At 62.2% G+C, this 55,069-nt stretch carries 63 protein-coding genes, 1 tRNA gene and 1 riboswitch (2 of these 65 running past the window's edge); of the genes, 46 read left to right on the top strand and 18 right to left on the bottom strand.

From position 1 onward, the window contains the following. Nucleotides 1–372, top strand: partial view of a polysaccharide biosynthesis tyrosine autokinase gene (locus B9Z01_RS13980; RefSeq protein WP_167387482.1) — the final stretch only. Its footprint begins 1,812 nt before the window's first position; only the last 372 of its 2,184 coding nucleotides appear in the window; the start codon falls outside the window, past its left edge; its stop codon occupies nt 370–372. Nucleotides 373–473: 101 nt separating this feature from the next. On the opposite strand, the gene B9Z01_RS35565 is transcribed toward B9Z01_RS13980, so the two are convergent. After that, nucleotides 474–776, bottom strand: coding sequence for a hypothetical protein (locus tag B9Z01_RS35565; RefSeq protein WP_167387481.1), 303 nt, complete (start codon nt 774–776; stop codon nt 474–476). Nucleotides 777–782: 6 nt separating this feature from the next. Between B9Z01_RS35565 and B9Z01_RS13975 the strand changes: the two genes are divergently transcribed. The 4 genes from B9Z01_RS13975 (at nt 783) to B9Z01_RS13960 (ending at nt 5,313) form a co-directional block, all read left to right on the top strand. Further along, complete coding sequence (locus tag B9Z01_RS13975; RefSeq protein ID WP_167387480.1) at nt 783–1,661, top strand: GNAT family N-acetyltransferase; 879 nt, start codon at nt 783–785, stop codon at nt 1,659–1,661. 161 nt (nt 1,662–1,822) lie between these two features. Then, nucleotides 1,823–2,707, top strand: a complete 885-nt coding sequence (locus B9Z01_RS13970; RefSeq protein WP_167387479.1) for a glycosyltransferase family 2 protein — start codon at nt 1,823–1,825, stop codon at nt 2,705–2,707. Between the two features lie 29 nt (nt 2,708–2,736). Beyond that, nucleotides 2,737–3,969 carry a hypothetical protein gene (locus B9Z01_RS13965; protein ID WP_143808938.1) on the top strand — a complete coding sequence of 411 codons (1,233 nt, stop codon included), beginning with the start codon at nt 2,737–2,739 and terminating at the stop codon, nt 3,967–3,969. 126 nt (nt 3,970–4,095) lie between these two features. Next, nucleotides 4,096–5,313 (top strand): glycosyltransferase family 4 protein, encoded by a 1,218-nt coding sequence (locus tag B9Z01_RS13960; protein WP_085483921.1) that lies wholly within the window; start codon nt 4,096–4,098, stop codon nt 5,311–5,313. A gap of 75 nt (nt 5,314–5,388) precedes the next feature. Here the strand turns inward: B9Z01_RS13960 and B9Z01_RS13955 are convergent, their stop codons facing one another. From B9Z01_RS13955 to aspT (B9Z01_RS13940), 4 genes are all read right to left on the bottom strand, one after another. After that, on the bottom strand, nt 5,389–6,612 hold the full coding sequence (locus B9Z01_RS13955) for a pyridoxal-phosphate-dependent aminotransferase family protein (RefSeq protein ID WP_085484745.1): 1,224 nt from the start codon (nt 6,610–6,612) through the stop codon (nt 5,389–5,391). 174 nt (nt 6,613–6,786) lie between these two features. After that, complete coding sequence (locus B9Z01_RS13950) at nt 6,787–8,448, bottom strand: bifunctional aspartate transaminase/aspartate 4-decarboxylase (protein WP_085483919.1); 1,662 nt, start codon at nt 8,446–8,448, stop codon at nt 6,787–6,789. A gap of 117 nt (nt 8,449–8,565) precedes the next feature. Then, complete coding sequence (aspT, locus tag B9Z01_RS13945; RefSeq protein WP_085483917.1) at nt 8,566–10,248, bottom strand: aspartate-alanine antiporter; 1,683 nt, start codon at nt 10,246–10,248, stop codon at nt 8,566–8,568. 83 nt (nt 10,249–10,331) lie between these two features. Continuing rightward, nucleotides 10,332–12,014 carry an aspartate-alanine antiporter gene (gene aspT / locus B9Z01_RS13940; protein ID WP_085483915.1) on the bottom strand — a complete coding sequence of 561 codons (1,683 nt, stop codon included), beginning with the start codon at nt 12,012–12,014 and terminating at the stop codon, nt 10,332–10,334. Between the two features lie 462 nt (nt 12,015–12,476). Here aspT (B9Z01_RS13940) and B9Z01_RS13935 point away from each other — a divergent pair, with 462 nt between their 5' ends. Then, entirely contained in the window at nt 12,477–13,475 is a 999-nt protein-coding gene (locus tag B9Z01_RS13935) for a 2-hydroxyacid dehydrogenase (RefSeq protein ID WP_085483913.1), read from the top strand. An 84-nt stretch (nt 13,476–13,559) separates the two neighbouring features. Here B9Z01_RS13935 and B9Z01_RS13930 read toward each other — a convergent pair whose 3' ends face one another. After that, nucleotides 13,560–14,183 (bottom strand): plasmid fertility inhibition factor family protein, encoded by a 624-nt coding sequence (locus B9Z01_RS13930; RefSeq protein WP_085483911.1) that lies wholly within the window; start codon nt 14,181–14,183, stop codon nt 13,560–13,562. Between the two features lie 363 nt (nt 14,184–14,546). On the opposite strand from B9Z01_RS13930, the gene B9Z01_RS13925 reads away from it, so the two are divergent. From B9Z01_RS13925 to B9Z01_RS13915, 3 genes are all read left to right on the top strand, one after another. Next, nucleotides 14,547–15,713: an MFS transporter gene (locus B9Z01_RS13925; RefSeq protein WP_085483909.1), complete on the top strand. Its 1,167-nt coding sequence runs from the start codon at nt 14,547–14,549 to the stop codon at nt 15,711–15,713. A 125-nt stretch (nt 15,714–15,838) separates the two neighbouring features. Further along, the gene (locus B9Z01_RS13920) at nt 15,839–16,999 is read left to right on the top strand and encodes an MFS transporter (RefSeq protein ID WP_085483907.1); all 1,161 of its coding nucleotides are present in this window, start codon (nt 15,839–15,841) and stop codon (nt 16,997–16,999) included. A gap of 127 nt (nt 17,000–17,126) precedes the next feature. Beyond that, nucleotides 17,127–18,767 (top strand): outer membrane protein assembly factor BamB family protein, encoded by a 1,641-nt coding sequence (locus B9Z01_RS13915; RefSeq protein WP_085483905.1) that lies wholly within the window; start codon nt 17,127–17,129, stop codon nt 18,765–18,767. Between the two features lie 44 nt (nt 18,768–18,811). Here B9Z01_RS13915 and fahA read toward each other — a convergent pair whose 3' ends face one another. The 3 genes from fahA to B9Z01_RS13900 form a co-directional block, all read right to left on the bottom strand. Then, complete coding sequence (fahA, locus tag B9Z01_RS13910; RefSeq protein ID WP_085483903.1) at nt 18,812–20,110, bottom strand: fumarylacetoacetase; 1,299 nt, start codon at nt 20,108–20,110, stop codon at nt 18,812–18,814. Beyond that, a complete protein-coding gene (hmgA, locus tag B9Z01_RS13905; RefSeq protein ID WP_085483901.1) occupies nt 20,107–21,465 on the bottom strand; it encodes a homogentisate 1,2-dioxygenase in 1,359 nt (452 codons plus the stop codon). Before hmgA ends, fahA begins: the two co-directional genes overlap by 4 nt. A gap of 78 nt (nt 21,466–21,543) precedes the next feature. After that, entirely contained in the window at nt 21,544–22,914 is a 1,371-nt protein-coding gene (locus B9Z01_RS13900) for an MFS transporter (RefSeq protein WP_085483899.1), read from the bottom strand. 400 nt (nt 22,915–23,314) lie between these two features. Here B9Z01_RS13900 and B9Z01_RS13895 point away from each other — a divergent pair, with 400 nt between their 5' ends. Beyond that, on the top strand, nt 23,315–24,148 hold the full coding sequence (locus tag B9Z01_RS13895; RefSeq protein ID WP_085483897.1) for an EAL domain-containing protein: 834 nt from the start codon (nt 23,315–23,317) through the stop codon (nt 24,146–24,148). A gap of 26 nt (nt 24,149–24,174) precedes the next feature. Here the strand turns inward: B9Z01_RS13895 and B9Z01_RS13890 are convergent, their stop codons facing one another. Continuing rightward, nucleotides 24,175–24,960 (bottom strand): IclR family transcriptional regulator, encoded by a 786-nt coding sequence (locus B9Z01_RS13890; protein ID WP_085483895.1) that lies wholly within the window; start codon nt 24,958–24,960, stop codon nt 24,175–24,177. 95 nt (nt 24,961–25,055) lie between these two features. Between B9Z01_RS13890 and B9Z01_RS13885 the strand changes: the two genes are divergently transcribed. After that, entirely contained in the window at nt 25,056–26,246 is a 1,191-nt protein-coding gene (locus tag B9Z01_RS13885) for an acyl-CoA dehydrogenase (RefSeq protein ID WP_085483893.1), read from the top strand. Nucleotides 26,247–26,413: 167 nt separating this feature from the next. On the opposite strand, the gene B9Z01_RS13880 is transcribed toward B9Z01_RS13885, so the two are convergent. Next, a complete protein-coding gene (locus B9Z01_RS13880) occupies nt 26,414–27,052 on the bottom strand; it encodes a peroxiredoxin (RefSeq protein ID WP_085483891.1) in 639 nt (212 codons plus the stop codon). A 353-nt stretch (nt 27,053–27,405) separates the two neighbouring features. On the opposite strand from B9Z01_RS13880, the gene B9Z01_RS13875 reads away from it, so the two are divergent. From B9Z01_RS13875 to B9Z01_RS13865, 3 genes are all read left to right on the top strand, one after another. After that, nucleotides 27,406–27,708 carry an ElaB/YgaM/YqjD family protein gene (locus B9Z01_RS13875; RefSeq protein ID WP_085483889.1) on the top strand — a complete coding sequence of 101 codons (303 nt, stop codon included), beginning with the start codon at nt 27,406–27,408 and terminating at the stop codon, nt 27,706–27,708. A 132-nt stretch (nt 27,709–27,840) separates the two neighbouring features. Then, nucleotides 27,841–28,227: a phage holin family protein gene (locus B9Z01_RS13870; RefSeq protein ID WP_085483886.1), complete on the top strand. Its 387-nt coding sequence runs from the start codon at nt 27,841–27,843 to the stop codon at nt 28,225–28,227. Nucleotides 28,228–28,277: 50 nt separating this feature from the next. Beyond that, nucleotides 28,278–28,784: a DUF3318 domain-containing protein gene (locus B9Z01_RS13865; protein WP_085483884.1), complete on the top strand. Its 507-nt coding sequence runs from the start codon at nt 28,278–28,280 to the stop codon at nt 28,782–28,784. Nucleotides 28,785–28,832: 48 nt separating this feature from the next. Here the strand turns inward: B9Z01_RS13865 and B9Z01_RS13860 are convergent, their stop codons facing one another. From B9Z01_RS13860 to glyA, 7 genes are all read right to left on the bottom strand, one after another. Beyond that, the gene (locus tag B9Z01_RS13860; protein ID WP_085483882.1) at nt 28,833–29,264 is read right to left on the bottom strand and encodes a type IV pilin protein; all 432 of its coding nucleotides are present in this window, start codon (nt 29,262–29,264) and stop codon (nt 28,833–28,835) included. Between the two features lie 10 nt (nt 29,265–29,274). After that, entirely contained in the window at nt 29,275–29,817 is a 543-nt protein-coding gene (locus B9Z01_RS13855; RefSeq protein ID WP_244196034.1) for a pilus assembly PilX family protein, read from the bottom strand. 68 nt (nt 29,818–29,885) lie between these two features. Further along, nucleotides 29,886–30,698, bottom strand: a complete 813-nt coding sequence (locus tag B9Z01_RS13850; RefSeq protein ID WP_085483880.1) for a PilW family protein — start codon at nt 30,696–30,698, stop codon at nt 29,886–29,888. Then, nucleotides 30,695–31,141 carry a type IV pilus modification PilV family protein gene (locus tag B9Z01_RS13845; RefSeq protein WP_085483878.1) on the bottom strand — a complete coding sequence of 149 codons (447 nt, stop codon included), beginning with the start codon at nt 31,139–31,141 and terminating at the stop codon, nt 30,695–30,697. The genes B9Z01_RS13850 and B9Z01_RS13845 overlap by 4 nt, the downstream gene beginning before the upstream one ends. Next, nucleotides 31,138–31,698, bottom strand: coding sequence for a GspH/FimT family pseudopilin (locus B9Z01_RS13840; protein ID WP_208625997.1), 561 nt, complete (start codon nt 31,696–31,698; stop codon nt 31,138–31,140). The genes B9Z01_RS13845 and B9Z01_RS13840 overlap by 4 nt, the downstream gene beginning before the upstream one ends. A 246-nt stretch (nt 31,699–31,944) precedes the next feature. Further along, nucleotides 31,945–32,427, bottom strand: coding sequence for a transcriptional regulator NrdR (gene nrdR, locus B9Z01_RS13835; protein WP_008919734.1), 483 nt, complete (start codon nt 32,425–32,427; stop codon nt 31,945–31,947). Between the two features lie 6 nt (nt 32,428–32,433). After that, nucleotides 32,434–33,681 (bottom strand): serine hydroxymethyltransferase, encoded by a 1,248-nt coding sequence (gene glyA, locus B9Z01_RS13830; RefSeq protein ID WP_085483874.1) that lies wholly within the window; start codon nt 33,679–33,681, stop codon nt 32,434–32,436. 166 nt (nt 33,682–33,847) lie between these two features. Further along, a riboswitch (ZMP/ZTP riboswitch) is annotated at nt 33,848–33,974 on the bottom strand. 276 nt (nt 33,975–34,250) lie between these two features. On the opposite strand from glyA, the gene ybgC reads away from it, so the two are divergent. From ybgC to B9Z01_RS13685, 32 genes are all read left to right on the top strand, one after another. Further along, the gene (gene ybgC / locus B9Z01_RS13825) at nt 34,251–34,703 is read left to right on the top strand and encodes a tol-pal system-associated acyl-CoA thioesterase (RefSeq protein ID WP_085483872.1); all 453 of its coding nucleotides are present in this window, start codon (nt 34,251–34,253) and stop codon (nt 34,701–34,703) included. Between the two features lie 198 nt (nt 34,704–34,901). Then, on the top strand, nt 34,902–35,579 hold the full coding sequence (gene tolQ, locus B9Z01_RS13820; protein WP_007179119.1) for a protein TolQ: 678 nt from the start codon (nt 34,902–34,904) through the stop codon (nt 35,577–35,579). A gap of 10 nt (nt 35,580–35,589) precedes the next feature. Further along, a complete protein-coding gene (gene tolR / locus B9Z01_RS13815) occupies nt 35,590–36,036 on the top strand; it encodes a protein TolR (protein WP_085483870.1) in 447 nt (148 codons plus the stop codon). Then, a complete protein-coding gene (tolA, locus tag B9Z01_RS13810; protein WP_085483868.1) occupies nt 36,033–37,046 on the top strand; it encodes a cell envelope integrity protein TolA in 1,014 nt (337 codons plus the stop codon). The genes tolR and tolA overlap by 4 nt, the downstream gene beginning before the upstream one ends. A 183-nt stretch (nt 37,047–37,229) precedes the next feature. Beyond that, nucleotides 37,230–38,522 (top strand): Tol-Pal system beta propeller repeat protein TolB, encoded by a 1,293-nt coding sequence (gene tolB / locus B9Z01_RS13805; protein ID WP_085483866.1) that lies wholly within the window; start codon nt 37,230–37,232, stop codon nt 38,520–38,522. Between the two features lie 32 nt (nt 38,523–38,554). Continuing rightward, nucleotides 38,555–39,061, top strand: coding sequence for a peptidoglycan-associated lipoprotein Pal (pal, locus tag B9Z01_RS13800; RefSeq protein ID WP_085483864.1), 507 nt, complete (start codon nt 38,555–38,557; stop codon nt 39,059–39,061). Between the two features lie 20 nt (nt 39,062–39,081). Continuing rightward, a complete protein-coding gene (ybgF, locus tag B9Z01_RS13795) occupies nt 39,082–39,831 on the top strand; it encodes a tol-pal system protein YbgF (protein ID WP_085483862.1) in 750 nt (249 codons plus the stop codon). A 214-nt stretch (nt 39,832–40,045) separates the two neighbouring features. Further along, nucleotides 40,046–40,121, top strand: a tRNA-Lys gene (locus B9Z01_RS13790). Between the two features lie 464 nt (nt 40,122–40,585). Beyond that, on the top strand, nt 40,586–43,027 hold the full coding sequence (locus tag B9Z01_RS13785) for a DNA-directed RNA polymerase (RefSeq protein ID WP_085483860.1): 2,442 nt from the start codon (nt 40,586–40,588) through the stop codon (nt 43,025–43,027). Nucleotides 43,028–43,427: 400 nt separating this feature from the next. Further along, a complete protein-coding gene (locus tag B9Z01_RS35560; RefSeq protein WP_167387478.1) occupies nt 43,428–43,586 on the top strand; it encodes a hypothetical protein in 159 nt (52 codons plus the stop codon). Beyond that, nucleotides 43,583–43,843 (top strand): hypothetical protein, encoded by a 261-nt coding sequence (locus tag B9Z01_RS13780; protein WP_085483858.1) that lies wholly within the window; start codon nt 43,583–43,585, stop codon nt 43,841–43,843. The genes B9Z01_RS35560 and B9Z01_RS13780 overlap by 4 nt, the downstream gene beginning before the upstream one ends. Then, a complete protein-coding gene (locus B9Z01_RS35555) occupies nt 43,840–43,992 on the top strand; it encodes a hypothetical protein (RefSeq protein ID WP_167387477.1) in 153 nt (50 codons plus the stop codon). The genes B9Z01_RS13780 and B9Z01_RS35555 overlap by 4 nt, the downstream gene beginning before the upstream one ends. A 1-nt stretch (nt 43,993) precedes the next feature. Beyond that, the gene (locus tag B9Z01_RS13775) at nt 43,994–44,689 is read left to right on the top strand and encodes a DUF2815 domain-containing protein (RefSeq protein WP_085483857.1); all 696 of its coding nucleotides are present in this window, start codon (nt 43,994–43,996) and stop codon (nt 44,687–44,689) included. Next, on the top strand, nt 44,689–45,096 hold the full coding sequence (locus tag B9Z01_RS13770; protein WP_085483856.1) for a hypothetical protein: 408 nt from the start codon (nt 44,689–44,691) through the stop codon (nt 45,094–45,096). The genes B9Z01_RS13775 and B9Z01_RS13770 overlap by 1 nt, the downstream gene beginning before the upstream one ends. Continuing rightward, the gene (locus B9Z01_RS13765) at nt 45,093–45,290 is read left to right on the top strand and encodes a hypothetical protein (RefSeq protein WP_143808937.1); all 198 of its coding nucleotides are present in this window, start codon (nt 45,093–45,095) and stop codon (nt 45,288–45,290) included. Before B9Z01_RS13770 ends, B9Z01_RS13765 begins: the two co-directional genes overlap by 4 nt. A gap of 10 nt (nt 45,291–45,300) precedes the next feature. Further along, nucleotides 45,301–45,492, top strand: coding sequence for a hypothetical protein (locus B9Z01_RS13760; protein WP_085483854.1), 192 nt, complete (start codon nt 45,301–45,303; stop codon nt 45,490–45,492). Continuing rightward, nucleotides 45,492–45,950: an N-acetylmuramoyl-L-alanine amidase gene (locus B9Z01_RS13755; protein WP_085483853.1), complete on the top strand. Its 459-nt coding sequence runs from the start codon at nt 45,492–45,494 to the stop codon at nt 45,948–45,950. The genes B9Z01_RS13760 and B9Z01_RS13755 overlap by 1 nt, the downstream gene beginning before the upstream one ends. Before the next feature lie 122 nt (nt 45,951–46,072). Beyond that, nucleotides 46,073–46,480: a helix-turn-helix domain-containing protein gene (locus B9Z01_RS13750; protein WP_085483852.1), complete on the top strand. Its 408-nt coding sequence runs from the start codon at nt 46,073–46,075 to the stop codon at nt 46,478–46,480. Next, nucleotides 46,480–46,668 (top strand): hypothetical protein, encoded by a 189-nt coding sequence (locus tag B9Z01_RS13745; RefSeq protein WP_085483851.1) that lies wholly within the window; start codon nt 46,480–46,482, stop codon nt 46,666–46,668. The genes B9Z01_RS13750 and B9Z01_RS13745 overlap by 1 nt, the downstream gene beginning before the upstream one ends. 176 nt (nt 46,669–46,844) lie before the next feature. Then, nucleotides 46,845–48,335, top strand: a complete 1,491-nt coding sequence (locus B9Z01_RS13740) for a DnaB-like helicase C-terminal domain-containing protein (protein WP_208625994.1) — start codon at nt 46,845–46,847, stop codon at nt 48,333–48,335. A gap of 11 nt (nt 48,336–48,346) precedes the next feature. Beyond that, on the top strand, nt 48,347–48,553 hold the full coding sequence (locus B9Z01_RS34850; protein ID WP_143808936.1) for a hypothetical protein: 207 nt from the start codon (nt 48,347–48,349) through the stop codon (nt 48,551–48,553). A gap of 56 nt (nt 48,554–48,609) precedes the next feature. Then, nucleotides 48,610–49,038: a lysozyme gene (locus B9Z01_RS13735; RefSeq protein WP_244196013.1), complete on the top strand. Its 429-nt coding sequence runs from the start codon at nt 48,610–48,612 to the stop codon at nt 49,036–49,038. Between the two features lie 78 nt (nt 49,039–49,116). Beyond that, entirely contained in the window at nt 49,117–49,788 is a 672-nt protein-coding gene (locus B9Z01_RS13730; RefSeq protein WP_085483846.1) for a hypothetical protein, read from the top strand. A gap of 63 nt (nt 49,789–49,851) precedes the next feature. Beyond that, entirely contained in the window at nt 49,852–51,684 is a 1,833-nt protein-coding gene (locus B9Z01_RS13725; protein WP_085483844.1) for a DNA polymerase, read from the top strand. Nucleotides 51,685–51,864: 180 nt separating this feature from the next. Beyond that, the gene (locus B9Z01_RS13720) at nt 51,865–52,059 is read left to right on the top strand and encodes a hypothetical protein (protein ID WP_085483842.1); all 195 of its coding nucleotides are present in this window, start codon (nt 51,865–51,867) and stop codon (nt 52,057–52,059) included. Nucleotides 52,060–52,296: 237 nt separating this feature from the next. Then, on the top strand, nt 52,297–52,632 hold the full coding sequence (lysC, locus tag B9Z01_RS34845; RefSeq protein ID WP_143808935.1) for an Rz1-like lysis system protein LysC: 336 nt from the start codon (nt 52,297–52,299) through the stop codon (nt 52,630–52,632). Next, nucleotides 52,629–52,823: a hypothetical protein gene (locus tag B9Z01_RS13710; protein ID WP_085483838.1), complete on the top strand. Its 195-nt coding sequence runs from the start codon at nt 52,629–52,631 to the stop codon at nt 52,821–52,823. Before lysC ends, B9Z01_RS13710 begins: the two co-directional genes overlap by 4 nt. Then, nucleotides 52,820–53,011, top strand: coding sequence for a hypothetical protein (locus B9Z01_RS35550; protein ID WP_085483836.1), 192 nt, complete (start codon nt 52,820–52,822; stop codon nt 53,009–53,011). Before B9Z01_RS13710 ends, B9Z01_RS35550 begins: the two co-directional genes overlap by 4 nt. Then, nucleotides 53,008–53,595, top strand: a complete 588-nt coding sequence (locus tag B9Z01_RS34840; RefSeq protein WP_167387476.1) for a Gabija anti-defense Gad2 family protein — start codon at nt 53,008–53,010, stop codon at nt 53,593–53,595. Before B9Z01_RS35550 ends, B9Z01_RS34840 begins: the two co-directional genes overlap by 4 nt. Then, the gene (locus tag B9Z01_RS13695) at nt 53,592–53,864 is read left to right on the top strand and encodes a hypothetical protein (RefSeq protein WP_085483832.1); all 273 of its coding nucleotides are present in this window, start codon (nt 53,592–53,594) and stop codon (nt 53,862–53,864) included. Before B9Z01_RS34840 ends, B9Z01_RS13695 begins: the two co-directional genes overlap by 4 nt. Continuing rightward, nucleotides 53,861–54,661, top strand: coding sequence for a hypothetical protein (locus B9Z01_RS13690; protein WP_085483830.1), 801 nt, complete (start codon nt 53,861–53,863; stop codon nt 54,659–54,661). The genes B9Z01_RS13695 and B9Z01_RS13690 overlap by 4 nt, the downstream gene beginning before the upstream one ends. A 139-nt stretch (nt 54,662–54,800) precedes the next feature. Next, nucleotides 54,801–55,069, top strand: the 5' portion of a protein-coding gene (locus tag B9Z01_RS13685) for a DUF3310 domain-containing protein (protein WP_143808933.1). 148 nt of this gene lie beyond the right edge of the window; 269 of the gene's 417 nt are visible here — the first part of the coding sequence; the start codon lies at nt 54,801–54,803; the stop codon falls past the right edge of the window.

The raw sequence follows: 55,069 nt of genomic DNA, 5'->3' as shown, positions 1-55,069 counted from the left end.
CTCGATCTGCTTCAAACAGGCGTCTATCCGCCGAATGCGGCGGATCTGCTGATGAGCGAACACTTCAGGGAGACGGTCGAGCAGGCCTCGCAGCAATACGACATGGTGCTGATCGACGCTCCGGCGATTCTTGCCGTGTCGGACAGCGGCATCATGGCGCCGGTCGCGGGATCGATTTTCCTGGTCGCGCGTTTCGGCGACACGCTAACGGGCGAAATCGACGCATCGATCAAACGGCTTGCGCAATCGGGCGCGAAGGTCAACGGCATTCTGCTCAACGGCGTCAAAGTTCATACCACCAACTATGCGCTGGTGCGACGCTACGGCACTCAGGCCTATGTGCAGGATTACGGCACGGACCACAGTAAATAAGCCGGCACCGAAGTTGCCACGCGGCATTCGATATCGATTCATGGCGCACGACAGTGAAGTTCATTCACGGACCGCACGAAGCGGACCTCGCCAGTTTCACGCTATAGCCAGGAGAACGCATGGGCGCTGGAACCACTGAAATCACCGTTGTGACCGATCCTGCCGTCTTCCAATCGCTGCAAGCCGAATGGGACGAATTGTGGAACGAGGCCAACGGCCTTCACTTTCAGGCGTTCACCGTCTGCTGGCTGTGCTGGACCCAGGTCGCGCAACCACGGGGAACGCAGCTGCGTTGCATCGTGTACCGCGAGAACGGAAAACTCCTGCTCGTCTGGCCGCTCGTGATTCATCGGCGTCTGTTCTGGAACGTGCTCGATCCGCTGACGCCCGGAACGATCGAGCACACCAGCATGCTGGTCGCGCAAGGTCCGCATATGTCGCGTGCGATTGCCAGCGCCTGGGAAACGGCCAGCAAGCGCTGCGGCGCCGATATCTTCATGGTGCCCTATGTCGATGTCGGCACGCCGTTGCATGAACACGCGTCGCGGCATCCGCGCATCATGGCAACGTCGGGCGATGTTTCGATGAAAGCGGTCCTCCCGCGATTCGAAGACTGGGACACCTTTTGCGCGAGCCTTGGGATGCTCGAGAAAAAACGGCCTGGCGCGCGGCATCGTCGGCTATCCCGGGAAGGGGTACTGGTCGCCCGGAAACTCGAGCCGGAAGAGTCGGACTCGTTCGACAGATGGGTCGCGTGGATACTGGCGTCCAAGCGTGAGTGGGCGTCAAGCAGAGGAAAAGCTTCATCGTGGCTCGTTGGATCCGCGTACCACAACTATCTTATGGCCTTGCTGAATTCAACCGACGAGCAGTCGAAAGCACACCTGTTCATCATCACGCTCGACGCAGTGCCGATTGCCTCCAGCATCGTCGGGATGGGAAAGGCTTGCGTGACGGACCTGATCGGCGCTTTCGACAAACGATACGCGAAATTCGAGCCGGGCCTGCTCGTCAGGGAGGTCTCGATGAAACGGGCCTTCGACCTCGGGCTCGACGTTGATTTTGGCGTCGGTACGGAACGGTTCAAAGCTTATTGGAGCCGCAAAAACATCACGCAGAACGAGAGCTTCGAGATTGCGGCAACCCCGCTTGGAGCACTCGCGTTTCACGTCAAACGTCTGATTCGCGCCGCAAAGACGTGGCGCGGCGCTCGCGCGCCTGCCGCGGCGCCGGCCATCCCGCTCGACGCGAAACCAGCCGCACCGACGGGTAGGCCGCCCCTGCCATGACAGTCCACGTCGACCGCGGATTCGGCGAGGCTCGGCGCCGGCGGCTGCCCGGTGCGGATGGTCGCGCGACGTGGGCCGATAAGGAGAACTCGATGATTCAAGCGACGTTCGACTTCGCACGCGGCCAGCATCCGGTATCGGGAAGGCAACCGGAAGTGTCCGTGATTCTGCCGGTGTTCAACGGCGAGGCGCATATTGCAGAGGCCATTGACTCGGTTCTCGCTCAGTCGATGTCCGACTTCGAACTGCTCGTCATCAACGACGGCTCGACCGATGGCACGCGCGCAATCGTGGAGGCCTATGCCAAACGCGATGCGCGCGTCGTGCTCTTCAACATGCCGAATCGGGGCATCGTCGCTGCATTGAACTTCGGGCTCGAGCGGGCGGGGGCGGAATTCATCGCCCGTATGGATGCGGACGACATCGCGTTGCCGCGGCGCTTCGAGATGCAGTTGGCGATCCTGAAGCGCGATCCCGCGGTGGTCGCCTGCGGCGGTGACTTGCTCAAGTTCGGCGCGGTCACCGGATCGTTGCGATTTCCCCGCAACGATCTCATGTGCAAAACGGCGCTGCTATTTGGAACCTGCTTCGGGCACCCCGCCGTCATGCTGCGCACCCGCACGCTACGCGATCACCATTTGCGTTATGACGCACGCTACGAGTTCGCGGAAGACTACCACTTGTGGTCGGTGCTGGCGCGGCACGGCAAGCTGTGCAACATCGCACAGCCGCTCGTACGCTATCGCATTCATGACGCCCAGATCGGTCGCGCTTTGCGCGAGCCGCAGCGGCGCGCTCACCTGGCCGTCGCGCTGCTCAACTGGTCGGAAGCTGGAGCCGCGATCGATCCGGAGCGATTGAAGGCTTTCCTGTGGCCGCGTCTAGAACGGCTCCCCGATCTTTTTGGTTACACGCAATTGTTCTTTCGAGTCGCCGCTTGCGCGATCAATCTGCACGGTCATCGCCGTATCGATTATCTGCGGTCTGCCTTTCGCACGTTTTCCCGCAACGCGGGGCGACGCATACTGACCGGCTCGTCCACCTGAGCACAAGACAGGATTTCGTGGAGCATCGAATGGATCTGAGAGCGACGGGAGTCCCCCACTCCACCTTGCGTTTTTCCTACCTGTCGCTGCTGCGCTGGGAGTTTTTCTACGTCGTCATCCTCGTGATATGGGCGCTGTCGGGCAACAACCCCGCGCTCAAGCTCGTCTCGGACAGCTACGCGTTCGCCTTCGTGCTGTGCATCGGTGTGCTGCTGGTCAGGAGAGCGTACCAACTCGATCGCGCCTGCCGGATTTTGCTGGGATTCACGGCGTTCTTCGCGCTGGGTAACCTGGTGTTGAACGCGGGACAGGAAGAAGTCGGCGAGAGCCTGAAAATACTCTCGATCTTCCTGTTCTTCCTGGCAGGCACGACGACAGAGGAAGATTTTCTGGATCGAGTACCCGGCAAACTGATGGTCTTTCTGTTCGTTGCACTGCCCGTCGCTTTCTCGTTACGGGATCTGTATGGCGGTGCGCCCATCGATCCCATGGACGAACTCACGCTCTCGTTTTTCGCCAATCGCAACAACGCCGTTCTGTTTGCCGTCGTCAGTTCGTGGACCTTGATGCTGATCGGCATACGCCGTTGGGTCATCGTGCTCTACCTGCTGGCTTGCGCGGTCGCCTTCAAGACACTGGGCGCGATGGTCGCCATTCTGTTCGCGCTCTACCTGGTCTACCTCGGCTTCAATGTTCTGCGGATTCTGGTGCTGGGCTCAGTCGCCACGGCATTCGTCATGCTATTTGGCAGCGACCTCGATGTCGTGACGCGCTCCACCGTCGCTTACACATCTCTCTTGCGCGTGCTCGATCAGGCGGGGGGGCTCTGGGGGCTCGGCACGATGAGCTATGGCGACATCTATGATGCGGCCGGCACCAGCGACATTTCGCTGATCTTTCGCCTCAAGCACTGGATCAATCTGTTGAACCTCTATGGCGACGGCTCCCTCACGCATCAGCTGTTCGGCTTTGGCGTGACGAGCAGTTTACGTTTGACGGATCTCAAACTGCTCCCGCACAACGACTATATGCGGTTCTTCTTCGAACTCGGGCCGGGCATGCTGGCTTGTTTCGTCGCCATGAACGTCCTGATCCTGAAGAGAATGGGCATCAGGTTCATCTCCATACCGGCGATCTTCCTGTTCATCTATTTCTTTTCGGACAACATCGTGAACAACTTTCTCGTGATGTCTCTCTTCTACTTTCTGGCTGGCGCGTTCTCCCGAAACATAGAAAGCTCGGAAAGCTATCTGCGCAACTAGCGAACCATTGCGAACCCGCGGTAACGGAACAGGAAGCCGACGCCAACCAGGAAAGCCCGGTTTCGCAGCCGCTTACAGGACGCACCACCGAAGTGCGCCTCCCCGTCACGAAAAATCGCCCTGACCATGCCGACACCCTCGAACATCCTGAACGTCTCACAGAATTTTTTTATCAAGGGCGGCTCGGACAGCTACTTCCTTTCCCTCGGTGAACTGCTTGCGCAACAAGGACACACGGTGGTGCCGTTCTGCGCCCGCAGCGACAAGGATCTGCCGTCCGAGTGGTCAAAATTTTTCCCGGTCGCGGCGGATTTCGAAGCGCCGTCCGTCGTGGACGTCGCCCGTTTTCACTATTCTCAGGCAGCGAAGCGCAATCTCCAGTCGCTCCTTTCCGCCCGCAAGTTCGACGTCGCGCACCTGCACATCTATTACGGAAAGCTCACCGGCTCCATTCTTCCCGTACTGAAAGACGCCGGCATTCCCATTGTGCAAACGGTGCATGACTACAAGCTCATTTGCCCGGTCTACACCTGCAGCCGGGATGGCAAGCCCTGCGAGGACTGCCACGGGCGCGACTACTGGCATGCGCTGGTGCACCGGTGTAATCGCGGTTCCTATTTGCGCAGCGCAATTTCGACATCCGAAGCCTATGTCTCCCGGTGGCTCGGCGGCGTGGACTCGATCGATCGCTTCATCGCGGTCAGCCGGTTCTTCGCGGCGAAGATGCAGGCGAATGGAATCGACGCGAACAGGATTACGGTGGTGCCGAATTTCGTCCATCTCGAACGATTCACGCCGTCGACCGAAACCGGCCGCTATATGGTCTATTTCGGAAGAATCGAGCGCTCGAAAGGCATTGCCACGCTGATCGAAGCATTCCAGCAATTGCCGGACATTCCTCTGGTCGTCATAGGCGAAGGCAGCTATCTTCCCGAAGCGAAGACGCTGGCGGCAAACAGTCACAACATCCGTTTCACCGGCTTCAAAAGCGGGAGCGAACTGTATTCGCTCGTCGGTGGCGGCGCGGCGGCCATTCTGCCTGCCGAAGCCTACGAGAATTGCCCCATTTCGATCCTCGAGAGTTTCTCGTACGCCCGGCCGGTGATCGGATCGAACATCGGCGGCATACCTGAGCTCATCGAACACGGTGAAGATGGCTATGTGTTCGAACCGCGCGACGTGACATCGCTCAGGCATTACGTGAGAAAACTGTGGGAACAGCGCGAGCGCAATGACCTGGGCCGCGCCGCGCGCCGTAAAGTCGAGCAGTCTTTCTCCGCCGATGTTCACTACCGCCGGATCCGCGAGGTGTATGACTCGCTCGGTTCGACGCGCCCTTCATGAGCCCACCGCACGTGGCGCATCCATGTGCGCCGAACGAACGAGCCGCGAGCCGGATCTCGTCCGGCCCCGCCGCCGCTACCTTCCTTCCGACAAACCGCGCTCCAGCGCCGCGACCCCGGCCGGCAGGTCGACCTTGACGCCGAGATCCACCATCGTCCTGCCCAGCGCGTGCACGGTGCGGAAAAGATTGTGTTCACGGCACTGCTCGCCCATCTGCCCGATCCGGACAATAGGCAATCCGAACGAACCGGAGATTTCCACCTGATGCTGCCGTGAGATATGCGCGCAGACATCCGCGGGAGTCAGGCCGCCGGGCACCTCGATGCCGACCACCGAATTGAGCCGGCAACTCTGCGGTGCATACAGTTGCAGGCCCAGCGCGGTCACGCCCTGCTGCAGAGCCAGCGAACATTTCAGATGGCGCGCGAAGCGCTTTTCCAGAGTCTCCGCGCACACGAGCCGCAGCGCCTCGTGCAACGCGAGCACGCCCGACACCGGCGCCGTGTAGTGATAGCCTGCGTTGTGCCAGAAGTTCTCCGCGAGCGACGCGTCGAGGCACCAGTGCGTATTCGGCGCCGTGCGGCCTTTCACGCGCGCCCAGGCTGCCTCGGAAAACGCGATCAACGACACGCCTGGAATCGACGACAAGCCCTTCTGCCCACCGGTAATTACCGCGTCGATGCCCCATGTGTCCATTTCGAGCGGCATCGTGCTCAAGGTGCACACCGCGTCGACGATCACGAGCGCGCCCGCTTCCTTCGCGAGCGCCGCGATGTCCTTGAGGTGGTGGTTCCACACCGTGTTCGAGGTCTCGCCCTGCACGACGGTCACGACCTCGGGACGCTCGCGGCGGATCGCCTCGGCCACCTGGTCGAGACTCGCGACCGTGCGGTCCGCGACTTCGAGCATGCTCACGCGCGCGCCGACGCGCCGGCCCATTTCGCCCATGCGGTCGCTGAAAAAGCCGTTCCTGATGCACAGCATGCGCGTGCCTTCCCACGCGAGATTGGAGATCGCCATTTCCATCGCGCCCGATCCCGGTCCCGCGACGCCGAGCACCCACTTCGATTGGGTCTGGAACACGTAGCGCGCCATCGTCTTCACCTGGCTCACCACCTTTGCCATCGTGCCGCCGAGGTGATTGATGACGATCGCATTGGCCTTCGCGACGGCGGCGGGAATCGGCACGGGGCCGGCGCCCATCATCAGAAGCGGCTCTTCGGGAAGGATGGCGTCGAGCGATTCGACAACCGGACAGGGCACGGACGAAGCAACGGTAGAGGATGAGGAAGTCGGCATGATCGGTACGTGAGTATTCAGGCGCAAGGGAACGAACGGCCTCGCGGCGATGACGCCAGCGAGGCCGTTCGTCCGATCATTCACCGAACCGCGCGATTACGCAAGTTTTTTGCGCCGGGTACCGCACGCTGCGCAACATACGCCGGGCGTCATGCCCCGGCGCGTGTCACCGCGTCACTTCACCTTGCCCTTGTCGAGCTTCTTGCCGGTCGCCGCGTTGAAGCGCTCGACATACTCCTCGATCAGCTTGCGCATCGCTCGGCCGATCTTGCGGTAGTCGGACTCGTTCAGGTTGGCGAGCGACACACGCCCCGACGGATGCTGCGTGCCGAAGCCGCGCCCCGGCAGCAACACCACGCGCGCCTCGCGCGCGAGCCGGAACAGCAGCTCGGACGGCTCCGTGTTCTTCAGCAGCCAGTCGACGAACTCGCGCCCGTACGCTCTTTCGCCGAGGAACTCGATGTCGAGAATCGTGTAGTAGTCGACCTGGTTCGGATCGTCGTCTTCGAACGAGATGCCCACCTCTTCGTAGAGCGCCTGCTTGCGCTTGCGGATCAGGCGCTTCAACGCGTTCTTGTAGGCGTCGGGGGTGTCCATCAGCGAGAACAGCGAGAAGAGCACCATCTGCACCTGCTGCGGCGTCGAGAGCCCCGCCGTGTGATTGAGCGCGACCGTGCGGCTGTCGGCGACGAGCCGGTCGATGAACTTGAGCTTGTCGGGCTCGGTCGTGATCGACTCGTAGCGCTGGTGCAGCTCTTTCTTCACGGCGGCCGGCAATTTGCCGAGCAGTCTGTCGAGCACGTTGTCGCGATGCGTCGCGATCGCGCCGAGACGCCAGCCGGTCGCGCCGAAATACTTCGAGTACGAATACACAAGAATGGTGTTCTTCGGCGCGAGCGCGAAGAGCGAGACGAAGTCGTCGGCGAAGGTGCCGTACACGTCGTCGGTGAGCAGAATGAGATCGGGCCGCTCCTCGACGATCTTCGCGATGTACTCGAGGCTCTCATCGTTGATCTTCACCGAAGGCGGATTGCTCGGATTCACGAGGAAGAACGCCTTCACCTTCGGATCGCGCAGCTTGTCCAGTTCCTTCTTCGAATACTGCCAGCCGTTCTCGACGTCGGCTTCGAGATTGACGACATTGAGCTGATAGTCGTTCAGGCGCGGAATCTCGATGTACGGCGTGAAGATCGGCATGCCGAGCGCAATCGTATCGCCCGCCTTGATGAGCCGGTTCTCGCGCATCGTGTTGAAGATATACGTCATCGCCGCGGTGCCGCCTTCCACCGCGAAGATGTCGAATTCGCCGACGAACGGGTGAGCGCCGATCATCTCGCGGCGCAGATACTGACCGACGATGATCTCGGAGAGCTTGAGCATCCGGTCCGGCACCGGATAGTTCGAGGCGAGAATGCCCTCGCACATTTCATAGAGGAAGTCGCCCGAAGAGAGCCCCAACTGGTCGCGCACGTACGACACCGCGCCGCGCAGAAAGTCGATGCCTGGCACACCTTTGTTTTCGCGCAGGAACAGGTCGAAGCGCTCTTCGAGACCGTCGCGGCGCGGAAAGCCGCCGACGCCCTCGGGCATGTAGGCGAACGAGCGCTCGGACTCGCGCATCGCGAAGAGGCCGAGTTGCCAGAAGCCGTGGCGGGGGATCGTCGCGAGAAAATTCGGATTGCCGCGGCCCGCGTTGAGCATCGCGGCGTTGGCGGGCCGCTCGACCGCGCCGCCGCCCGCTGCCTTGATCAGTTCGTCCTTCAGTTCGAACGGGCTCAGCGCGGAGAGGCCCGCTTGCGCGCCCGGGTGCTTCTTGTCGCCCTTCTCTTTTGCCATGATGCGTTCTCCAGTGAAGAGGTGAAAGACGCCGGCGTGGCGACGGATCGCCCGGTTTCGCCTGGTTGCGGCCGGCGCACGAATCGATGAGAGACCGATAAAAATCCGGCGAGCGCGCTACACGAGTCCGACCACGAGCGGGCCTAGCAACGTCAGCGCGACGTTCGCGATCGCATACGTGATCGCGAACGGCACGGTGGGCACCGCGCTTTCCGCCTTGTCGAGCACGCCGCCGAACGCCGGGTTCGCGCTGCGCGAGCCCGACAGCGCGCCGGCCAGAATCGCCGCATTGTTGTAGCGCAGCACGTAGCGGCCGAACAGCATCGTCAGCAGCAACGGGAACAGCGTCACGAACACGCCGAGCAGGAAGATCGTCATGCCGCTCTGCTTGACCGTCACCACCGCCTGCAGGCCCGAGTTCAACCCGACCACCGCGACGAACGCGGCGAGCCCGAAGTCCTTCAGCAGTTGCGAGGCGGCCGACGGCATCACGCCGTACATCGGATGCTTGCCGCGCATCCAGCCGAACAGCAGACCCGCGAGCAGACAGCCGCCGCCCGAGCCGAGCGTGAGCGGCACGCCGCCCACGTTGACGACGATCAGGCCGATCAGAAGACCAATCACGAGGCCGACGCCCATGTAGATGAAGTCGGTCTTGTTGCTGTACGGCAGCTCGTAGCCGGCGGCGTCGACCGCGCGTTTGGTGTCCTTCGGCGAGCCGTAGAACGTGATGACGTCGCCGTGCTGGAGTTCGGTTTCGGGCAGAACCGGCAGCGGCTGCCCCGCGCGCGACACGCTCTGGATGTACACGCCGTGCCGCATGTCGCGATCGACCACCTCACGCGCGGCGGCGATCGTCGTGTGGTTCATGCCCTTGCGCGTGAACACGCCATCGCGCGTCTGCATGACGACGCCGATGTCCTCGGCGTCGCCGACCTCGTTGCCGTTCGCGCCGAACGCGACCACCGCTTCGCGGCGGCCCACGACCAGCACGATGTCGTCGGGCTGCAGCACGAGATCGGGCGCGGGCTCGATCTGCTGGCCGCCGCGCTTGATGCGCTCGACCGTCAGCAGGTCCTCGTGCAGCGACTCGACCTGCTGCACCGTTTTGCCCGCGCTGTAATCGATCTTGTACGCGCGCCCGACGAGTTCGGGCAGCGCGAGCACCTGCCCCGGTCCACGCGACGGCGTGCCCGCCGACAGTTCGCGCTCCGCTTCGATCGACGCCTCGCGCAAGCCCTGGCCCATGAATTTCGGCAGGATGTTCACGCACACGATGATCGCGCCGAGCGAGCCGAACACGTAGGTCACCGCGTAGGCGATCGCGACGTCCGACTGCAGCGACTTGACCTGATCGGCGGGCAGGCCGAGCCGCGCGATCGCATCGCCCGCGGTGCCGATGATCGCCGACTGCGTGAGCGCGCCGCCCGCGAGTCCGGCCGCGAGCCCCTTGTTCAGATGGAACAGCTTCGCGCACACGATGACCGTAATCAGCGCGCTGACCGCGAGGAACACCGCCATCGCGATCTCGCGCAGCGTCTTGCGGTTCAGCGAGTTGAAGAAGCCGGGACCGGAGTCGTAGCCGACCGCGTAGATGAACACCGCGAACATCACCGACTTCACACCGTTGTCGATCGTCACGCCCGCCTGGCTGATGACGACCGCCGCGAGCAGCGACCCGCCCACGCCGCCCAACTGGAACTTGCCGAAGTTGATCTGCCCGATGAAATAGCCGACGGCGAGCGACAGGAACAGCGCCATCTCGGGTGATTTGTGAAAGATGCTGTGTAGCCAGTCCATCATGCCCTCGCTGTAGGTTGGCGAATCAGTTGGCGATACTGGGTACTGAGTGCGGCACACGCTCGTGGCGCGGCTGCCCCGCGCTAGCCGAGCTTGCCGGCGAGCCCCACCACCACGGGCCCCATCAAGGGCAACAGGATGTTCGATAGCGCATAGGTGATCGTGTAGCCGATCACCGGCGTCGAATTGCCGGTCACGCCGATGAGCGCGCTGATCGCCGGCGTGCTGCACTGCTGGCCCGCGATCGCGCCGAGCAGCATCGGCGCCTCGAGCTTGAGAAACGCATGGCCGATCCACAGTGACAGCAGACCCGGCACGAGCACCATCAGAATGCCCGCGAGCGGCAGCGCGAGCCCGTATTCGCGCACCAGCTTGATCGCGTCCGGCCCGGCCGACAGACCGACCGCCGCGATGAACGTGGCGAGCCCGAAGTCCTTGAGAATCTGCGCGGCCGCCGACGGCAGCGAGCCGACGAGCGGATGGCGCGAGCGGATCCAGCCGAACAGCAGCCCCGAGAGCAGACAGCCGCCGCCCGTGCCGAGCGCGAGCGTCACGCCGCCGATCGTGCCGCCGAGACGCCCGATCGCCATGCCGACCAGCACGCCGAGCCCGAGATAGACGAAGTCGGTTTTCTGCGTCGCGGGCAGCACGTAGCCGAGACGCTTCGCGCCGCGCTCGACGTCGGCTTTCGCACCGACGAGCGTCAGCACGTCGCCGCGATTGAGCTCGGTGCCGGGCAGCGCGGGGATCGTCGATTCGAGCCGCGTGACCGCCGCGATATAGACGCCGCGCGCGTTTTCCGGCTTGGCCTGCGCGCGCAACTGCGCGACCGTCATGCCATGCACGTCGGGCCGCGTCAGCACGACGTCGAGCCGTTGCGCAAAGACCTGGCCGAAATCCGCGCCGGCCACTTCCTCGCCGAGTCCGGCCGCCGCCTCAACGACCTCGGCGCGACGCCCGGCCACGAGCACGAGGTCGCCGGCCGCGAGCCGCAGTGTCGGCTCGACGGGCAGATTCGCGCCCGCGCGCTCGATTCGCTCGACGGTCAGGTTGTAGCCGTGTTGCTCTTCGAGTGCGCGCACCGTGACGCCGTCGCCCGCGCTGATGCGAAACGCGCGGCCCACGAGCGCCGGCGCGCCGGCGCGCTGCCCCTCGCTGAACGCGCCCTCGCCGCCGAGCTTGCGCCACACGCGCTCCGCTTCGTCGCGCAGATTGATGCGCAGCAGAAGCGGCGCGAACTGGCTCGTGAACAGGACAATCGTGACCAGGCCGAACAGGTAGCTCACGCTGTAGGCCGTGACGATGTTGGCCTGCAGGCGCAGCGTTTCCGTGTCGCTCAGACCGAGCCGCGCGATCGCCTCGGAAGCGGTGCCGATCACCGCCGATTCGGTCGCGGCTCCGGCGAGCAGGCCCGCCGCGGTGCCGATATCGAGCCGCATCACGCTCACCGCGATCATGATGAGCGCGAGCACCGACACGATCTCGATCAGCGAGAGCACGCCATAGCGCCAGCCGCGACCGATGTTCGCGAAGAACTGCGGGCCGCCGGTAAAGCCGAGCGCGAAAATGAACAGGGCGAACGCGATGTTCTTGAGGTCGGGTGCGATGCGCGCGCCGCTTTGGCCGAGCACGAGCGCGACGATCAAAGTGCCGCACACGCCGCCTAGCTGAATCGGGCCGATGCGAAATGAACCGATGAAATAGCCGATGGCAAGGCACGCGAAAAGCGCTATTTCCGGTTGCGACTTCAGCAATTCACCGATCATGTTGGCTCGCCGAGTAACAGGTTGATTAGCAGAAAGCGGAATGCCTACCGCTCGAAAACCGAATCAGACTGCCTGACATCCAATGGCTTCGTCATGACGCTTCATGCATGACGCATTACATGGCTGATAACGGGAAGCGGAAAGCAGGAAAGGTGATGATGGAAGGAGAATGCGCGGCTGGCACCTGCAAGACAGCCCAGGTACGGCGCAAGCACCGCACGGACGCGGCACCGGCATGACTTTCCGAAAGCCCGACAGTCACTCTTTCCTCGCGAAGTCGCCTAACATCGTGAAAAGATAATCTGTGGTTGGTCGATTTCTTGCAGCATGATTGAACATGCTTTGTTCGGAATGCTTCTTAAGAGATATGGTAGTTCCGCAACCCTGTCAATATTATTTTTGCTGCTGCAAGCCGGTTTTCGCAAAACAAATGTCTAAAACATGCCTTCTTCGGAGCCCGATATGCGCATGATCCTGTTCAGCAGCCGCCAATACGACAGCGATACCTTCGCCGAAGCCAATGCCGCGCACGGCTATGAACTGCATTTCCAGGAATCCCACCTCGACAGCGAAACCGCAATCCTCGCCGAGGGCTACGAAGTGGTCTGCCCGTTCGTCAACGACCAGGTCGACGCCGCCACGCTCGAACGGCTGCACGCGGGCGGCACACGCATGATCGCGCTGCGCTCGGCGGGCTTCAATCACGTCGACCTCGCGGCGGCCGAGCGGCTCGGCATGCTGGTCGCGCGCGTGCCAGCCTACTCGCCGTATGCGGTCGCCGAGCATGCGGTCGGCCTGATCCTCGCGCTGAACCGCCGCCTGCCGCGCGCGGTCGCGCGCACCCGCGAAGGCGACTTCTCGCTGCACGGGCTGCTCGGCTTCGATCTGTACGGCAAGACGGTCGGCGTGATCGGCACGGGCATCATCGGCCGGGTGTTCGGACGCATCATGGCGGGCTTCGGCATGCAGGTGCTCGCCTACGATCCCGGCACGCCCGCCGACGACCTGCTCGCGCTCGGCGCGCGCTACGTGCCGCTCGACACGCTGCTCGCCGAATCGGACATCGTCAGTCTGCATTGCCCGCTGCTGCCCGATACCTATCACCTGATCGACGGCGCCGCGCTCGCGAAGATGAAGCGCGGCGCGATGCTCATCAACACCGGGCGCGGCGGCCTCGTCGAGGCGAACGCGCTGATCGGCGCGTTGAAGGACGGCCAGCTCGGCCATCTCGGGCTCGACGTGTACGAGGAAGAAGGCGGCATCTTCTTCGAGGATCATTCGAATCTGCCGCTGCAGGACGACGTGCTCGCGCGTCTGCTGATGTTCCCGAACGTGATCGTCACCGCGCACCAGGCGTTCTTCACGCGCGAGGCGATGACCGAGATCGCGCAGACCACGCTCGCGAACGTCGCGGCGTGGCAGGCGGGCACGCCGCGCAATGTCGTGCACGCGGCGGGGTAGGTGCGATGCGGCGAGGGTTAAGGGATTGCGGTTGCAGTGCGGATGAACATTCCAGGCCCCGCCGCCAATCCAGCCCCCGCCCAACTAGACGCTGCCGTCGCCGCCCAGCTGGGTCGCGCGAATCACCGTGCGGGCGTCGTCGGCGGCGCCGCATAGCTCGCGCAGCAACGTGGCCTCGCGCTCGTGCACTTCCACCGGACACCAGCGCGCGCCCGCCTCGGCCAGATAGCGCGCGCGGTGCTGGCCATTGCGAAACGCCACCACGCCCTCGCGCTCGAGACCGAGCCAGCCGAGCACACCCGGCGCGCGGCGCGTCGAGATCGTCACGTACGGCATCTGCGGAATGCGGGCACTCTCGGGATCGAGAAACTCGCGAATGCCGCGTACCTTGCCCCCATGCCATTCGGCGACCGGCTTGAGCACGTAGTCGGTGTTGTCGCGATCCGCGCAGGCGAGCAGCTTGCGCAAATCGACCAGCACGACCTGGTGGCGCGTGCCATCGGTGACGAACACGCGCTTGAGCCGCACATGGTCGTACCACGAATGCTCGGTGAGCGGCACGATCCAGACCATCTCGGCACAGCCGGGCACGACGGCCGGCGATGAATTCGGCAAAGGCAGGGACAAAGGCAGGCTCGGCAAGCTGGCGGAAAACCGCCAGCGCATAAATAGAGCGCTAACGCTACGAGCCGGATGTGAAAGAAACATGACAGCCTGCCGGATTATTTACGCTGCATAAGCATGTTGCAACGCCGCCCCGATCAGCAGGCAAGCACCGACCTTCAAGGTACATAACGATGATAGTCACCCATCATTTCAATCACTATGTGCATATCGAGTCGAATCACGACAAAAGAGTCGCCACAACCGCGCTCTAGCGCCCGCCCACAGTGCCACGCCGCCCGCTTTCCACAAAAAACAACAGCCTTCCGGGCGGCCAGCACGCCTTTTCTGACTTAGGTAGAATCCCCTACTGTTTTCCCCTGATTCGGCACTGACGCTCTCGCCCCGATAACGTCGGCCGTGCGGCGCGTGTCCATCGCTCCGCTTCACACGTCACACCTCGTCACCATGCCTTTGCCCCTGCTTGCCCTTGCCGTTGCCGCGTTTGGAATCGGTACCACCGAGTTCGTCATCATGGGGCTGCTGCCCGACGTCGCGCGCGATCTGTCCGTGTCGATTCCGGCGGCCGGCATGCTCGTGTCCGCGTATGCGCTCGGCGTGACGATCGGTGCGCCGCTCGTCGCGATCGCGGTCGCCAACATGCCGCGCAAGAGGGCGTTGATGAGCCTGATCGGCGTGTTCATCGTCGGCAATCTGCTGTGCGCGGTCGCGCCGAACTACACGGTGCTGATGGCCGCGCGCATCGTCACCGCGTTCTGCCACGGCGCGTTCTTCGGCATCGGCTCGGTGGTGGCGGCCGGCCTCGTCGCGCCGAACCGCCGCGCGCAGGCAATCGCACTGATGTTCACCGGTCTCACGCTCGCCAACGTGCTCGGTGTGCCGCTCGGCACCGCGCTCGGCCAGGCGGTGGGCTGGCGCGCGACGTTCTGGGCGGTCACAGGCATCGGCGTGATCGCGGCGGCTGCGCTCGCCGTATGCCTGCCCGCGAAGATCGAGATGCACAAGGCGAGCCTCGTGCGCGAATTCAGCGTGCTGAAGAACCCGCAGGTGCTGATGGTGCTCGGCATCAGCGTGCTGGCGTCGGCGAGTCTCTTTTCGACCTTCACCTACATCACGCCGATTCTCGAAGACGTGACCGGCTTCACGCCGCACGCGGTCACGCTCGTGCTGCTGCTGTTCGGCCTCGGCCTGACGGTCGGCAGCACGCTCGGCGGCAAGCTCGCGGACTGGCGGCTGATGCCGTCGCTGGTCGCGTTCCTGCTCGCGATCGTCGTGATCCTGAGCGTATTCGCCGCGACGATGCACGCACCCATTCCGGCGATGCTGACGATTTTCGTGTGGGGCGTGCTCGCGTTCGCGATCGTGCCGCCGCTGCAGATGCTGATCGTCGATCGCGCGAGCCACGCGCCCAACCTCGCCTCGACGCTGAACCAGGGCGCCTTCAATCTCGGCAACGCGACCGGCGCGTGGCTCGGCGGCATGGCGATCGGCGCGGGCGCACCGCTCACGACGCTGCCGTGGGTCGGCGTCGTGAGCGCACTCGGCGCGCTGTTGCTCACGCTGTGGTCGGTGTCGATCGAGCGGCGCGCGCAGCGCGTGGCGGTGGCGGGCTGATTGGGCATCGCATAGCATTGCGGGCCGGGCAGCCCGGTCACGTGTGCGTGTGTCCGTCGCCGCGTGCCGCGTGCCGCATGCCAGGGGCTCGCGCCCGCTGCAGGCCCGTAGTAGCATCCCCGCCGATGAAAGTCATCTTCACCCGCGATTTCCTCGCGTTGATTCTGAGCGTCGCCGTAGTCGGACTCGGCAGCGGCGCGACGCTGCCCCTCACCGCCCTCGCGCTCACGCAAGCGGGCTACGGCACCGACGTGGTCGGCCTGCTGACCGCCGCGCAGGCGGGCGGCGGTCTCGCCATCGTGCCGCTCACCGGCTGGATCGCGGCGCGTTTCGGCGGCCGCCAGGTGATCGTCGGCGCAGTGCTGACAGTGGCGTTCGCGACCGCGCTGATGCAGCTCACCACGAACCTTTGGCTATGGGCGTTGTTGCGCGTGCTGTGCGGCGCGGCGCTGATGCTGCTTTTCACGATCAGCGAGGCGTGGGTCAACCAGCTCGCCGACGACGCGTCGCGCGGCCGCGTGATCGCGATCTACGCGACCAACTTCACGCTGTTCCAGATGTCGGGGCCGGTGCTGGTGAGCCAGATCGCCGACTTCCCGCAGGTGCGCTTCCTGCTGTGCGGCGCGATTTTTCTGCTTGCGCTGCCGTTGCTCGCGACGATCCGCAGCGCGCCGCTGGCGTCGAGCGAAGAGCATGCGGAACATGGCGGCTGGCGCCGCGTGCTGCCGCGGATGCCCGCGCTCGTGATCGGCACCGGCTTTTTCGCGCTCTTCGACACGATCGCGCTGTCGCTGCTGCCGCTCTTCGCGATGTCGCATGGGATCACGAGCGAGGTGGCGGTGCTGTTCGCCTCGGCGCTGCTGCTCGGCGACACGACGATGCAGTTTCCGATCGGCTGGCTCGCGGACCGGCTCGGGCGCGAGCGCGTGCATATCGGCTGCGGGGTCGTGGTCGTGGCGCTGCTGCCGTTGCTGCCATGGGCGATGAGTTCGCCGTGGCTGCGCTGGCCTCTGCTCTATGTGCTCGGCGCGGCTGCGGGTGCGATCTATACGCTCTCGCTCGTGGCGTGCGGGGAGCGTTTTCGCGGCGTCGCGCTGGTGTCCGCGAGTTCGCTGATCGGCGCGTCGTGGAGCGCAGCCAGCTTCGGCGGTCCGCTCGTGGCCGGCGCATTGATGAAGAGCGTCGGCAACGATGCGATGGTTGGCGTGCTGCTCTTCGCCGCGCTCGCGTTTCTCGTGGCGGCGTGGTGGGAGCGCCGGCGGATGGTGCTGCAAGCGGCGAGTTGATGAAGGAGCGCCAATTGCCGGCGCTTGCGATCCATACGCAGGGTGCTAATCTTCAACCCACGTTGTGCGGCATTTCGCCAGGCGGTCCATATTTCATGGCGCCGTCGCAAGCAACGGGGAGTCCGCCATGGTATCTCCGCGCGTGTTGCGCCGTGTCTGCCTGTTGGCCGCGGCAATCGCGATAGCCTCGATCGCAGCCGCGAACTGCGGCGGCGGAGGCGGTGGGGGCGGCGGCACGGGCACCTCGCCGGGCGGCACCGCGATGGCAGCCGTGCTCACCTATCACAACGACATCGCGCGCACCGGCCAGAACCTTAGCGAAACCACCCTGACACCCGCCAACGTGACGGCGTCGACGTTCGGCAAGGTCGGCTTTTTTAGCGTCGACGGCAAGGTCGACGCGCAGCCGCTCTTCGTCGGCTCGCTGCCGATCGCGGGCGGCACGCGCAACGTGCTCTACGTCGTGACCGAACACGACAGCGTCTTCGCGTTCGATGCCGACAGCGGCGCGACACTGTGGCAGGCCCGCACGCTAAACAGCGGCGAAACACCGAGCGACGATCTCGGCTGCGGCCAGATCACTCAGGAAATCGGCATCACGTCGACACCGGTGATCGACCGTTCGCGCGGAACGCACGGCACGATCTACGTCGTCGCGATGACGAAGGACGCGAGCGGCGCCTACCATCAGCGCATCCACGCGCTCGACCTCGCGACTGGTGCCGAGCTGCTGAACGGTCCCACCGAAGTCGCCGCCACCTACCCGGGCACGGGCGCGAGCAGTATGAATGGGAACGTGCCGTTCACGCCGTCGTTGTATGCGGAGCGCGCGGGCCTGCTGCTGCTCGGCAACGTGCTCTACACGGCGTGGACCTCGCACTGCGACGACGGCGGCTATACAGGCTGGATCATGGGCTACGGCGCCGACACGTTGCAGCAGACCACCGTGCTCAACGTCACGCCGAACGGCCTGGGCGGCGCGATCTGGATGAGCGGCGCGGGGCCGGCGTCGGACGGCTCGTCGATCTATCTGCTCGACGCCAACGGCACGTTCGACACCACGCTCACCGCGAGCGGCTTTCCGGCCAGCAACGACTTCGGCAATGCGTTCCTGAAGCTCGGCACGGCGGGCGGACTGTCGGTCGCGGACTACTTCGCGATGTCGAATACCGTGCAGGAGTCCGCCGGCGACATCGACCTCGGCTCCGGCGGCGCACTCGTGCTGCCGGATCTCACCGACGCGAACGGCGCCGTGCAGCATCTGGCGCTCGGCGCGGGCAAGGACGACATCATCTACGTGCTGAGCCGCGACTCGATGGGCAAGTTCAACGCGTCGGGCGACAGCATCTATCAGGAGATCCCGGCGCAGTTGATCGGCGGCGAGTTCGGCATGCCCGCGTATTTCAACGGGCGCGTCTACTTCGGCTCGGTCGGCGATCATCTGAAGGCCTTCACCGTGACCAGCGCGAAGCTGTCGAGCACGCCAACCGCGCAGAGCGCGATGACCTTCGCCTATCCGGGCACGACACCGAGCATCTCGGCGAACGGTAGCGCGAACGGCATCGTGTGGGCCGCCGAAAACGGCAGCGTCGCGGCCCTGCATGCGTTCGACCCGATCAGTCTCGCCGAGCTGTACAACAGCAACCAGATGGGCACGCGCGATCAGTTCGGCGCGGGCAACAAATTCATCACGCCGATGATCGCGAACGGCAAGGTCTATGTCGGCACGACGAATGGGGTCGCGGTGTTCGGCTTGTTGAAGGGATGAGGGGTGAGGGGCGAGGCGTGCGCGCCTCACGCTCAGCTTCGCGCTCAACCTCGCGCCGGCAGAATCTCTCCCGTACACGCGCCGAATCCCACGCGATACCCGTCGCCCTGGCACCAGCCGACGAGCGTCAACTCATCGCCGTCCTCGATAAACGCGCGTGTACCGCCCTCCTTCAACGCCAGCGGCTTCTTGCCGTTCCACGTCAACTCGAGCAGGCTCCCGTACGAATCGTCGGTCGGTCCGCTGATCGTGCCCGAGCCCATCAGGTCGCCGACCCGCGTGTTGCAGCCCGACACCGTGTGATGCGCGAGTTGCTGCGCCATCGTCCAGTACATGTGTTTGAAGTTGGTGCGCGTGATCGTGCTCGCCTCGCGCGCGTGTTGCGCACGCAACGTGACTTCGAGGTGAATGTCGAACGCATGCTCGCCGTCATGCCGCAGATACGCGAGCGGCTGCGGCTCCTGCACCGGCTGCGCGACGCGGAACGGTTCGAGCGCGTCGAGCGTGACGACCCACGGCGAGATCGTCGTCGCGAAGGTCTTCGCGTTGAAGGGGCCGAGCGGCACGTATTCCCATTGCTGGATGTCGCGCGCGCTCCAGTCGTTCAACAGCACCATGCCGAAGATGTGCGCCTCGGCATCGCCACAGGCAATCGGCTCGCCCAACGCATTGCCGCCGCCGATGATGAAGCCCGTCTCCAGTTCGATATCGAGCTTGCGGCACGCGCCGAACACCGGACGCTCCTGATCCGGCAGCTTCAGCTGACCGTTCGGACGCCGCACCGGCGTGCCGCTCACGACGACCGACGACGCGCGCCCGTTGTAGCCGATCGGCATCTCCGACCAGTTCGGCAGCAGCGCATTCTTCGGATCGCGAAACATCGAGCCAACGTTGGTCGCGTGCTCCTTCGACGAATAGAAATCGGTGTAGCCCGGAATCTGCACCGGCAGATGCAGGCGCGCGTCAGCCTGGCGCACGAGCGTCTTCGCGCGCAACGCGGCGTCATCGCGCAGCTTCGCGGCGTCGCGCGCGAGCAGCTGGCTCAACTGGATGCGCACGCTGCGCCACGCATCGCGGCCGAGCGCGATGAAGTCGTTCAACGCATCGCGCGCGAATACGCCCTGCGCCGGCGTGCTCAGGAGACCCGCCGCCTGCAACGCGGCGAGATCGACGATCATGTCGCCGATCGCGACGCCCACGCGGCGCGCGTCGTTCTGACGCTCGCTGAAAATGCCGAACGGCAGGTTCTGGATCGGAAAGTCGCTGGCCGGGTCGTTGGCCGACTCGACCCAGCTCTTGCGCGACGGATCGAGCGTCGCCTGAAGATCGTTCACCGCGTTCATCGTTGCTCCGGATTGAAGTGTTTCTTGAGACCTTGCCAGCACTCGTAGTAATGCGCCTGCAATTGCGCGGCTTCGAGCGCGAAACGCGTCGGCTTGATGAGCGTACGCGTCTCGAACATGAAGGCCATCGTGTCGCCGACCTTGTGCGGCTTCGACGTATCGGCATGCGAGGCTTTCTCGAACGTGTCCGCGTCCGGGCCGTGACCCGACATGCAGTTGTGCAGACTCGCGCCGCCCGGCATGAAGCCCTCGGCCTTCGCGTCGTAGACGCCGTGCACGAGGCCCATGAACTCGCTCGCGACGTTGCGATGGAACCACGGCGGGCGGAACGTATCTTCGGCGGCGAGCCAGCGCGGCGGGAAGATCACGAAATCGATCGTGTCGACGCCCGGCGTATCGCTTTGCGATTGCAGCACCAGAAAGATCGACGGGTCCGGGTGGTCGTAGCTGATCGAGCCGATCGTGTTGAAGCGGCGCAGGTCGTATTTGTACGGCGCGTAGTTGCCGTGCCACGCGACCACGTCGAGCGGCGAATGGCCGATGTCCGCGCGCCACAGGTGGCCGTTCATCTTCGCGACGAGTTCGAACGCGCCCTCGCGGTCTTCATACGCGGCATGCGGCGTGAGGAAGTCGCGCGGATTGGCGAGACCGTTCGAGCCGATCGGGCCCAGCTCCGGCAAACGCAGCAACGCGCCGAAGTTCTCGCAGATATAGCCGCGCGCGCTGCCGTCCGGCAGGCTCACCGCGAAACGCACGCCGCGCGGAATCACCGCGATCTCGAACGGCTCGATATCGAGGCGGCCCATTTCAGTCGCGATATGCAGACGCCCTTCCTGCGGCACGATTAGCAGCTCGCCGTCGGCGCTGTAGAAGAAGCGGTCCTGCATCGAGCGGTTCGCCGCATACAGATGGATCGCGCAGCCGTTCATCGCTTCGGCCGCGCCGTTGCCCGCCATCGTGATCCAGCCGTCGATGAAATCGGTCGGCGCGGTGGGCATCGGCAGCGGATCCCAGCGCAGCTGGTTCGGCGGCGTGGGCGGCACGTCGGCGGAAGTCGCGGCGAAATTGGCGACGAGCCGCGCCGAAGGCATCGCGGTGAACGGCTTGTGCACGGCCGCCGGGCGAATCCGGTACAGCCACGAGCGGCGGTTGTGGCCGCGCGGCGCGGTAAACGCGGTGCCCGAAATCTGCTCGGCGTAGAGCCCATAAGCCGCGCGCTGCGGTGAATTGCGGCCGCTCGGCAGCGCGCCCGGCAAAGCCTCGGTCGCGAACTCGTTCGCGAAACCGGACTGATAGCCCGGCTCGATTTCAGGCCGCAAGCGCGCGGCGGCCGGCGTGCGTGTTGAGGTATCCATACAAGGTTCTCCGCGAGTTTCTCTGCTGTTTCTCTGTTCTTTCTCTGCTGTTTCTCTTTTGATACACGATCTTTGCAATCAGGCCGGTTCCGCTTCGGCCGCGCGGCCGCGTTGCCGCGTCGCGCCCGCCAGCGCCACCACGAGTAACGCCGAGCACACCACCGGCACGGCCGCGGCATGGAACAGCGAAGCATTCGACCAGTTCAGCGCGATCAGCTGACCGCCGACGAGCGGCCCGATCACCGAGCCGATCCGGCCGATGCCGAGACTCCAGCCGATGCCCGTCGAGCGCAACGCGGTCGGATAGAAGTGGCCGGCGAGCGCGTTGACCGCCGGCTGTCCGCCGACCACGCAGAAGCCGCCCGCAAACACGACGACGAGCAGCCACGGCAACGCATGCGCAACCACGCCGATCGTGCCGACCGCGAACGCGGCCGCCGCGAAGCACGCGAACAGCACCCGCACGAAGCCTGCGCGCTCGATGAACCAGCCGAGCATCACGGTGCCGATCACGCCGCCCGTCTGCAGCACCGTGCCGACGATCACCGCCGTGCCCGGCGTATAGCCGGCATCGCGCATCACGGTCGGCAACCAGTTCGACAGGAAGTACAGCACGATCAGGTTCATGAAGCTGATCGCCCAGAGAATGACCGTGACCGGGCCGCGGCCCGCGCGGAACAGCTCGGCGACCGGCGCGCCGTCGCTGCGTTTCTCGCGCACCACGACGCGGGTGTTCGCGTCGATCGGCAGGGCCGGATTGAACTTCGCGAGCCAGCTCAACGCGCGCTCGCTGCGGCCCTTCAACACGAGAAACTGCAGCGACTCCGGCAGGATCGCCAACATCGCGAACGCGAGCAGCAGCGGCACCGCGCCGCCCACCCAGAATACCGCGCGCCAGCCGTAGGCCGGAATCAGCGCGGCGCTGACGAAGCCGCCGAGCGCCGCGCCGAGCGTGAAGCCGCACGACACCAGCATCATGCGCTTGACGCGATGCGCGGGGGTCGAGAATTCGCCGACCAGCGCCATGGCGTTCGGCATGATGCAGCCGAGCCCGAGGCCGGTGATGAAGCGCAGCGCGATCAGCGCGGGAATCGTCGCGACGAAGGGCGTCGCGAGCATCGACAACGAGAAGAAGAACGTCGCGCCGATCAGCACCGGCCGGCGGCCGATGCGGTCGGCCAGCACCGAGAGGCCGAGCGCGCCCAGCAGCATGCCGAACAGGCTCGCGCTGAACACCGGACCGAGCGACGTTTTCGCAACGTTCCATTCGGCGATCACGCTCGGCGCGACGTAGCCCATCGCCTGGGCGTCGAAACCGTCGATCAGGAGACACAGCCCGCACAGCGCGAGCAGCATCGCCTGGAAAGCCGGGCGATGCGTTTCGGCGAGCACGTGCTCGACTTCGATGACATTGGCAGCAGCGTGAGCCGCGGCGGGTTTGGCACTCATTCGGTCGTCTCCTTCACCCTGACTGGACTGGCTGCCGCACGCGTGGCGGCAACTCTGCGCAAGCGCGCCCGATCATCGCTGTCGCGCTGGAATTTACGTATAGTAAAACTAATTACGAATAGTGAAATTAACGTATACCCTGGAGGTAGGTTGGGAAAATCCGTCCTCAATCGGCCCCGAATCCACTCCCAACGCAGCTCCCAAAGCGACTCTCAACGCGGCTCCCAAATCGGCCCGCATACTCCGCGCCGCCCACCCGGACTGGGGTTCGGCCGATAACGTTATGAACATTTTGTTCATGTGCGCGCGGCGCGGACTGCTACCATCAAGGCATGCGCCAATCGCGTCGCGTTGTGCCACGCGCCGGATGCGCGTCCATCGCCGCCACTGATCCGATTTCATGATTCCGCCGACCATCCCCGATCTCATCGCTCGCGCCTCCCATCACCCGTTTCTCGGCGAGCATCTGGTAATGGGAGAAGGCGCGCACGGCGGCATCGCGCTCGCGCGCTTCGACGGCATCGAACTCGCGAGCGCCTACGAACCGATCTTCGACATCAGCGTGCATGCGCTCGCGCAGTCGCTCTCGAGCGGCGCGGAAGGCGTCGACCGCTTCGGCGACGAACTCGGGTTTCAGGCGGTCACACACCGGCTCGACGCGCCGCCGTTCGACGTGTTCGATCCATTCGACCGGATCGCCGACGATCAGCGGCTGGTCGCACTCGACCGCATGTCACGCGCGCTGCACGCAATCAATTTCTTCGGCGCGCAGCGGCATGGGCTGCTGTTTCTGCGCGTGCACGAGCGGCTGCTGAAGAGCGTGAAATACGACCACGGCCGGCATTTTTCGAGCGTGCTGGTGTCGTTCGGATTGAACCCGGCGCGGGTGGTGATCGAGCTGCCGGCGGCGGCGGTCGCGCACAAGACTTTTCTTGGTTATCTGACGCGCAGCTATCAGCACTACGGGTTCAAGGTCGCGGGCAATCTGTCGAACGCAGGGCAGATTCTGTCGGTGTCCGAAACAGCCCGGCTCGACTTCATCAAGATGGATGCGGCGATCGCATTGCGCGACGCGACGGTCAAACCGCTAGTCGGCTATGCAAACCGGCTGCGCGTGCCGCTGATTTTCAATCGTGTGATAGATGACGCACAGTTCCTCGCGCTCCAGCAGTACGACGTGCGCTTCGTGCAGGGGCCGCTGTTCACCGCGCATTATCACGACCGGGCGGCGTGAAGGTGTTGGCGGGCTCAAGAGCACCGTCAACCCGGCTCCCCCAGGCGCCGTGCCAGCGCCTTCAAGCGCGGCGCGACATTCTCGCGAAACACTTCTTCCCCCATCGACGACGCCGGCCCGCTGCAACTGAGCACGAGCCAGCCCCCTTCGCGCGGTTCGCGAAACGGCACCGCGACCGCGTTGACGTCGTCGTGCCACGAGCGAAACGAATAGCAGCAGCGCTCGGTCGCGAACGCGGCGATTTCCTTTTCGGCCTCGGCGACGAGCGCCGCCCCCGCCTTGCCCGCCGCCTTCTTCAACTCGGCGATGAGCGCGGTGCGCACGTCGAGCGGCTGCACGGCCAGGTACGCGCGGCCCATCGAGCTTGTCAGCATCGATAGCTTCGAGCCCGATGCGAGCCCGAGCGTCAGCGCGGTCTCGCTGCGGATCGTCTCCAGATAAATCATGTCGAGCCCATCGCGGCAACCGAGCGACACCGCTGCGCCCACCTCGCGCGCAAACGAGCGCAGATGCGGGCGCGCAAGCTCGAGCGTGTCGGTGCCCGAGAGCAGCGCAAAACCGAGTGACAGCACGCCGGCGTCGAGCGCATATTTGCCGTGCGTTTCATCGAGCCGCAAATAGCCGAGCACGGTCAGCGTATAAGCGAGGCGATTGACGGTCGCCTTCGGCAAACCCGTGCGCTCGACGAAATCGCGGTTGCCGAGCATCGTTTCGCCCGGTCTGAATGCGCGCAGCAGGTCCAGACCGCGTGCAAGGGCCACGACGAATTTGCGTTCGTCGAGCGGAGCGGAGAAAGTGGAAGGTAGCGTCATAGGGTGATACACTCGGGTGTCGTTTGCAAAACATTGTTCCTCACAGCGGAACTCTAGTCAAGCTTGAACCGAGCAGGAAAATCAGGAGATACGTCATGGCCGTAGCCGCGCAGTTTCACTGGGAAGACCCGTTGCTGCTGGATCAGCAGCTCACCGAAGACGAACGCATGGTGCGCGACGCCGCTGCGGCTTACTCGCAAGACAAGCTGCTGCCGCGCGTGCTCGAAGCGTTCCGTCACGAGAAGACCGACATCGAGATCTTTCGCGAAATGGGCGAACTCGGCCTGCTCGGCCCGACGATCCCCGAACAATACGGCGGCCCCGGCCTGAACTATGTCGCGTATGGCCTGATCGCGCGTGAAGTGGAGCGCGTCGATTCCGGCTACCGCTCGATGATGTCGGTGCAATCGTCGCTCGTGATGGTGCCGATCCACGAATTCGGCTCGCCGGAGCAGAAGGAAAAATATCTGCCGAAGCTCGCCCGCGGCGAGTGGATCGGCTGCTTCGGCCTGACCGAGCCGAACCACGGCTCCGATCCGGGCAGCATGGTCACGCGCGCGAAGAAAGTGGACGGCGGCTATTCGCTGTCGGGCTCGAAGATGTGGATCACGAACTCGCCGATCGCCGACGTGTTCGTCGTGTGGGCGAAGCTCGAGGAAGACGGCAAGGACTCGATCCGCGGCTTCATCCTCGAGAAAGGCTGGAAGGGCCTGTCGGCGCCGGCGATCCACGGCAAGGTGGGGCTGCGCTCGTCGATCACCGGCGAGATCGTGCTCGACGAAGTGTTCGTGCCGCAAGAGAACATCATGCCGGGCGTGAGCGGTCTGCGCGGTCCGTTCACCTGTCTGAATTCGGCGCGCTACGGCATCGCGTGGGGCGCGCTCGGCGCCGCCGAGGCGTGCTGGCATACCGCGCGTCAGTACGTGCTCGATCGCAAGCAGTTCGGCCGGCCGCTCGCCGCGAACCAGCTGATCCAGAAGAAGCTCGCCGACATGCAGACGGAAATCACGCTCGGACTGCAAGGTGTGCTGCGCCTCGGCCGCATGAAGGACGAAGGCACCGCGGCTGTCGAAATCACCTCGATCATGAAGCGCAATTCGTGCGGCAAGGCGCTCGACATCGCCCGCCTCGCGCGCGACATGCTCGGCGGCAACGGTATCTCGGACGAGTTCGGCATCGCCCGCCATCTCGTGAATCTCGAAGTCGTGAACACGTATGAAGGCACGCACGACGTTCACGCGCTGATTCTCGGCCGGGCGCAGACGGGTATTCAGGCGTTTTTCTGAAAAACAAAACCCCACGCTCCGAAAAACGTGGGGTTGGTCAGCAGTCTGAAGCCGGTTCGTTCGAACCGGCTTTTTCTTTATAGCAAGCCAGGCTGCGAGCGGTGCCGCGGACCTCGTTGCCAGGGGCGCGGCGAAGCTGGCGCCGCGAAGCGCGTGTGGCGCTCCGCTTACTTGTTCGGCTGCGGCGTCATGCGCAGATACGGACGCAGCGCCTTGTAGCCCTTCGGGAATTTCTGCTTGATGACGTCCTCGTCCTGCAGCGACGGGACGATCACCACGTCATCGCCCTGCTTCCAGTTGCCCGGCGTCGCGACCGAGTGACTGTCCGTCAGTTGCAGCGAGTCGATCACGCGCAGCACTTCGTCGAAGTTGCGCCCGGTGCTCGCCGGGTACGTGATGATGAGACGCACCTTCTTGTTCGGATCGATCACGAAGAGCGAACGGACCGTGAGCGTTTCGTTCGCGTTCGGGTGAATCATGTCGTACAGCTCGGACACCTTGCGATCGCCGTCCGCGAGAATCGGGAAGCCGACGCTGGCCGCCTGCGTCTCGTTGATGTCCTTGATCCACTCCTTGTGCGACTCGGCGCTGTCGACCGACAACGCAATCGTCTTCACATTGCGCTTTTCGAACTCGCTCGCGAGCTTGGCGGTCAGGCCAAGTTCGGTCGTGCACACCGGCGTGAAGTCGGCCGGGTGCGAGAACAGCACGCCCCAGCCATTACCGAGCCATTCATGAAACCTGATGCGACCGACACTCGACTCCTGCTCGAAATCCGGCGCAATGTCGCCAAGACGTAGACTCATGGTGCAATCTCCTTTAGGTATTCGGAAAGTATCCGGATGTGTTGTACGCGAGTGTTTACCCACGGCGCCCCGAAAAGATAAAGCATACGGCAGCGACGGTGTATGACGAACGAACATCGCGTCACTACTTTATGCGTTTTTGTAATTTTCTCCCATTTGGAGGAAACTTTGCGGGACAGATCAACTCCATCTAATGCCGGTCTGGAGCAGACTGTCCTCAAACAGATGCCATAACGCTTTGTGGTAGCGGGAACGGTTCGTGCGATGACTGGGAGCAACCGGGCATCGCGCTCGCCAGCGGCCGTTTCTTTGGTTACGATTCACGCGTGGCGTGTGACAAAGGGGAGCTGTCAATGTCGGAAATCAACAAGGAGAGATTGATGTCGGATATCAAAACCGTCCTCGCGGACGCTGAAGACCTGCTGAAACAGGCCGCGAGCGCTACCGGCGAGCGCGCCTCGGAATTGCGCGAAACCGCGCTGACGCGACTGAAGCAGGCGAAGGAAAAGGCGGCCGACGTTCAGGTCGTGGTGGTCGAGAAAGGCAAGAAGGCCGCCCGCGCCACCGACGACTACGTGCATGAGCATCCGTGGGCATCGATCGGCATCGCTGCCGGTATCGGCGTGGTGGTGGGGCTGCTGATCAATCGCAAGTAAAGCCGGTGAAGCCGCCGGAGACAGCATCTCCGGCGCACCGGCAAATCGGGCGGACCGGCGGGAGCCTCGCCGGTCCGCTTCCGCTGGCGCGCGTGCGCGCCGGTTAGGCCCTCACGCGCAACGCCCACAGCCATGACGACCGAAACTCAATCGCAGCGCGCAGAACATAGTCCGTTGCGCCGCATTATCAGTTCCGTGTTTGCCATTCTGCAGACGCGGCTCGAACTGGTGGGCATCGAACTCGCCGAAGAAAAAGACCGTCTGCTAGGCGTGCTGTTTCTCGGCCTTGCCGCGATGATGCTTGCCACGATGGCGCTGATCGCCCTGACCGCGCTGATCGCCATCGCCTTCTGGGACACCTACCGCCTGCAGGCGCTCGCCGGCATCACCGTGGTTTACGCCATTGCGGGCCTCGCGTGTGCGCTGAAAGCGCGCAGCGGTTTGCGCAACGCGCCGATGGTGTTCGAAGCCACCATCGCCGAGTTCGAGAAAGACCGCGACGCGTTTCGCAGGCCGTGACGCAGCCTGATCGCCTCTGATCGCCCCACCACCACTGCCGCCGACACGCCATGAGCCAACCCCGTCCCGATACCGCATTTCGTCACACGCGCCATCCGTCGAGGGATCTGAGCGCGCCGCACCTGCGGGCGCTGCGCAAGGAACTGCTGCTGGTACGCGCGGACGTCGAGCGCGTGGAACTCCTACACGCCACCATCGAATTACGCCAGGCGGTCACGCACTTCAGCTGGCTCAGGTTCATCATTCCGGGCTTCGGCGGCATCCGCATGGGCAAGGGGCAGAAGGCAGGCGTGTTCAACGCGGGGACCATCGGCGCGATTCTCAAGCAGTATCCTTTCGCGAGCTCGATCATCTCGATGCTGCTCGCGAAGCCGCTGCGCGCAACGGTCGTTGCCAGTGCCAAGCCCGCCCTCAAGTGGGGCAGCATTGCGCTCGCCGCATGGGAAGCGTTTCGAATCTGGCAGCAGATGAAGAGCGACTCCGCGGCAAATCCAGTGGCGTCCACGACAGCGGAGTCCACTGCGCAGAAGGCCGATTCGACGGACAGCGGCTATTGAAGCATTGAAGCCGCTCGTCTTGCGCCACCCATGCCGCTGCTCAGCGGGTTACGACGTATTCCAACATTCACTGCTCGCCGGCGTCGCGCCGCCCGCCTCGTTTCTGTTGCTTCGCAGCCCTGTCGCATCGAGCGTGAACGTGCCGCAGGGATCGTCGCGCATCGGGCCGGTTTCCGCTGGCATCGCTTCGATCGAATAGCCACCGTTCGCGTCGTCCGCGGACAATACGCGCAGCCGGTAAATCGGCGTGCCGAATTGCGGCGCCTGATCGAATCCCGCAGGTAATGTGGGCACACCGTCGCTCGCCGCGCCCTCGACGAATTGCGCCGCGCGATACAACGCGGACGCCGCATCGACTCGATGGGTTCGCGCGATATGACTGCGGTACGAAGGAATCGCAAATACGGCCAATGTGGCGGCTATTGCCAGCGCGATCATCAGTTCGAGCAGCGTGAATGCGGATGTGTTCGGCCTCGTCATGCACCTCCCGTCAGAATGGCCTCGCGGCGACACGCCGCCAATGACGCTCGATCGCGCCATCCTCGATCACCAGTTCCATCTGCAACCAGACCTGCGACTCGCTAGTCTGGCCGAAACCACGCGCGCTCAGCAGATAGGCGGTTGCATTCTCACGGCTCGCAAGACGCCAGGGTTCGACGAGGCACTGCGGCGCACGCTGCGATCCTGGCCATTGCGCGACGGGCGTAACGGCGCCGGCTTCGAACGCGGCTTCGAGCTTCCATTGGGCTGGCTCGCCAGATGCGGGCGGCGGTGCGCTCGCGTCGACACCCATTGCAAGAACGCTGCGCTCGCACAAGGTCAGCGCCGAATCGGCAGCGTGAAAAGCCTGCAGATAGTCGCGCACGTTGGTCGCCGCACGTGCCGCTGCGAGCGATGTTTCGAACCAGATCGCCGACGTGGTCAGCATCATCGCCGAAATCAGCAGCACGATCGGCAGAACGACGCCGCGTTGGCGGGCGCGTGGAGCACGAACGGGGAAATTGAATGGGAAATCCGGACCCGCCACGCGCATCGACTTCATATGACGCCCGCGGTGTGTCCCATACAGGCGACGACCTTCCCGCATTTTCTCGCGAGCCGTCACGATGAAGCCTCCATCTCCGCACGATTGCGTAGCGCAACGTGCCGCGAGAACGCCTGCCGCGGCCGCAAGTCGGCACCGAGCGTGCTCATGCCATCGCAATCGACATAGCGCGAACGCTGCCCTTGCGGCGCGCCGCGCACGATCACACAGAGATCGACCGCAACGACGCTGTCCCATTGACCGGCCAGCACCGCCGACGCATCGATCGCGTCGGGCGCGCCTGCCAGCCAGTAGCGCAACCGCACGCGCTCGACACCCTCCACCAGCGGCTGCGCGGTCCCCGCGTTGCCATTGCCGTCGCAGTAAAGCTCCGGCTCGCCCGTCGAGCCGCTCACACTGGCAAAGTAGCGGTTGACGACCGGCACGCCCTGATCGCCGAGCATCGCGTCACTGCTCTTCACGGCTTGTCCCACACAATCGGTTATCTCTGCGCTCGAGGATAGCCACGTGGACACGCCGTCGCCGACATAACGGATCGCAACGCCATCCGAGCCGGTACTCAATGAGGTGCAGCCAGGACTCGCGTCCGCGCCCGTCGGACGGCCACCCGAACAGCCGAACAACGGCGGCGGAGCGCCGTAGCCGGGAACGTCGGCGGGAACGAAGCCGGCCATCTGCAATTGCTGGCCGATCAGCATCAGCGCGGTCAAACCGGCTTCGCGAATCCGCGTTGCATTGCTCGCGCGCTCGAACGCACCGCGCTGCGTCGTATAGAGCGATATGGCGCCTGCTGTCACGATCAGTCCCAGCGCCATTGCAATCACGAATTCGACGAGCGTATGACCGAGAATGGAATGCCGCCTCCTCATTTCACGAATGCCAACGCAACGCAGGAAGTGCCAGCGGGAGCCTCCACGCCACCGCAAGACTCCGGCTTGTCGATCACGTCGCCGGCACCGGGCAGATCACGCACGGAAGCCCAGGTCACGCGAGCCGTTGCCACTGCGCCGCTCTCTCCTGTCGATGCTTCGCCATGCGGCAGGAGAACGCCCGCACGAGCATTCCATTGGTTGAGCGCGGCAGCGTTCGCCAAGGAGCCGCGCATCGCTTCGGCAACCGAGTCGGCTATCCACGCAGCGCTTTCGCGCAGCGTCATCGCGCGGGCTTCGCGTGCGCTCCACAATTGACCGGCGATCAAACCCAGCGCTGTCACCGCGATCAGTGCGACGGCGAGCATGACCTCGATTAGCGAACTGCCCGCGCAGACCGTCGCACGTTTGCGCAAACAGGTGTTCGGCGCAAACCGCATCATGATGCTGCTCCGCATGCACCCTCGGAGATTCGCGCGCGGCCACCTGCCGCAATGCGAATGCAGCGCCGCCACGCGTCCCCCTGCATCGCTTTGGATGGACTTCGCGGCGCGATATCGAAGTTGCGGAAAGCGCCGATCAGTTGACCGGCCGGCGGTGTGAACGTCAGATCCGTTTGCACGCTGGTGATGCTCACCGCGGCGAGCAACGGTTGCGCGCGAAGCAGCGAGAGTTTGCCGCCACGCTCGGTGAACACTGCCCAGCCGCAAGCCCAGTCGGCGATGGCCTCGCCGCATGGTTGCCCCGAGGCGAGGCAGGCGCGCGCCGCATTGGCCCGGCAGACAGTCACGCGTGTGCCGCGGCGCAAAGCCTCGCTGCGCGCATAGGCAAACGTCGACAACAAAGCTTTGGCGCGCGCGTCGACCTGATCGCGCACATGCCACGCGACGAACGATGGCGTCGCCATCACGGCGATGACGGCCAGCAGCGCTATCACGGCCAACGTCTCGACGAGAGTGAAACCGGCGCGCGATGGCCGGCAAATCGCATTGCATTTCATCTGCATCCCTGAGCATTTCGAACGGATGCAGACAATCTAGCGGTTTGCGAATGCCTCAACCATCGGCCGAATGGCCAAGTGGCGTTCAGACGCTATCGCACGCAAAAATACACGCGATGAACCATCATCGACGCGGGGGTAGCGATGCGTGAAGAGACGCGTGAAAAGATACGTGAAAGGCGCAGGAGAAATGCAAATACCAATGCGGGCGCGAAGGTCCGCGGTCAAGGCATAGCGCGTCTGCGCTCAGCGCTTGCGGGAAGGCTTGGGGGGAGAAGAGGCGCGGCGGAATTCCTCGATCACGTCCTCGAATTCGGAGACGTCTTCGAAGCGCCGGTACACCGAAGCAAAACGAACGTAAGCGATCGTGTCGAGCGCGCGCAACTCGTTCATCACGAGTTCGCCGAGGCGCTCGCTGCGCACCTCGCGCTCGCCGCTGCCGAGCAGTTGATACTCGATGCGGGCGACCGCCGCCTCGATCGCGTCCACCGCAACCGGGCGCTTGCGCAGCGCCAGTTGCATGCTCGCGACGATCTTGCGGCGATCGAACTCCGTACGCGTGCCATCCTTCTTGACGACCGACGGCAACGCCAGCTCGACCCGCTCGTACGTCGTGAAACGCTTGTCGCAGGCCGGGCAGCGGCGGCGCCGGCGAATCGTCGCGCCGTCTTCGGATACGCGCGAATCGACAACCTGCGTATCGGCGTGGCGGCAGAAGGGGCAATGCATGACGGTTTAGCCGTACACCGGGAAGCGCTGGGTCAGCTCGGCGACCTGAGCCTTCACGCGCTCGATCGTCGCCGCGTCTTCCGGGTTGTCCAGCACGTCGGCGATCAGATTGCCGACCTGCTCGGCTTCTTTCACGCCAAAGCCGCGCGTGGTCATGGCCGGCGAGCCGAGGCGAATGCCCGAGGTCACGAACGGTTTTTCCGGATCGTTCGGAATCGCGTTCTTGTTGACCGTGATGTGCGCTGCGCCCAGAGCCGCTTCCGCAGCCTTGCCGGTGATCTTCTTCGCACGCAGGTCGACCAGCATCACGTGGCTTTCCGTGCGGCCCGAAACGATGCGCAGACCGCGCTTGACCAGCGTTTCAGCGAGCACGCGCGCGTTCTCGACGACCTGTTGCTGATAAGCCTTGAATTCCGGCGACAGCGCTTCCTTGAACGCGACAGCCTTGCCGGCGATCACGTGCATGAGCGGGCCGCCCTGGATACCCGGGAAAATGGCCGAGTTGATCTGCTTTTCGAACTCGGCCTTCATCAGGATCACGCCGCCGCGCGGGCCGCGCAGGCTCTTGTGCGTGGTAGTGGTGACGAAGTCGGCGTGCGGCACCGGGTTCGGGTAGACGCCCGCGGCGATCAGACCGGCATAGTGCGCCATGTCGACCATGAAGTACGCGCCAATCGACTTCGCGATCTTCGACAGGCGTTCGAAATCGATGCGCAGCGCGAATGCGGACGCGCCCGCCACGATCAGCTTCGGCTTGTGCTCCTGCGCGAGCTTTTCGGCGGCGTCGTAATCGATGTCTTCGGCTTCGTTCAGGCCGTAGCTCACCACGTTGAACCACTTGCCCGACATGTTGACCGGCGAGCCGTGCGTGAGGTGACCGCCGTGCGCGAGGCTCATGCCCATGATCGTGTCGCCCGGCTTGAGCATCGCGAAGAACACGCCCTGGTTCGCCTGCGAACCCGAGTTCGGCTGCACGTTCGCGGCTTCGGCGCCGAACAGCTGCTTCACGCGGTCGATCGCCAGTTGCTCGGCGATGTCGACATATTCGCAGCCGCCGTAGTAGCGCTTGCCCGGATACCCTTCGGCGTACTTGTTGGTGAGTTGCGAGCCTTGCGCGGCCATCACGGCCGGGCTCGTGTAGTTTTCCGACGCGATCAGTTCGATGTGCTCTTCCTGACGGCGGTTTTCCTGCTCGATGACCTTCCAGAGTTCAGGATCGACGTTGGCGATGGTGCTTTGGGCTCTGTCAAACATACGGGTTCCGTTGAGTGTTTTCAGGTTGACCGGATCGTGCGCCGAATCTTGCGTAGAGGGTACGCAGCGCTGCTGGCGGTCATGCCAGCCCTGACGTGGCGAAGAGAGAGTCGCCGCACACGCGAGGCAGGCCAGCCACCGTCAGCGCAGATTAATGCGCGCGGATCACGGCTGCCCAGGCGAACGGCAAAACGGCACCCTGCGCTTCACGGTGGGTTGTTCCACCTTGAACCCGATTGGTTGAATCGGCTGAGTCAGCTGACTCGGTTCTATCGCCAGTCACGCAGGGTCGAGCGCGTTAGTGTATTGGAAGAGGATCGAATAGGCAACCGGCTTTCCGGCGCGCAAGCGCCCGCCGACGGGGCTTCCGGGCGTACCGGCCGGCAGCTCGTGCAAGCCGCCGGTGAAAGCCTGGCGCCTGCCCCGCCCACGTCGATGTCAATGTCGATACGACCGGGCTGATGCCGGCCGCGCAATCGTTCGCCGGACGGGTCGTGCGTCGCGGCTAGCACCCCCGCCGGACGAAACGCACACTTTGAAACAGACCCAGGGGTGTGCGTTCCGGTAAAATGCGCCGCATGAATATGTCGACCAGCCAGCCCGGCACGGAAATCGGCTACACATGGCCCATCCGCGTGTATTACGAAGATACCGATGCGGGCGGCATTGTGTTTTACGCCAACTACCTGAAGTTTTTCGAACGGGCGCGCACCGAATGGCTGCGCGCGTGCGGCGTCGACCAGCATCGGCTCGCGGAGGAAACCGGCGCGATTTTTATCGTATGCAGCACCGCGGTCGACTACCGGGCTCCGGCCCGGCTCGACGACATCGTGAAAATTGTCAGCCGGATCGAGCGTCTTGGCCGAGCTTCGGTCGATTTCACGCAAGAAGCATGGCGTGAGGGCACGCTGCTTGCTAGCGGCTCGATCCGGGTCGGCTGCGTGGACCGCGACGCACTGCGGCCGGCGGCGATTCCCGCTTCGGTTCTCGCTGCCTTGCGGCGCGGGCCGCAGGCGAGTTGAGGCACGAGCTGGACACGTCGGCATGTCAACGAACAATGACTGAGCCCCGTTGTTATGGGGCCAGTGAATTCATACCGATCAGGCAACACAAAGCATGGTTCGGCTTCGATACCGCCGAAGCTTCCGTTTTGCTCACGGCAAGCTTGAAGCGGCCTTGCAGCCGGACGCCCCCTTCCCGGGACGTTAAAACGAACCTTTATGAACACTACACAAGATCTGTCGATCGTTTCACTCGTACTCAACGCGAGCCTGCTGGCCCAGGCGGTCATGGCTCTGCTGCTATTGCTCTCGCTGCTGTCGTGGACTTTCATCTTCCGCAAGTGGTTTGCGATTCGCCGGGCGCGCGCGCAAACTGAACGCTTCGAACGCGATTTCTGGTCGGGCGGCGACCTGCAGGCGCTTTATCAGAGCGCCGCGAACAACCGCCACACGATCGGCGCGCTCGAGCGGATTTTCGAGTCCGGCATGCGCGAATTCCTCAAAGGCAAGGAAAAACGCCTGAACGATCCGGGCGCGATTCTCGACGGCGCGCGGCGCGCGATGCGCGCGGCGTTCCAGCGCGAAATGGACGTGCTCGAGGCCAACCTCGCGTTCCTCGCGTCGGTCGGCTCGGTCAGCCCGTATATCGGTCTGTTCGGCACAGTGTGGGGGATCATGAATGCGTTCCGCGGCCTCGCCAACGTACAGCAAGCCACGCTCGCGAACGTGGCGCCAGGCATCGCCGAGGCGCTGACCGCCACCGCGATCGGCCTGTTCGCCGCGATTCCGGCCGTGGTCGCCTACAACCGCTACGCGCACGACATCGACCGTCTGGCGATCCGTTTCGAAACCTTCATCGAAGAGTTCTCGAACATTCTGCAGCGCCAGGCACAGTAAGGAGGCCACGATGGCAGGCTCCCGCTCCTCCAGCATGCGCGGCTCGCGTCAGCGCCGCGCCATGGCCGACATCAACGTCGTGCCGTACATCGACGTGATGCTCGTGCTGCTCGTGATCTTCATGGTGACCGCGCCGCTCGTCGCCCCGTCGATCGTCAATCTGCCGACCGTCGGCGGCGCCGCGCCGCAGCAGCAAACGCCGCCCGTGATCGTCAACATCCGCGCGGACGGCAACATGAGTGTCAAGTACAAGGACGATTCCGGCACGCAGCAGCAGGAAGACATGACGAAGGCCGACCTGAACGGCTTCATCGCCGACCGGGCGCAATCGCATCCGGATCAGCCGGTCGTGATCGCCGCTGACAAAACCGTGAAGTACGAAGCCGTGATGAACGTGATGTCCGAGCTGAAAGCTCAGGGCGTCAAGCGCGTTGGATTGCTCGTCAAATCGCAATGATCCGCAAGAATTCCGAATACCCGCTCCAGCCGCCGCGTGAACGCGGCACCGGGCGCGCCTTTGCGCTCGCGCTGGTGATGCATGCGCTGCTCGGGTTCTTCCTGTACCACGGCATCCAGTGGCAAAACAGCACGCCCGAAGGCGCGGAAGCGGAGCTGTGGACCGAAGTGCCGAACTCGGCGATTCCGCGTCCCGTTACGCCGCCGCCCGTGCCGGTCGCCCCTGCCCCGCCCGTGCGCGACGAGCAGGCCGACATCGCGCTGCAGGAAAAGAAACGCCAGCAACAGGAAGCCGCGCGCGAGGCGCAACTGGCCGAGCAGCAGCGCCAGCAGAAGCTGAAAGAACAGCAGGAAGCGGAAGCGAAACGTCAGCAACAGCTGGCGGCCGACCAGGCGGCCCAGCTCGCGGCGCAGAAGGCCGCTAAGCTCAAACAGCAGCAACAACAGCAGCAGGCCGACAAGCTCAAGCAACAGCAGCTCGCCGAGCAGCAGAAACAGCAACAAGTGAAAGACCAGCAGGAACAGCAGCAGAAGCAGGCCGCGGCCGACGCGCAGAAGAAGGCTGACGAACAGAAAGCGGCGAAGGCCAAGGCGCAAGCCGAGGCAGCGGCGCAGGCGAAGAAGCAGCTCGACGCGGAACGTCGCGCGCGCCTCGCGCAGATGCAGGGCATGGCCGGGCCCCCGGGTTCGACAGGCAACGGGCTCGGCAAGAGCGGCACCGGTAGTGGCTCGGGTGGCAATGCGGCATCGCCTGGTTACGCGGACAAGGTGCGCCGTATCGTGCGCCCGAACATCGTGTGGAGCGGCGAAACGGAAGGTCTCGAAACCGTCATCGCCGTGCGCTGCGCACCGACCGGCACCTTGCTGGACGCGACGGTCTCGCGCAGCAGCGGCAACCCCGCGTGGGACGCCGCCGCGTTGCGCGCCGTGCAGCGCTCCAACCCGATGCCTCTGGACGTCAACGGCAAAACGCCGGAAAGCTTCCTGATAACGTTGCGCCCCGCGGGTTGATTTGCGGGTTGATGGGCAAGGAGTTTGACAGCCGTGTGGCAGTCGATTTACGGCTGGTTTGCAGTCAATCGAGGGCAAAGCCGCGCTACAGTGAGCGGTGCGCTTTGGGAACGAATTAGTCGTTTTTCGGTCTGTCTGCTGTCGTGAAGTATTAGTAAAACCGTTTTGAGGAATCCATACAGCATGAGTTTGATGACCAAGCTAGGCCTGCAGACACTCGTAGCAACGTGCCTGATCGCTGCCGGCGGCGCCGCCAATGCACAACTCAACGTCCTCGTGACGGGCGTCGGATCTACGCAGTTTCCGATCGCAACGGCGAATTTCGCCAATGAAGCGAACTCGCCGCAGCAGGTCAGCGCGATCGTGCGTCAGGATCTGCAACGCAGCGGCAAATTCACGAATATCGACGCGGGCTCGACGCCGGTGTCGGAAAACGATTCGGTCGACCTCGGCGCATGGAAGGCCAAGGGCGCCAACGCATTCGTCGCGGGCAGCGTGAACCGCCTGCCGAACGGCCAGTACGAAGTGCGCTTCAAGCTGTACGACACGGTCAAGGGCGAAAGCCTCGGCGGCCTCGTGCTGGTGAGCCCGGAAAGCGGCCTGCGCATGAGCGCGCACAAGGTCGCGGACTACATCTACGCGAAACTGATGGGCACCCGCGGCGTGTTCGCCACGCGCCTGTCGTACGTCATCAAGTCGGGCAACCGCTATCAGCTGCAAATTTCGGATTCGGACGGTCAGGACGCGCATATCGCGCTGTCGAGCCCCGAGCCGATCATCTCGCCGGCATGGTCGCCGGATGGCACCAAGGTCGCCTACGTTTCGTTCGAGAAGAAGAAGCCGATCGTCTACATCCATGACCTGCCCACGGGCCGGCGCATCGTCGTATCGGACCAGAAGGGCAACAACAGCGCGCCGGCATGGTCGCCGGATGGGCGCACGCTCGCCGTCGCGCTGTCGCGCACCGGCAACACGCAGATTTTCGCGGTCAACGCGGACGGCAGCGGCCTGCGTCGCCTCACACAAGGCAGCTCGATCGACACCGAGCCGACCTACTCTCCTGACGGCCAGTCGATCTATTTCACGAGCGACCGCGGCGGCGCACCGCAGATCTACAAGATGTCGGCGCAAGGCGAAAGCGCGGGCGCCGCGCAACGCGTCACGTTCACGGGCAACTACAACACCAGCCCGCGTGTAAGTCCCGATGGCAAGCAGCTTGCCTATATCTCGCGCGTCGGCGGTGCGTTCAAGCTGTATCTCCAGGACCTGCAAGGCGGAACCGCCACGGGTCTGACGGACACGACACATGACGAATCGCCGAGCTTCGCGGCGAACGGTCAGTACATTCTTTACGCCACTCAGGTGAACGGCCGTGGCGTGTTGGCCGCAGTATCGACCGATGGTCGCACCCGGCAGGTCCTGTCCGTTCAGGGTGGCAGTGTACGTGAGCCGTCCTGGGGCCCGTTTATGCAATAACGTTGATGCAATAACACAAGGAGAGTAATCAAATGATATCCAAACTTCGTTTCGCATTCGCCGTAGTAATGCTCGGCACGCTGGCCGCATGCCATTCGGGCGTCAAGCTCGACGAAAACGCCAACAAGGGTGCAGGGGGCGCGCAGCCGAACCCGAACGACGTCGCAACGGTCAACGTCGATCCGCTCAACGATCCGAACAGCCCGCTTGCAAAGCGCAGCATTTACTTCGACTTCGACAGCTACTCGGTCAAGGACGACTACCAGCCGCTGCTGCAGCAACACGCGCAATACCTGAAGAGCCATCCGCAGCGTCACGTGCTGATCCAGGGCAACACCGACGAGCGCGGCACGAGCGAATACAACCTGGCACTCGGCCAGAAGCGTGCTGAAGCCGTGCGTCGTTCGCTGTCGCTGATGGGCGTGCCGGATTCGCAAATGGAAGCCGTGAGCCTCGGCAAGGAAAAGCCGCTGGCAACCGGTCATGACGAAGCGTCGTGGGCGCAGAACCGCCGCGCCGACCTCGTGTATCAACAGTAAGTCAACGGGTGATGAGCCGAATGACGCATCGTTTCTCCTGGCTGCGGTTTGCCGCAGCGGCCTGCGTCGCAGGCACGGCCCTCGCGGCCGTGCCCGCTCACGCGGGCATCTTCGACGACGATCAGGCCCGCCAGGCCATTCTCGATCTGCGTTCGAAGACCGATAGTCTGTCGAGCCAACTGTCGGCAGCGCAGCGCACGATCCTCGATCAGTCCAACCGCCTCGACCAGTTGAACCAGCAGGTCGCGACGTTGCGCGGACAGAATGAGGACATGGCGAATCAGCTCGACACGCTGCAAAAGCAGCAGAAGGACTACTACACCGATCTCGACACGCGCCTGAAGAAATTCGAGCCGCAGCAACAGACGGTGGACGGCGTCCAGGGCGAGGTTCAGCCGGGTGAAGCCGACGCGTTCAATGCCGCTTCACAGCAATTCCGCAGCGGCGATTTCAAGAATGCGGCGGCGTCGTTCCGCAGCTTCATCTCCAAATATCCGAGTAGCCCCTATCAGCCGACCGCGCAGTACTGGCTCGGCAACGCGCTGTACGCACTGCGCGACTACAAGGGCTCGACGGCAGCCTGGCAAGGTGTCGTGAAGAATTATCCGCAGCATCCGCGTGCCCCTGAAGCGCTGCTGGCCATCGCGAACAATCAGCTCGAGCAAGGTCAGAAGGCTGCGGCCAAAAAGACGCTCGAGCAGATCGTTGCGCAATACAGCGGCTCGGACGTCGCACAGTCGGCGCAGAGCAAGCTGTCGCAGATCAAGTAGCGGTAGCGTAGCGGGTCGATTGAGTAGTTGGCAGTACGCGCAGTGTCTGAGGTCATGGTCACGCGCGCCTCTCGCTGAAGAGCCCGGGCAGCAATGTCCGGGCTTTTCATTTTCGTGCTCGAAGTGTTCAGTGAAGTAAGCATGGCTTGATGGCTCTACTGCCCTATCGGGTTGACAGGCCATAAGCCCGCCGATATAATTTCGCTTCTCTTTTGGGTCGTTAGCTCAGCTGGTAGAGCAGCGGACTTTTAATCCGTTGGTCACAGGTTCGAATCCCGTACGGCCTACCAATCTCAGTAAGCCTTCCAGCGATTTTCAGCACACTGCGAAGGACGAAAGTTTGGTCACAAGTAGTCACAAACGTGACCATAAGGGGATTACAGGCTTCGTGAAGAGGAAGCCAAAGTAGCCCCCAAAGCTGTCAAAAGAAGCCCCGGCTGGGAAACCAGTTCGGGGCTTTTTCTTTGCCCAAAGCAATCCCCAAGTGGAACGCTGTGACCGCCTCCAGGACACAGCTCGCGTCCCAAAAACACCCCTAAACCCTGACTCTCGCGGTGGAGATGAAATCTCCCCTTAGAGATGAACTAATGATTACCCTGAAGATTCCCTATAGTGTTCCACTAGGGGAAGACTTGCGGTATAGTCACGGCTGGCTGTAGCTGACCGTTCGACAGGCCACACTCCAGCCACCTCTCTACGCATCGACGTGGAGGGGCTTTTTATTGCCCACAGTATTCCACTACAGGAACACATCATGACGACCACAGCAGACCTCCACGCTCTTCAAATCGAACTGGAAGAGGAAGCCATCGGCCTGGGCATGAAGCGCTACAACGAGCAGATGGCCAACGGTGAAGACACCCTTCCGCCTGGCCTGAAGCTGATGAAGGCTGCCATCGAGCCCACGGCTGCTGCCATCGAGAAGTTCATTGAGGATGGGCTGGCTGGCACGGCCTCCCGCTCGGTGGGCATCATCAAGTACCTGGACCAGTTTGAAGACCGTAAGCTGGTGGCCTTCGTGACCGCCAAGGTGGTGTTCAACCACATGGGCAAGATGTCCGTGATTGGCGCGGTGGCTGGTGACATCGCCAACCGGCTGGAGGACTGCCTGAACTTCGATGCCCTGAAGGCTGCTGAGCCTGGGCTTTATAAGCAGCTCCTGAAGAAAATCGAGAAGACCCGCGATGAGCGCCACCGCCACATCGTCCTTAGGGTGCAGCAGAAGTTCGCCAAGGTGGCCACCATCAAGTGGGGCGTGAGCGAGAAGATGCGGCTCGGTACGGCCCTCATCCATCTCTTCGCTGAGGCTACCGGGCTGGTGGAGATTCAGAAGTACGTGCGCGGTGCGAATGACACCCCGTACATCGTCGCGCCCACCGAAGCCACCGCTAAGTGGCTCGCTGATGGCCACGCTCGGTGCGCCCTGATGAGCCCCATGTGTATGCCGATGGTGGTCAAGCCGCTGCCCTGGACTGGCCCGTTAGGTGGCGGCTACCTGACCAAGCCGATGCGCTTCCCACTCATCAAGACGGCCAACCGGAACTATCTGGAGGACCTGAAGCAGGTTGACATGCCGATGGTCTACCGCAGCATCAACGCTCTTCAGGAAACCCCGTGGGCCATCAATAAGGCGGTCTTCCATGTGATGCGTGAGGTGTGGGATGGCGGTGGACGGCTGGGCAAGCTCCCCGCTCGTGAGCCGCAAGCTCTCCCGCCCAAGCACTTTGACCTGGAGAACCCGGACCCTGAAGAGCTGAAGGCGTGGAAGAAGCAGGCTGCTGGCGTCTATGAAGGCAACATCCGTGGCGCATCGAAGCGGGCTGGCATGTCGTCCAAGCTGTGGATGGCAGAGAAGTTCGAAGACATCGAGCGGTTCTTCTATGTCCACAATCTGGACTGGCGTGGCCGTGCGTACCCTGTGGCCACGTTCCTGAACCCGCAAGGCTCGGACTCCGATAAGGCGCTCCTTCAGTTTGCCGATGGTTACCCGCTGGGTGAGAACGGTGCGCGCTGGCTGGCCATCCACGGGGCCAACACGTTCGGTATCGACAAGGTTGCCTTCGAAGAGCGCGTTCAGTGGGTCGAAGACCATCACGACCAGATTCTTGAGGCCGCGATGAATCCGCTGGATGGCTCCCGCTGGTGGGCCGATGCGGACAGCCCATACATGTTCCTGGCGTTCTGCTATGAGTGGCTGGCCCTCTCGATGCACACGGATATGGGCAAGGCTCAGGAAGAGTTCCTGTCCTATCTACCTTGCTCTTGGGATGGCGCGTGCAATGGCCTCCAGAACTTCTCCGCGCTGCTGAAGGATGAGGTGGGCGGCGCTGCGGTTGGTCTGGTTCCGAGTGACAAGCCCAGCGACATCTATAGTGAAGTCGCCAAGGCTGCCAACATGCTCATGGCTGAGGATGCTGCTGAGGGCTCCGCTATGGGCCTCAAGTGGCAGGGCAAGATGACCCGCAAGCTGGCCAAGCCCAACACCATGACGACCCCTTACGGAGCCACCAAGCGGGGCATGTGCCAACAGGTCGAAGGCGTGTTCCAGAAGATGAAGACCGAAGCCGCTGAGCAAGGCACCGTGCTGGAGGTCACTGCGGACCTGAAGGACTGCCAGTATCTGGCTGACACCAACTACCAGGCCATCGGTAAGGTGGTGGTGGCTGCTCACTTGGCTATGGACTGGCTCCGCGATGCTGCCAAGGTGGCCGCTTCGGACTCGCTGCCCATCCATTGGGTCACCCCCAGCGGTCTGCTGGTCCTCCAGGACTACCGTGAGATGCTGGGCCAGGCATTGGACTTCACGGTGGCGGGCAAGCGCGTTCAGATGATGCTGAAGAACGAAGGCGACAAGCTGGACCGTCGCAAGCAATCTGCTGGCATCTCCCCGAACTTCATCCACTCACTGGATGCGGCTCATATGATGCGGACGGTGAACTACTGCCTGAACCATGAGGTGACCCACTTCGCCATGATTCATGATTCGTACGGGGCACACGCAGGGCTCGCTGACACTCTTCGGAACTGTCTGCGCCGCGCCTTCGTGGATCAGTACAGCGGTGAAGTGCTGGCTGACTTCCGCAACCAGCTTGCTAATCAACTGCCCCCGGAGCTGGCCGCTGAGCTGCCCCCGCTGCCCCCTAGCGGCTCCCTGGATTTGGAAGACGTGATGCACTCGGAGTATTTTTTCGCCTGAGCGTTCCACTTGTGCATGTGTTGCAAATAGAGATGATGGCTAAACCCTGACTCTCGCTCTACCAAACGGCCCTCAGCAATCTCGCTGGGGGGCTTTCTCTTTCTGGAGGTCAATGAACGTCCGCATTTTGGAAACCGGATGGGGACCCGAACGGAACGGCTACCGAACCTATTCGGTGAAGGCGCTCATTGGCTCCGTCCGAACCGGCACAGCTCTCTATTCATCCCGCTGCGTACACCACCACACCTACGAAGAGCACCGCTCATGGGTGGAGGAAAACGTACATGCAGCGCTCTCGAAGTCCCTCATGGAAAGGCTTCTGGAGAAGCACAGGGCTAAACCCTGACTCTCGCTCTACAAACCGCACCCACAACTTTTTCCCACATCTGAAAGGCTCCACATGATTACCGTCCGCACCCTCCGTACCGTTGGTGGCATCCGCAGCGGCGCTAAAGGCACCCGCAAGCTGAACCGCTTTGCCCGTGCTCACGGCTTCCCCACCTTCGCAGCGATGAAGGCTGACTTCGACCTCCGCATGAAGGGCTATCTGGTCGAATGAACAAGGACCAACTCAATTCAGTGGTGTCGTTTCACGCAGTAGAGGCGGCCTTCGCGGCTGTCTCCGCTGTCCAGACGATGCCCAAAGCAAAGCAAGTCGTTGGCGTGGCTGTCCTCTTCTCGGTCCTCTGCGAAGAGCTGAAGCTGGACCCCAGCGAACTCATCAACAAAGCTCAGCGCATCTCCAAGGATGCTGATGGCTTCTTCACGCGGGAGATGAAAGCTCTCCGTGATTACGTGCAAGGTGAACTCCGATGACCCACGCGGAATTCCTCTGCGCCCAGGCAGAAACCCACTGGGCATCCGGCAGTCCCCTCCCTGTTGACCTGTTCATGAAGATGCAAGCAGAAGGCATCGACGTGGACAATGCAGAGCAGTCTTTCAATCTCATCAAGCAATACCACTGACATGGCAGAAAAACGACCCAAGCTGTTCAAAGCGAACTCCCCGCGTGGCATCTTCAAGTACCCCGCACTGACCAAGCCGGACTTCGGTAATGAGAAGTTCCCGAAGCCGGATGGTGAGTACAAGGTTCAGCTCGTGCTGACCGAAGAGGAAGCCGCCCCGCTCATCAAGAAGCTCCAGCCGGAGTACGAGAAGGCCATTGAAGCCGCTGAAGCGGAGTTCAAGACCCTGAAGGTGGAACAGCGCAAGAAGCTGAAGGAGGTCACGAAGAACGACCTCTACGCCACCGAGTATGACCAGGAGACCGAAGAGCCGACTGGCAACCTCATCTTCAAGTTCACGATGAAGGCATCAGGCAAGAACAAGAAGGGCGAAGAGTGGAAGCGCAAGCCGTCCATCTTCAACGCCAAGGGTATCGCTCTGAAGAACCCGCCCAGCATCTGGGGTGGCTCGGAAGGCATCGTTGCGTTCGAAGCGAGCCCGTACTTCATTCCGGGCACTGGCGCTGCTGGCCTATCGATGCGCTTGCAGGCAGTCCAGCTGCTGGAGCTGGTGAGTGAAGGCTCGCGTTCGGCTTCGAGCTTCGGCTTCGGCCAGGAAGAAGGCTATGACGAAGCTGATGAGATGCCTTCGGGTGACTCGGACGATGACGCTGGTGAATCCACTGGCGCAGCTTCGGATACCCCTGACGAGTTCTGATGGCCCGTGCTGGTTACGGTGCGCGGCACGTTGAAGCCGCGTATCGCTCTGGTCTGGAAGAGGCTGTTGCAGAACAGCTTCGCCAGGCTGGAGTGGTTGCCGCGTATGAGGAAGAAAAGATTCCCTACGTGACCCCAGCGACACCCCACAAGTACACCCCCGACTTCCGGCTCCCGAACGGCATCTACATCGAGACCAAGGGGCGGTTCGAAACCGCTGACCGGAAGAAACACCTACTCATCAAAGACCAGCATCCGGGTATCGACATCCGGTTCGTGTTCACCCGCTCGAAGACCACCATCAGCAAGGCCAGCAAGACGACCTATGGGATGTGGTGTGAGAAGCATGGGTTCCAGTACGCGGACAAATGGATTCCCGATGCGTGGCTCAAGGAGAAACTGAAGTGATGAATCACAAGGGTCTCACGCTCGTGGCACTGCTGTATCTCATGATGGTCCTACTGTGCGTCAGCGGCTACATCACCAACGTTGTCTGGATCATCAAGCACATGGCTGGCGCTATGTCTGTGGAGATGATTGTGGCCCTCATCGGCCTGTTCACGCCGCTGGGTTTCCTCCACGGCATCTATACGTGGTTCTGAGGGAGCCAGAATGAAAGTCAAGCATACCCAGAACGGAAACGTGAAGCTGGTTCTGTCGATGGACGAAGCTGAGAAGGTACGAAGCGTCCTGATGGAAGCCACCGGCCTGGCCTCTCGCGAATACGTCTCCAATCAAGTGGGGCAGTTCGGGGACCAAGTGGCAGATGCCATGTATGAAGCAGGCATCGGCTACCAGTTCTGATGACCAAGCTGACCGCTGATTCAGTGGTCTACATCGTAGTCCATTGTTCCAACACCAAGCCCCGTCAGAAAGTCGATAAGGCATACATGGAGCGCATCCACAGGCTAAAGGGCCGTTTGTGGATTGGCTATCACTATGTCCTTGACCGCAAGGGCAACATCGAGACAGGCCGCGCACTGGACCAGATTGGTGGCCACGCTCCCGGATTCGATAACAAGTCCATCGGCATCTGCATGGCGGGAGGGCTGGACCAGGCTGGTAATCGCGCTGACAACTTCACCGAAGTCCAGCGCGAGAACCTTCTTCAGCTTGTCGCAGTGCTTCACCGGCAGTTCCCTCAAGCCATCGTAGTGGGCCACCGTGACCTTCCCAACGCGAAGACCGAGTGTCCTAACTTCGATGTCAAGCAGTTCCTCCAGGAGTCCGGTTATGTACAGCCGATTCATGGCGCGAATTGAAGAGTGGCTTCGGCAGCTCTTCGAAGCCCCGCTGACGTTCTCACTCCGCTAAACCAAAGTCCTCTTTAGGCGGTCCCTATGCCAGCTCATCGGCAGGGATACACACATCCAAAGGAATCCACATGAGCAACAAACTCAGCAACAACACGTTCAAGAAAAAGACTGGCATCCAGAACATCCAGGTATTCCTGGAGTCGGGCCGCAGCATCACCGCTCTGGAAGCCCTGAGCAACTTCGGCATCTTCCGCCTGGCTTCGGCCATCGAAGTGCTGCGCAAGCGCGGCATGAACATCGAAACGGAAACGAAGCAGGACCCGAACGGCAAGACGTACGCTCGATACATGCTGGCCGCGAAGGGGGAACTGAAGGTTGGCGCTCGGGTTCGTGTGGTGGCTGCTGGCGTATTGCATCAGCGTGAGGGCGTTCTGGAGCGGATTACGGCACTTGATGGACTCTGGCCGTATGAAGTGCGCTTCAGCGACCAGCCGGGACTGAGCCCTTTCGACGCACACGAACTGGAGGTCATCTAATGAACGTCATTCGCCAAGCATTCGCCAACATGCTGTGTGACTGCATGAACCCCACGGCTCTCGCAGTCACCGTTCGTGATGCCCTGAAGCGCACTCCGCGCCTCACCCGTGACCAGCAGCGCGGCTGGTCCACGAACATCTCCTTCCGCACCTACAACGCCCTCAAGAATCAGGGCGTGCTCGCCTAAGCCGCATGGCTGAGAGCGAATTCATCCACAAGGAGCCGTGCCCTAAGTGTGGCAGCAAGGACAACCTTGCGCGCTACTCCGATGGGCACGCCCACTGTTTCACCCAGGGGTGTAAGCACTGGGAGCCTCCTACAGACGGCCAAGAGTACACACCACGAGCCACGGCAGGGAGAAAGGTGGGAAAGGATTTGATTCTGGATGGTGAGGTCCGCGCGTTACCCAAGCGGAAACTCACTGAGGAAACGTGCCAGAAGTTCGGGTACACCGTAGGAACTAGCAGCAAGGGCAACACCGTGCAGCTCGCTCCGTACTTCGATGGGACCACCTTGGTGGCTCAGAAGATGCGCGATGCGGAGAAGAACTTCGTCACGCTTGGGGAGTTCAAGAGTGCTGGCCTGTTTGGTCAGCAGCTCTGGCGTGATGGCGGCAAGAAGATTGTCATCACCGAAGGCGAGATTGACTGCATGACGGTCTCCCAGCTTCAGGGCAATAAGTGGCCTGTGGTGTCCGTACCGAACGGCGCTCAGGGGGCTGCAAAGGCTCTCAAGAAGCATCTGGAGTGGCTGGAGCAGTTCGAAGAAGTTGTCCTGCTGTTCGATATGGATGAGCCTGGCCGCGAAGCGATGGCTGAATGTGCCCCGCTCTTCACCCCCGGCAAGTGCAAGCTCGCGAGCCTCCCGAACGGGTTCAAAGACCCGAACGAGATGTTGCTCGCGGGCAGGGGCTCTGAGGTCATCGACGCTATCTGGGGGGCAAAGAGTTATCGCCCCGATGGCCTGGTAAACATCAAGGACATCCGCGAACAGCTCCGCAAGGCTGTTGAGATTGGCCTTCCGTGGTTCCTCCCTGAACTCACTGACATCACCTATGGCCGTCGCTATGGGGAAATCTATGGGCTCGGTGCGGGTACTGGAGTGGGCAAGACTGACCTCCTGACCCAGCAGCTCGCATACGACATCAGCGTTCTGAAGCTGCGTGTCGGGACCATCTTCCTGGAGCAGGCCCCCACAGAGACCGCTAAGCGTGTCGCTGGGAAGCTGAAGGGAAAGCGGTTCCATGTGCCTGATGACGGCTGGACTCAGGAGGAACTGGAGGCTGCTGTGGATGAGCTTGAGGCTGCTGACAGTCTCATCATGTACGACTCCTTCGGTGAGACTGAATGGGACATCGTGAAGTCGAAGGTTCGCTTCATGGCTGTCTCTGAAGGTATCCGCGTGATCTACATCGACCACCTCACAGCGATGGCTGACACCGCTGATGAGAAGGGCTCGCTGGAGCAGATCATGAAGGAGATGGCTGGCTTGGCTAAAGAGCTGGACATCATCATCACCTTTGTGTCCCACCTGACCACACCGGAGAAAGGCAAGAGCCATGAAGAAGGTGGACGCGTCACCATCCGCCACTTCAAAGGGTCCCGTGCGATTGGCTTCTGGTCCTACTACATGTTTGGCTTGGAGCGTGACCAGCAGGCTGATGACGAAAGCATCCGCCAGGTGACCACTCTGCGAGTTCTGAAGGACCGCTACACAGGGCAGGCAACAGGCAAGACCATCTACCTCGGCTATGACGCTGAGACAGGGCTACTCAAGGCACTGGACGGTAACCCGTTCGATGACGAGAGCGGCTCAAGCAAACAACCCCCGTGGGACGAAGACTCCCCATTCTGAAAGGACTAACCATGTTCGCAGCGAAAATCGTATCGGCAGTCACGAGTGGTCTGAAGGCATCCGTAGCAGCACTGGCGAAGGCTGAAGCTGGTCATCGCGCAGCGGCTCTGTTGCATGAAGCACAGGCAGCAGCCCACAACGCGAAGGCCGCAGTGGCACGCTCGGAAGCTGATGCAGCAGCCAAGCTCCGCGCAGCAGTCAGCAAGGTATTCGACTGAGCTTCAGCTACTCGAAGACCGGCCTGCAACTCACCCAGCAGTTCGAGGGTTGCAGGTTGACTGCCTATCAGGATTCTGTAGGTGTCTGGACCATCGGCTACGGCCACACAGGTCCTGAGGTCTGCAAGGGCCTCACCATCACCCAGGAGCAAGCCTTAGCGCTTCTCCTTCAGGACATCGCCAAGTTCTCCGCTGCTGTCAATCGGCTGGTCACTTTGGACGATGCAGGCAGCCCCGATACGGATGGACTGCCCGACTTCACCCAGGATGAGTTTGATGCGCTGGTGGACTTCGCGTTCAACCTGGGCATCGGTGCGCTCGCTGGCTCCACGTTGCTCAAGAAGCTCAACGCTGGGGACATCGAAGGTGCAGCGGATGAGTTCCTGAAGTGGGACCACGCAGGCGGCAAGGTACTCGCTGGGCTCACCAAGCGTAGGCAGGGTGAACGTGCGCTGTTCCTGCTGGGAGCGCACTTCGGTAAGTGAAGTACACGCACGACAAACATAGGGCTGCCTTCGGGTGGCCCTTTTTCATTTGGATTGGCTACTCGATAGGGAGAGCGAATGACCAAGCACTATAGCGGCGTGAAGCTGCATGACAGTGGCATTACCCCTGTGAATCTGACACCAGAGACCATCAAGGCAGAGCCGATGTTATTTCGGGCTGAGCACGCGTTTGCGTTCAAGCACGGCGGCTGGCTGACGCGCCGGTTCCTGGATGAAGCTACTGGCATCTGGGGGAATCTCGATGGTTGCATCATTGACTCACGCCACCACATGCTGATGCCGGGAATGTACCCGTGCATCCCTGGCTGGCACACCGATGATGCGCCGCGTGATCCTAACCGCTGGGGTGGACAGCCTGACATCTTCGACCCTGAGTACGAGACTGAGCATCTGCTGTGTATCGTGGATGCGGGCACCGAGAGCCTGACTGAGTTCCTCATTGGGGACATTCTCTTCAACGAATACGCGTTCGTGAAAGCCCTGGAGAAGGGGCAGAACTTCTACAAGACCGCAGACCAACGCATCTGCGCGCATGAGAATGACACCATCCAGGTAGCCTCAGGCCAGCTCGCTGAGTTCAATGTCCACTCCTGGCACCGTGGCCAGCCCGCCAAGGCACGCGGCTTCCGCTGGTTCATCCGCATCACGCGGAACAGCCGTCACAAGGTAGAGAACGAGATTCGTTCGAACGCTCAGGTGTACATCACCGACTCATCGTATGGGTGGTAATCGGTGAGACTAGTTAGCGACATCGAATCCGATGGCCTGCTGGACTCAATCACGAAGATTCACATGATTGTCCACCGGGACATCGACAGCGGCAAGGTCCACATCTTCAGCTCTGTAGACCCCATCCATACCATCGAAGCTGGCCTTGCGATGGCTCAGGCAGCGGACCTCACGGTTTGGCATAACGGCATCTCTTACGACATCCCGGCTATCCAGAAGCTGTACCCGTGGTTCTCTCTCGCCCACAAGAAGGTCATCGACACGCTGGTGTATGCCCGCCTGGTCTACCCAGACCTGTGGGACATCGACACCAAGCTGTACGAGAAGGGCAAGCTCCCCGGCAACCTCCGCAAGCGCCAGTCACTGGAGGCGTGGGGTTACCGCCTGGGGGACTACAAGGGTGACTATGAAGGTGACCCGCTGATTGCTGATGAGAAGGAGCGCAAGGCTCGCAAGTGGGAACGCTGGAACCAGGCGATGCAGGACTACTGCGTTCAGGATACCGGAGTGACGTTCAAGCTCTTCCAGAAGCTGGAGAGCAAGGGCTACTCACGGGAAGCCATCGACATTGAGCATGGTGTTGCATGGGTCCTCTCGCGTCAGGAGCGCTACGGCTTCATGTTCGACAAGCCTGCCGCTGCGAAGCTGCTGGCTCTGCTGGTCAAGGAGAAGCTGCGGCAAGAGGAAGAGCTGGCCACGGTCTTCAGGCCGATGTGGATGCGCGATGGAGCCATCTTCACCCCGAAGCGGGATGACAAGAAGCGTGGCTACGTTGCAGGCGTTCAGTTCCAGAAGATCAAGCTGACCGAGTTCAATCCTGGCAGCCGTGACCACATCGCTCTGTGGCTCAAGCGGCTCTACGGTTGGAAGCCGGATGAGTACACCAACGATGGCAAGCCGAAGGTGGACGAAACGGTTCTCAACGGGCTCCAGTATCCAGAAGCTAAGGCACTCCAGAAGTACCTGATGGTGTGCAAGCGGCTGGGCCAGCTCGCTGAGGGTAAGGAAGCTTGGTTGAAGAACGAGAAGAACGGACGCATGCACGGCTCGGTCAACCCGAACGGTGCAGTCACCAGGCGTATGACCCACAGCCGGCCAAACATGGGCCAGGTCCCAGCGGGCTATTCGCCTTATGGGCATGAGTGCCGTGCGCTGTTCACCGTCCCCAAGGGCAAGGTTCTGGTTGGCGCTGATGCTGCTGCACTGGAGCTACGTGACCTAGCTGGGTACATGGCTGCGTATGACGGTGGTGAATACGTCAAGGTGGTTCTCGAAGGGGACAAGAGCAAGGGCACTGATATCCATTCGGTCAACGCCAGGGCTCTTGGACTGGACCCTAAGGGCGCCTACTTCGATGGCGAGAGTGGCCGTGACATTGCCAAGACGTGGTTCTACGCGTTCATCTACGGAGCTGGTGACGAGAAGCTTGGGTTCATCACCACACGGGTGAAGGGTCCTAAGGCTCGCTCTGCTGGCAAGAAGAGCCGTGCGGACTTCATGCGCAACCTCCCTGCACTGGGCAAGCTCGTGGAGCGTGTCAAGGCCGCAGTGAAGGAACGCGGGTTCCTCAAGGGACTCGATGGCTGCATCCTCCACATCCGCTCGCAACACTCCGCGCTGAATACCCTGCTGCAATCCGCTGGCGCAATCCAAATGAAAAAGGCCCTGTGCATCCTCGACGCTGACATTCAGGCGATGGGGCTCGTGCCAGGTATCAACTATGAGTTCGTCGCGAACGTGCATGACGAATGGCAAATTGAGGTAGATGAAGAACATGGCGAAGCCGTTGGTAAGTTGGCTGTCCAAGCTATCCGAAAAGCTGGCGAGTATTTCAAGTTCAAGTGCCCGCTCGATGGAGAGTACGGAATCGGCCGCAACTGGGCAGAGACTCATTGAGGTCCTGCACCGCGCACAGAATGGGGGCTTCAGTCTCCAGTGCGATTACGCGCGCGTGAATGCTGGGTACGTGAGCATGGCAGCATCAATGGGCCTCATCACGACCGAGCAGGAGCGCGGTAAGTTCGGGCGTAAGTGGTTCGCCACGCGCAAGGGCAAGGCGTTCCTGGAGGTCCACTGATGGCCACCGTGGCGCAGCTCAGGGAGTACCTTGCGGGCCTTCCTGATGATGCAGAGGTGTTCGTGCTGGAGGAAGAGCGCGGAAATTACTACACCACTACACGATTCGAGCCTCTCAACCTAGACCCTTACGAAGGTAACGTGGACTACAACACAAGCCTGGGGACCAACCACCTCTACTTGGGGGAGAACTGATGTTCGGACTAACGAGCAGTGTCATCAAGTGGGCCATCGGAATCGCGGTGGCCCTTTTCATTTGTGCCGCAGCTTTCTTTGCGGTCCACACATTCACATCGACGGTGAAGCAGAACGGGCAGCTCCAGGCCACGAACGTGACCCTGAAGGCTAACTCAGTGAAGGCTTCGAGTGCTACGGAAGTAGCCGTTCAGAAGCTCAGCCAGCTCGACACCATTACCCAGGAGAAGCAAGCAAGTGAGCAAGCAATCCACAAAGACAACGCAGCATTCAAGCATCAGCGTGAAGTCCTCGCAGCGAGCAGCCCTGTGGTCAAAGCGTGGGCTGATGAGCCTGTGCCTTCCGCTGTTGTTCTCAGCCTGTGTGAGCGAACCGCAGTCCGAAGCCCCGATTGTCACCGAGACCAAAACGGTAGCAATCCCCAAGTCGCTGACAGCGCGAACGCAAGCAGCGGTGTGCAGGCTGGCCACTAACGGAGACCTGGTGGACTGCATCAAGGCATACGACAACCAACTGAACTCGTGCAACGCTGACAAGGGCCGCATTGAGGACTTTCAAAAGGACCCGAAGTGAGCCAACTCAATCCGAAGATTCAGCAGCTATATCCCTGGCAGCGTGTCCTACTGCTGACCCTCGCGCTGCCATTCGTCATTGTCTACGCGTATGCGAAGCATCTGATTCAAGAGCTTCGCGAAGACTGGCCAGCTCTGAAGGCTGAGGTCAAGGAGGGCTACCACCTCTGCTGGACGGAGCCGCGCGGGTGACCCACGACCAGCTCATGGCGTTCCACACGGCTGAGCTGCTGGAAGCACATCGGCAGCTCACCATCGCTGGCATCGCCACGGAACTCAACGGAAACCCCCTGACCATCAGCCAGCGGTGTGCCCTGGCGCGCACTGCCCTGACCGCATGGGGCACCACACAATCAGTTATGAGGAAAGCACGTCAGTGAATCTCATCCAACAATTTGACGAAGCGCTTGCTCGGCTTCAGGCAGTAGGTGTGCAGGGCCTCATCGCGGGGGGCGCTGTACGGGACCATCTTCTGAATCGTCCGGTCAAGGACATTGATGTGTTCGTCCCGCACTCGGAAGGCATCCAGCGGAAGCTTCAGGAAGCCTTCGGTGTCCTGCATGTGAACCCGCTCATCTCCGCTGAGTACGCTGGAGCTGGTGGTGAGGTGGAGCATGTGTATGAAATCAACATCTCCAGTGACCCGTTCGACCCGGATGCTGGCCGCCCACCGCTTCAGGTCATCGTTCTGGCTTCCGGTCTGGACCCTGAAGAACGCGCTCGCCATCATGACTTTGGCATCTGCCAATGCTGGTATCGGGGCAACGGCCAGTTCGGTCAGACGTTGGCCTTCACGAACGACCTGATGCACAAGCGGTTCACCCTCAGCCACTGTGAAGACCAGCAGCAGTTCGACCGTTCGATGCGTCGCTGGGCTCGCTTCTCGGAACGGTTCGAAGGGTTCTATCTGTACGTGCCTGTGGAGTTCGCGGAGTACCGTGAGGACGCTGAGGTGTTCGCATGAGCAACATCACCACGGCAGAGGTCCTGAAGCTATTCGAAGATGAGAGCGAAGACCTGAAGGAAATCGTAGGCGGTGATTGGGAAATCGACTACAAGGATTACGCCAGCCGCTCTACCGTTCAGCAGCACGTCCCCACTGGCCGATACTTTTCGATTACCGAGAACCGCTCTGGTAGCTATTACACGGATTACTTCTACGGTGATTCTGACTGTACCGAAGTGGAGCCTGTGGAAGTCACAGTGACTCAGTATCGAGCGGTCAAAGGTTGAGGACCACGCTGCTGATTGACGCGGACATCGTGGCGTTCAAGGTGGCCTCCATCTCCCAGAAGACATTCAAGTTCGAAGGGGAAAACGGTGAGGTCATCGAAGCGCTAACGGTGGACGAATGGGATGAGGTCTATCCCCGCGTGGATGTCCTGCTGGCTGAGTACATGGAAACCACGAAGGCTGATGACCTCATCATCTGCCTGAGCTGCCCGACTGAGGAAGGCTGGCGTATCGGCATCTATCCTGAGTACAAGGCCAACCGCGACTACTCGAAGCGTCCGGTCCACCTGTCCGCAGTGAAGGACTACATGGCTGAGAAGTACCGCAGCTACCGCAAGCCCACGATGGAAGCAGACGACATCATGGGCATCCTCTCCACCCACCCAAAGCTGGTCCCCGGCAAGCGAATCATCGTGTCCGAAGACAAGGATATGCAGACCATCCCCGGATGGCTCTGGAATCCCGCTAAGGACACCAAGCCGCGCCTCATTGATGAACATCACGCCAACTACTTCCACCTCTACCAGGCCCTCATCGGTGACACCACTGATGGCTATAAGGGATGCCCTGGCATTGGTCCTAAGAAGGCTGAGCCGATTCTGGAGGCACACTGCCACGAGACAAAGCATGACAGCCGCTTTGACGTGGAGGGGGCATGGGAATCCATCGTGGCAACCTACGCGAAGAAGGGGCTGACTGAAGAGGACGCATTGCTTCAGGCACGCCTGGCTCGCATCTGCCGTGCCAGTGATTACGACTTCAAGAAACAGGAAGTGATTCTTTGGAAACCGCAGTAAAGAACAGCAAGACCTGTCTGGACTGCACCCACGGAAAGATTGACCTCAGCAATGGGTCCGTGCGGTGCATCCAGCAAGACCGTGAAGTTATCCAGTGGTTCACCACTCCCGAAAAATGCGCTGACTACAAGGACCAAGCTTGAGCCAAGAACGAGACTGCAACACCTGTGCGAACCATGTGCAGGGCCGAAGCTTGGATGACATCCCTTCGATTTGCTGGGTCTGTACCAGTTCGGAAACTCGTGGCGGTGAAGTGCTTCCGCAATGGAAGGCGATTGACGCCAGCTCACTGAGGGGCACCAACCCCACGGTGGCCATCACGGATGAGGTTACCGCCTTGGACCGTCAGGTTGGTGGGGCTCATTACAAGGGCCTGAAAATTCAGCCGATGGAATACTCGATTGCCAA

It is taken from the genome of Paraburkholderia susongensis, assembly GCF_900177725.1.
Classification (GTDB): Bacteria; Pseudomonadota; Gammaproteobacteria; order Burkholderiales; family Burkholderiaceae; genus Paraburkholderia; species Paraburkholderia susongensis.
This window is presented reverse-complemented; position numbering and strand designations above follow the sequence as displayed.

Coding starts and splice junctions, on each gene's coding strand:
- B9Z01_RS13695 (WP_085483832.1), top strand. CDS start 53,592: ATGAGCAACATCACCACGGCAGAGGTCCTGAAGCTATTCGAAGATGAG.
- nrdR (WP_008919734.1), bottom strand. CDS start 32,427: ATGCATTGCCCCTTCTGCCGCCACGCCGATACGCAGGTTGTCGATTCG.
- B9Z01_RS13855 (WP_244196034.1), bottom strand. CDS start 29,817: ATGCGCGTGGCGGGTCCGGATTTCCCATTCAATTTCCCCGTTCGTGCT.
- B9Z01_RS13880 (WP_085483891.1), bottom strand. CDS start 27,052: ATGAGTCTACGTCTTGGCGACATTGCGCCGGATTTCGAGCAGGAGTCG.
- B9Z01_RS13950 (WP_085483919.1), bottom strand. CDS start 8,448: ATGGCAAAAGAGAAGGGCGACAAGAAGCACCCGGGCGCGCAAGCGGGC.
- B9Z01_RS13745 (WP_085483851.1), top strand. CDS start 46,480: ATGAACGTCATTCGCCAAGCATTCGCCAACATGCTGTGTGACTGCATG.
- hmgA (WP_085483901.1), bottom strand. CDS start 21,465: ATGGATACCTCAACACGCACGCCGGCCGCCGCGCGCTTGCGGCCTGAA.
- B9Z01_RS13770 (WP_085483856.1), top strand. CDS start 44,689: ATGGCCCGTGCTGGTTACGGTGCGCGGCACGTTGAAGCCGCGTATCGC.
- B9Z01_RS13780 (WP_085483858.1), top strand. CDS start 43,583: ATGAACAAGGACCAACTCAATTCAGTGGTGTCGTTTCACGCAGTAGAG.
- B9Z01_RS13850 (WP_085483880.1), bottom strand. CDS start 30,698: ATGAGGAGGCGGCATTCCATTCTCGGTCATACGCTCGTCGAATTCGTG.
- tolQ (WP_007179119.1), top strand. CDS start 34,902: ATGAACACTACACAAGATCTGTCGATCGTTTCACTCGTACTCAACGCG.
- B9Z01_RS34850 (WP_143808936.1), top strand. CDS start 48,347: ATGTTCGCAGCGAAAATCGTATCGGCAGTCACGAGTGGTCTGAAGGCA.
- B9Z01_RS13870 (WP_085483886.1), top strand. CDS start 27,841: ATGACGACCGAAACTCAATCGCAGCGCGCAGAACATAGTCCGTTGCGC.
- B9Z01_RS13885 (WP_085483893.1), top strand. CDS start 25,056: ATGGCCGTAGCCGCGCAGTTTCACTGGGAAGACCCGTTGCTGCTGGAT.
- B9Z01_RS13860 (WP_085483882.1), bottom strand. CDS start 29,264: ATGACGAGGCCGAACACATCCGCATTCACGCTGCTCGAACTGATGATC.
- tolR (WP_085483870.1), top strand. CDS start 35,590: ATGGCAGGCTCCCGCTCCTCCAGCATGCGCGGCTCGCGTCAGCGCCGC.
- B9Z01_RS13750 (WP_085483852.1), top strand. CDS start 46,073: ATGAGCAACAAACTCAGCAACAACACGTTCAAGAAAAAGACTGGCATC.
- tolA (WP_085483868.1), top strand. CDS start 36,033: ATGATCCGCAAGAATTCCGAATACCCGCTCCAGCCGCCGCGTGAACGC.
- B9Z01_RS13865 (WP_085483884.1), top strand. CDS start 28,278: ATGAGCCAACCCCGTCCCGATACCGCATTTCGTCACACGCGCCATCCG.
- B9Z01_RS13915 (WP_085483905.1), top strand. CDS start 17,127: ATGGTATCTCCGCGCGTGTTGCGCCGTGTCTGCCTGTTGGCCGCGGCA.
- ybgC (WP_085483872.1), top strand. CDS start 34,251: ATGCGCCGCATGAATATGTCGACCAGCCAGCCCGGCACGGAAATCGGC.
- B9Z01_RS13930 (WP_085483911.1), bottom strand. CDS start 14,183: ATGTTTCTTTCACATCCGGCTCGTAGCGTTAGCGCTCTATTTATGCGC.
- glyA (WP_085483874.1), bottom strand. CDS start 33,681: ATGTTTGACAGAGCCCAAAGCACCATCGCCAACGTCGATCCTGAACTC.
- aspT (WP_085483917.1), bottom strand. CDS start 10,248: ATGGACTGGCTACACAGCATCTTTCACAAATCACCCGAGATGGCGCTG.
- ybgF (WP_085483862.1), top strand. CDS start 39,082: ATGACGCATCGTTTCTCCTGGCTGCGGTTTGCCGCAGCGGCCTGCGTC.
- B9Z01_RS13895 (WP_085483897.1), top strand. CDS start 23,315: ATGATTCCGCCGACCATCCCCGATCTCATCGCTCGCGCCTCCCATCAC.
- fahA (WP_085483903.1), bottom strand. CDS start 20,110: ATGAACGCGGTGAACGATCTTCAGGCGACGCTCGATCCGTCGCGCAAG.
- B9Z01_RS13955 (WP_085484745.1), bottom strand. CDS start 6,612: ATGCCGACTTCCTCATCCTCTACCGTTGCTTCGTCCGTGCCCTGTCCG.
- B9Z01_RS13890 (WP_085483895.1), bottom strand. CDS start 24,960: ATGACGCTACCTTCCACTTTCTCCGCTCCGCTCGACGAACGCAAATTC.
- B9Z01_RS13845 (WP_085483878.1), bottom strand. CDS start 31,141: ATGATGCGGTTTGCGCCGAACACCTGTTTGCGCAAACGTGCGACGGTC.
- B9Z01_RS13975 (WP_167387480.1), top strand. CDS start 783: ATGCTGGTCGCGCAAGGTCCGCATATGTCGCGTGCGATTGCCAGCGCC.
- B9Z01_RS13785 (WP_085483860.1), top strand. CDS start 40,586: ATGACGACCACAGCAGACCTCCACGCTCTTCAAATCGAACTGGAAGAG.
- B9Z01_RS13840 (WP_208625997.1), bottom strand. CDS start 31,698: ATGAAATGCAATGCGATTTGCCGGCCATCGCGCGCCGGTTTCACTCTC.
- B9Z01_RS13760 (WP_085483854.1), top strand. CDS start 45,301: ATGAAAGTCAAGCATACCCAGAACGGAAACGTGAAGCTGGTTCTGTCG.
- B9Z01_RS13775 (WP_085483857.1), top strand. CDS start 43,994: ATGGCAGAAAAACGACCCAAGCTGTTCAAAGCGAACTCCCCGCGTGGC.
- tolB (WP_085483866.1), top strand. CDS start 37,230: ATGAGTTTGATGACCAAGCTAGGCCTGCAGACACTCGTAGCAACGTGC.
- B9Z01_RS13730 (WP_085483846.1), top strand. CDS start 49,117: ATGACCAAGCACTATAGCGGCGTGAAGCTGCATGACAGTGGCATTACC.
- B9Z01_RS13725 (WP_085483844.1), top strand. CDS start 49,852: ATGATTGTCCACCGGGACATCGACAGCGGCAAGGTCCACATCTTCAGC.
- B9Z01_RS13925 (WP_085483909.1), top strand. CDS start 14,547: ATGCCTTTGCCCCTGCTTGCCCTTGCCGTTGCCGCGTTTGGAATCGGT.
- B9Z01_RS13935 (WP_085483913.1), top strand. CDS start 12,477: ATGCGCATGATCCTGTTCAGCAGCCGCCAATACGACAGCGATACCTTC.
- aspT (WP_085483915.1), bottom strand. CDS start 12,014: ATGATCGGTGAATTGCTGAAGTCGCAACCGGAAATAGCGCTTTTCGCG.
- B9Z01_RS13920 (WP_085483907.1), top strand. CDS start 15,839: ATGAAAGTCATCTTCACCCGCGATTTCCTCGCGTTGATTCTGAGCGTC.
- B9Z01_RS13960 (WP_085483921.1), top strand. CDS start 4,096: ATGCCGACACCCTCGAACATCCTGAACGTCTCACAGAATTTTTTTATC.
- B9Z01_RS35555 (WP_167387477.1), top strand. CDS start 43,840: ATGACCCACGCGGAATTCCTCTGCGCCCAGGCAGAAACCCACTGGGCA.
- B9Z01_RS13965 (WP_143808938.1), top strand. CDS start 2,737: ATGGATCTGAGAGCGACGGGAGTCCCCCACTCCACCTTGCGTTTTTCC.
- B9Z01_RS13875 (WP_085483889.1), top strand. CDS start 27,406: ATGTCGGAAATCAACAAGGAGAGATTGATGTCGGATATCAAAACCGTC.
- B9Z01_RS35560 (WP_167387478.1), top strand. CDS start 43,428: ATGATTACCGTCCGCACCCTCCGTACCGTTGGTGGCATCCGCAGCGGC.
- B9Z01_RS13755 (WP_085483853.1), top strand. CDS start 45,492: ATGACCAAGCTGACCGCTGATTCAGTGGTCTACATCGTAGTCCATTGT.
- pal (WP_085483864.1), top strand. CDS start 38,555: ATGATATCCAAACTTCGTTTCGCATTCGCCGTAGTAATGCTCGGCACG.
- B9Z01_RS13720 (WP_085483842.1), top strand. CDS start 51,865: ATGGCCACCGTGGCGCAGCTCAGGGAGTACCTTGCGGGCCTTCCTGAT.
- B9Z01_RS13900 (WP_085483899.1), bottom strand. CDS start 22,914: ATGAGTGCCAAACCCGCCGCGGCTCACGCTGCTGCCAATGTCATCGAA.